The organism is uncultured Jannaschia sp. (genome assembly GCF_947494025.1).
Lineage (GTDB): Bacteria > Pseudomonadota > Alphaproteobacteria > Rhodobacterales > Rhodobacteraceae > Jannaschia.
Window position 1 is genome coordinate 57035 of sequence record NZ_CANLTQ010000008.1, and the last position, 56714, is coordinate 113748.

General features: G+C 68.7%; 51 protein-coding genes and 3 pseudogenes (1 of these 54 cut by a window edge). 35 read left to right on the top strand and 19 right to left on the bottom strand.

Annotated elements, in window-relative coordinates:
• On the top strand, nucleotides 1-100 hold the 3' end of the coding sequence (locus tag Q1B08_RS12025; protein WP_299818878.1) for an AbrB/MazE/SpoVT family DNA-binding domain-containing protein. Its footprint begins 131 nt before the window's first position; 100 of the gene's 231 nt are visible here — the last part of the coding sequence; its start codon lies off the left edge, out of view; it ends in the stop codon at nucleotides 98-100.
• A complete protein-coding gene (locus Q1B08_RS12030) occupies nucleotides 93-494 on the top strand; it encodes a PIN domain-containing protein (protein ID WP_299818881.1) in 402 nt (133 codons plus the stop codon). Before Q1B08_RS12025 ends, Q1B08_RS12030 begins: the two co-directional genes overlap by 8 nt.
• Before the next feature lie 61 nt (nucleotides 495-555).
• On the opposite strand, the gene Q1B08_RS12035 is transcribed toward Q1B08_RS12030, so the two are convergent.
• The 5 genes from Q1B08_RS12035 to Q1B08_RS12055 all read right to left on the bottom strand — a co-directional run bounded on the left by Q1B08_RS12035 (nucleotide 556) and on the right by Q1B08_RS12055 (nucleotide 6621).
• A complete protein-coding gene (locus tag Q1B08_RS12035) occupies nucleotides 556-2061 on the bottom strand; it encodes a tripartite tricarboxylate transporter permease (protein ID WP_299818884.1) in 1506 nt (501 codons plus the stop codon).
• A gap of 10 nt (nucleotides 2062-2071) precedes the next feature.
• Entirely contained in the window at nucleotides 2072-2611 is a 540-nt protein-coding gene (locus Q1B08_RS12040; RefSeq protein WP_299818887.1) for a tripartite tricarboxylate transporter TctB family protein, read from the bottom strand.
• A 44-nt stretch (nucleotides 2612-2655) separates the two neighbouring features.
• A complete protein-coding gene (locus Q1B08_RS12045) occupies nucleotides 2656-3636 on the bottom strand; it encodes a tripartite tricarboxylate transporter substrate binding protein (protein ID WP_299818890.1) in 981 nt (326 codons plus the stop codon).
• 61 nt (nucleotides 3637-3697) lie between these two features.
• Entirely contained in the window at nucleotides 3698-5215 is a 1518-nt protein-coding gene (locus Q1B08_RS12050) for an AMP-binding protein (RefSeq protein WP_299818893.1), read from the bottom strand.
• Complete coding sequence (locus Q1B08_RS12055) at nucleotides 5212-6621, bottom strand: aldehyde dehydrogenase family protein (protein WP_299818896.1); 1410 nt, start codon at nucleotides 6619-6621, stop codon at nucleotides 5212-5214. The genes Q1B08_RS12050 and Q1B08_RS12055 overlap by 4 nt, the downstream gene beginning before the upstream one ends.
• A gap of 90 nt (nucleotides 6622-6711) precedes the next feature.
• Here Q1B08_RS12055 and Q1B08_RS12060 point away from each other — a divergent pair, with 90 nt between their 5' ends.
• The 13 genes from Q1B08_RS12060 to Q1B08_RS12120 all read left to right on the top strand — a co-directional run bounded on the left by Q1B08_RS12060 (nucleotide 6712) and on the right by Q1B08_RS12120 (nucleotide 20706).
• Nucleotides 6712-7737 carry a LacI family DNA-binding transcriptional regulator gene (locus Q1B08_RS12060; RefSeq protein ID WP_299818899.1) on the top strand — a complete coding sequence of 342 codons (1026 nt, stop codon included), beginning with the start codon at nucleotides 6712-6714 and terminating at the stop codon, nucleotides 7735-7737.
• 79 nt (nucleotides 7738-7816) lie between these two features.
• Nucleotides 7817-8824 carry a TRAP transporter substrate-binding protein gene (locus tag Q1B08_RS12065; RefSeq protein WP_299818902.1) on the top strand — a complete coding sequence of 336 codons (1008 nt, stop codon included), beginning with the start codon at nucleotides 7817-7819 and terminating at the stop codon, nucleotides 8822-8824.
• Nucleotides 8821-9309, top strand: coding sequence for a TRAP transporter small permease (locus tag Q1B08_RS12070; protein WP_299818904.1), 489 nt, complete (start codon nucleotides 8821-8823; stop codon nucleotides 9307-9309). Before Q1B08_RS12065 ends, Q1B08_RS12070 begins: the two co-directional genes overlap by 4 nt.
• Nucleotides 9310-9315: 6 nt before the next feature.
• Complete coding sequence (locus Q1B08_RS12075) at nucleotides 9316-10614, top strand: TRAP transporter large permease (RefSeq protein WP_299818907.1); 1299 nt, start codon at nucleotides 9316-9318, stop codon at nucleotides 10612-10614.
• Between the two features lie 272 nt (nucleotides 10615-10886).
• On the top strand, nucleotides 10887-12167 hold the full coding sequence (repA, locus tag Q1B08_RS12080) for a plasmid partitioning protein RepA (protein ID WP_299818910.1): 1281 nt from the start codon (nucleotides 10887-10889) through the stop codon (nucleotides 12165-12167).
• Nucleotides 12168-12201: 34 nt separating this feature from the next.
• A complete protein-coding gene (gene repB / locus Q1B08_RS12085) occupies nucleotides 12202-13131 on the top strand; it encodes a plasmid partitioning protein RepB (protein ID WP_299818913.1) in 930 nt (309 codons plus the stop codon).
• A 134-nt stretch (nucleotides 13132-13265) separates the two neighbouring features.
• A complete protein-coding gene (locus tag Q1B08_RS12090; protein ID WP_299818915.1) occupies nucleotides 13266-14210 on the top strand; it encodes a helix-turn-helix domain-containing protein in 945 nt (314 codons plus the stop codon).
• Nucleotides 14211-14286: 76 nt separating this feature from the next.
• The gene (locus tag Q1B08_RS12095; protein WP_299818918.1) at nucleotides 14287-15522 is read left to right on the top strand and encodes an amidohydrolase family protein; all 1236 of its coding nucleotides are present in this window, start codon (nucleotides 14287-14289) and stop codon (nucleotides 15520-15522) included.
• The gene (locus tag Q1B08_RS12100) at nucleotides 15519-16238 is read left to right on the top strand and encodes a haloacid dehalogenase type II (protein ID WP_299818921.1); all 720 of its coding nucleotides are present in this window, start codon (nucleotides 15519-15521) and stop codon (nucleotides 16236-16238) included. Before Q1B08_RS12095 ends, Q1B08_RS12100 begins: the two co-directional genes overlap by 4 nt.
• Nucleotides 16239-16310: 72 nt before the next feature.
• Entirely contained in the window at nucleotides 16311-17432 is a 1122-nt protein-coding gene (locus Q1B08_RS12105; RefSeq protein ID WP_299818924.1) for a C4-dicarboxylate TRAP transporter substrate-binding protein, read from the top strand.
• Nucleotides 17433-17484: 52 nt separating this feature from the next.
• Entirely contained in the window at nucleotides 17485-17979 is a 495-nt protein-coding gene (locus Q1B08_RS12110; RefSeq protein ID WP_299818927.1) for a TRAP transporter small permease, read from the top strand.
• A 25-nt stretch (nucleotides 17980-18004) separates the two neighbouring features.
• The gene (locus tag Q1B08_RS12115; protein WP_299818930.1) at nucleotides 18005-19315 is read left to right on the top strand and encodes a TRAP transporter large permease; all 1311 of its coding nucleotides are present in this window, start codon (nucleotides 18005-18007) and stop codon (nucleotides 19313-19315) included.
• 179 nt (nucleotides 19316-19494) lie between these two features.
• The gene (locus Q1B08_RS12120; protein WP_299818933.1) at nucleotides 19495-20706 is read left to right on the top strand and encodes an ester cyclase; all 1212 of its coding nucleotides are present in this window, start codon (nucleotides 19495-19497) and stop codon (nucleotides 20704-20706) included.
• 325 nt (nucleotides 20707-21031) lie between these two features.
• Here Q1B08_RS12120 and Q1B08_RS12125 read toward each other — a convergent pair whose 3' ends face one another.
• Both Q1B08_RS12125 and Q1B08_RS12130 read right to left on the bottom strand, forming a co-directional pair.
• Nucleotides 21032-21793 (bottom strand): STAS/SEC14 domain-containing protein, encoded by a 762-nt coding sequence (locus Q1B08_RS12125; RefSeq protein WP_299818937.1) that lies wholly within the window; start codon nucleotides 21791-21793, stop codon nucleotides 21032-21034.
• A 20-nt stretch (nucleotides 21794-21813) separates the two neighbouring features.
• Nucleotides 21814-22590 (bottom strand): TetR/AcrR family transcriptional regulator, encoded by a 777-nt coding sequence (locus Q1B08_RS12130; protein WP_299818942.1) that lies wholly within the window; start codon nucleotides 22588-22590, stop codon nucleotides 21814-21816.
• A gap of 115 nt (nucleotides 22591-22705) precedes the next feature.
• Between Q1B08_RS12130 and Q1B08_RS12135 the strand changes: the two genes are divergently transcribed.
• The 6 genes from Q1B08_RS12135 (at nucleotide 22706) to Q1B08_RS12160 (ending at nucleotide 28381) form a co-directional block, all read left to right on the top strand.
• Entirely contained in the window at nucleotides 22706-23782 is a 1077-nt protein-coding gene (locus Q1B08_RS12135) for an alpha/beta hydrolase (protein ID WP_299818947.1), read from the top strand.
• A gap of 278 nt (nucleotides 23783-24060) precedes the next feature.
• Nucleotides 24061-25041, top strand: a complete 981-nt coding sequence (phnD, locus tag Q1B08_RS12140; protein ID WP_299818950.1) for a phosphate/phosphite/phosphonate ABC transporter substrate-binding protein — start codon at nucleotides 24061-24063, stop codon at nucleotides 25039-25041.
• A 55-nt stretch (nucleotides 25042-25096) separates the two neighbouring features.
• Nucleotides 25097-25873 carry a phosphonate ABC transporter ATP-binding protein gene (phnC, locus tag Q1B08_RS12145; RefSeq protein WP_299818955.1) on the top strand — a complete coding sequence of 259 codons (777 nt, stop codon included), beginning with the start codon at nucleotides 25097-25099 and terminating at the stop codon, nucleotides 25871-25873.
• Nucleotides 25870-26664, top strand: coding sequence for a phosphonate ABC transporter, permease protein PhnE (gene phnE, locus Q1B08_RS12150; RefSeq protein ID WP_299818959.1), 795 nt, complete (start codon nucleotides 25870-25872; stop codon nucleotides 26662-26664). The genes phnC and phnE (Q1B08_RS12150) overlap by 4 nt, the downstream gene beginning before the upstream one ends.
• Nucleotides 26661-27470 carry a phosphonate ABC transporter, permease protein PhnE gene (gene phnE, locus Q1B08_RS12155; RefSeq protein ID WP_299818963.1) on the top strand — a complete coding sequence of 270 codons (810 nt, stop codon included), beginning with the start codon at nucleotides 26661-26663 and terminating at the stop codon, nucleotides 27468-27470. The genes phnE (Q1B08_RS12150) and phnE (Q1B08_RS12155) overlap by 4 nt, the downstream gene beginning before the upstream one ends.
• Nucleotides 27467-28381 (top strand): HAD hydrolase-like protein, encoded by a 915-nt coding sequence (locus Q1B08_RS12160; RefSeq protein WP_299818968.1) that lies wholly within the window; start codon nucleotides 27467-27469, stop codon nucleotides 28379-28381. Before phnE (Q1B08_RS12155) ends, Q1B08_RS12160 begins: the two co-directional genes overlap by 4 nt.
• A gap of 438 nt (nucleotides 28382-28819) precedes the next feature.
• On the opposite strand, the gene Q1B08_RS12165 is transcribed toward Q1B08_RS12160, so the two are convergent.
• Nucleotides 28820-29893, bottom strand: coding sequence for an ABC transporter ATP-binding protein (locus Q1B08_RS12165; RefSeq protein ID WP_299818972.1), 1074 nt, complete (start codon nucleotides 29891-29893; stop codon nucleotides 28820-28822).
• Entirely contained in the window at nucleotides 29890-30924 is a 1035-nt protein-coding gene (locus Q1B08_RS12170; protein WP_299818976.1) for an ABC transporter ATP-binding protein, read from the bottom strand. The genes Q1B08_RS12165 and Q1B08_RS12170 overlap by 4 nt, the downstream gene beginning before the upstream one ends.
• 127 nt (nucleotides 30925-31051) lie before the next feature.
• On the opposite strand from Q1B08_RS12170, the gene Q1B08_RS12175 reads away from it, so the two are divergent.
• The 4 genes from Q1B08_RS12175 to Q1B08_RS12190 all read left to right on the top strand — a co-directional run bounded on the left by Q1B08_RS12175 (nucleotide 31052) and on the right by Q1B08_RS12190 (nucleotide 35234).
• The gene (locus tag Q1B08_RS12175; RefSeq protein ID WP_299818980.1) at nucleotides 31052-31996 is read left to right on the top strand and encodes an ABC transporter permease; all 945 of its coding nucleotides are present in this window, start codon (nucleotides 31052-31054) and stop codon (nucleotides 31994-31996) included.
• Nucleotides 31993-32844: an ABC transporter permease gene (locus Q1B08_RS12180; RefSeq protein WP_299818984.1), complete on the top strand. Its 852-nt coding sequence runs from the start codon at nucleotides 31993-31995 to the stop codon at nucleotides 32842-32844. The genes Q1B08_RS12175 and Q1B08_RS12180 overlap by 4 nt, the downstream gene beginning before the upstream one ends.
• Nucleotides 32845-32872: 28 nt before the next feature.
• A complete protein-coding gene (locus Q1B08_RS12185) occupies nucleotides 32873-34372 on the top strand; it encodes an ABC transporter substrate-binding protein (protein WP_299818987.1) in 1500 nt (499 codons plus the stop codon).
• A 97-nt stretch (nucleotides 34373-34469) separates the two neighbouring features.
• Nucleotides 34470-35234 carry a glutamine amidotransferase gene (locus tag Q1B08_RS12190; protein ID WP_299818990.1) on the top strand — a complete coding sequence of 255 codons (765 nt, stop codon included), beginning with the start codon at nucleotides 34470-34472 and terminating at the stop codon, nucleotides 35232-35234.
• A 48-nt stretch (nucleotides 35235-35282) separates the two neighbouring features.
• Here the strand turns inward: Q1B08_RS12190 and Q1B08_RS12195 are convergent, their stop codons facing one another.
• Genes Q1B08_RS12195 through Q1B08_RS12225 form a run of 7 tightly spaced genes read right to left on the bottom strand, consistent with a single transcriptional unit; the run spans nucleotide 35283 to nucleotide 41646 of the window.
• Nucleotides 35283-36338, bottom strand: a complete 1056-nt coding sequence (locus tag Q1B08_RS12195) for a TatD family hydrolase (RefSeq protein ID WP_299818993.1) — start codon at nucleotides 36336-36338, stop codon at nucleotides 35283-35285.
• Nucleotides 36335-36967 carry a TenA family protein gene (locus tag Q1B08_RS12200; RefSeq protein ID WP_299818996.1) on the bottom strand — a complete coding sequence of 211 codons (633 nt, stop codon included), beginning with the start codon at nucleotides 36965-36967 and terminating at the stop codon, nucleotides 36335-36337. The genes Q1B08_RS12195 and Q1B08_RS12200 overlap by 4 nt, the downstream gene beginning before the upstream one ends.
• A gap of 1 nt (nucleotide 36968) precedes the next feature.
• Nucleotides 36969-37814 (bottom strand): BtpA/SgcQ family protein, encoded by an 846-nt coding sequence (locus tag Q1B08_RS12205; RefSeq protein ID WP_299818999.1) that lies wholly within the window; start codon nucleotides 37812-37814, stop codon nucleotides 36969-36971.
• Nucleotide 37815: 1 nt separating this feature from the next.
• Nucleotides 37816-38811 carry an ABC transporter permease gene (locus tag Q1B08_RS12210; RefSeq protein ID WP_299819053.1) on the bottom strand — a complete coding sequence of 332 codons (996 nt, stop codon included), beginning with the start codon at nucleotides 38809-38811 and terminating at the stop codon, nucleotides 37816-37818.
• 2 nt (nucleotides 38812-38813) lie between these two features.
• The gene (locus Q1B08_RS12215; RefSeq protein ID WP_299819002.1) at nucleotides 38814-39605 is read right to left on the bottom strand and encodes an ATP-binding cassette domain-containing protein; all 792 of its coding nucleotides are present in this window, start codon (nucleotides 39603-39605) and stop codon (nucleotides 38814-38816) included.
• Nucleotides 39605-40534 carry a substrate-binding domain-containing protein gene (locus Q1B08_RS12220; RefSeq protein WP_299819005.1) on the bottom strand — a complete coding sequence of 310 codons (930 nt, stop codon included), beginning with the start codon at nucleotides 40532-40534 and terminating at the stop codon, nucleotides 39605-39607. The genes Q1B08_RS12215 and Q1B08_RS12220 overlap by 1 nt, the downstream gene beginning before the upstream one ends.
• Nucleotides 40531-41646: a LacI family DNA-binding transcriptional regulator gene (locus Q1B08_RS12225; RefSeq protein ID WP_299819008.1), complete on the bottom strand. Its 1116-nt coding sequence runs from the start codon at nucleotides 41644-41646 to the stop codon at nucleotides 40531-40533. Before Q1B08_RS12225 ends, Q1B08_RS12220 begins: the two co-directional genes overlap by 4 nt.
• A gap of 75 nt (nucleotides 41647-41721) precedes the next feature.
• Between Q1B08_RS12225 and Q1B08_RS12230 the strand changes: the two genes are divergently transcribed.
• Both Q1B08_RS12230 and Q1B08_RS12235 read left to right on the top strand, forming a co-directional pair.
• Nucleotides 41722-42630, top strand: coding sequence for a PfkB family carbohydrate kinase (locus Q1B08_RS12230; RefSeq protein WP_299819011.1), 909 nt, complete (start codon nucleotides 41722-41724; stop codon nucleotides 42628-42630).
• A gap of 288 nt (nucleotides 42631-42918) precedes the next feature.
• Nucleotides 42919-44145: a cation:proton antiporter gene (locus Q1B08_RS12235; protein WP_299819014.1), complete on the top strand. Its 1227-nt coding sequence runs from the start codon at nucleotides 42919-42921 to the stop codon at nucleotides 44143-44145.
• Nucleotides 44146-44256: 111 nt separating this feature from the next.
• Here the strand turns inward: Q1B08_RS12235 and Q1B08_RS12240 are convergent, their stop codons facing one another.
• The gene (locus Q1B08_RS12240) at nucleotides 44257-44910 is read right to left on the bottom strand and encodes a cation diffusion facilitator family transporter (RefSeq protein ID WP_299819017.1); all 654 of its coding nucleotides are present in this window, start codon (nucleotides 44908-44910) and stop codon (nucleotides 44257-44259) included.
• Between the two features lie 521 nt (nucleotides 44911-45431).
• Here Q1B08_RS12240 and Q1B08_RS12245 point away from each other — a divergent pair.
• From Q1B08_RS12245 to Q1B08_RS12280, 8 genes and pseudogenes are all read left to right on the top strand, one after another.
• Nucleotides 45432-46475, top strand: a complete 1044-nt coding sequence (locus Q1B08_RS12245; protein ID WP_299819020.1) for an autoinducer 2 ABC transporter substrate-binding protein — start codon at nucleotides 45432-45434, stop codon at nucleotides 46473-46475.
• Nucleotides 46476-46558: 83 nt separating this feature from the next.
• Nucleotides 46559-48076: a sugar ABC transporter ATP-binding protein gene (locus Q1B08_RS12250; protein ID WP_299819022.1), complete on the top strand. Its 1518-nt coding sequence runs from the start codon at nucleotides 46559-46561 to the stop codon at nucleotides 48074-48076.
• Complete coding sequence (locus Q1B08_RS12255; protein WP_299819024.1) at nucleotides 48073-49050, top strand: ABC transporter permease; 978 nt, start codon at nucleotides 48073-48075, stop codon at nucleotides 49048-49050. The genes Q1B08_RS12250 and Q1B08_RS12255 overlap by 4 nt, the downstream gene beginning before the upstream one ends.
• A 16-nt stretch (nucleotides 49051-49066) precedes the next feature.
• Entirely contained in the window at nucleotides 49067-50089 is a 1023-nt protein-coding gene (locus Q1B08_RS12260; protein WP_299819026.1) for an ABC transporter permease, read from the top strand.
• A complete protein-coding gene (locus Q1B08_RS12265) occupies nucleotides 50086-51189 on the top strand; it encodes a DUF4432 family protein (RefSeq protein ID WP_299819028.1) in 1104 nt (367 codons plus the stop codon). The genes Q1B08_RS12260 and Q1B08_RS12265 overlap by 4 nt, the downstream gene beginning before the upstream one ends.
• Before the next feature lie 4 nt (nucleotides 51190-51193).
• The gene (rbsK, locus tag Q1B08_RS12270; protein WP_299819030.1) at nucleotides 51194-52126 is read left to right on the top strand and encodes a ribokinase; all 933 of its coding nucleotides are present in this window, start codon (nucleotides 51194-51196) and stop codon (nucleotides 52124-52126) included.
• Nucleotides 52127-52128: 2 nt separating this feature from the next.
• Nucleotides 52129-53784 carry an FGGY family pentulose kinase gene (locus tag Q1B08_RS12275; RefSeq protein WP_299819032.1) on the top strand — a complete coding sequence of 552 codons (1656 nt, stop codon included), beginning with the start codon at nucleotides 52129-52131 and terminating at the stop codon, nucleotides 53782-53784.
• Nucleotides 53785-53877: 93 nt separating this feature from the next.
• Nucleotides 53878-54127: pseudogene (locus Q1B08_RS12280) on the top strand (IS5/IS1182 family transposase); the annotation flags it as partial.
• 264 nt (nucleotides 54128-54391) lie between these two features.
• Here Q1B08_RS12280 and Q1B08_RS12285 read toward each other — a convergent pair.
• Together Q1B08_RS12285 and Q1B08_RS12290 are read right to left on the bottom strand one after the other, a co-directional pair.
• Nucleotides 54392-55195, bottom strand: a pseudogene (locus tag Q1B08_RS12285) (integrase core domain-containing protein); the annotation flags it as partial.
• Between the two features lie 57 nt (nucleotides 55196-55252).
• A pseudogene (locus tag Q1B08_RS12290) lies at nucleotides 55253-56619 on the bottom strand (transposase).
• Nucleotides 56620-56714 lie beyond the last annotated feature (95 nt).

Here is a 56714-nt window from a genome sequence, read left to right on the forward strand (position 1 = left end):
CGCGCCCGGCCGGGCGGAGCTTCTGGACCGGCTCGCCCGGTTCGAGGGGCGGCTGCCCGCCGGCTTCGTGTTCGAGCGCGACGACGCGCAGCGTGGCTGAGCCGCGTGCGGCGATCGACAGCAACGTCCTGATCTACGCCATCGCCGGCGACGGCGCGAAGCGCGCGGCCGCGCAGGCGGTGCTGGGCCGGGGCGGCGTCGTCTCGGCGCAGGCGCTCAACGAGGTGGCGCATGTGCTGCGCCGCAAGGCCGGGATGGATCTGCCCGAGATCGCCGACGCGCTGGCCACGCTCCGCGCCCTGACCGAGATCGTGCCCCTGACCGAGGCCGTCCATGCCCGCGCGCTCGCGGTCGCGGCGGCGACGGGCTACTCGATCTGGGACGCCTCGATCCTCGCCGCCGCGCTCGAGGCGGGCTGCGACGCGCTGCTGAGCGAAGACATGCAGGACGGCCGGCGGATCGACGGCCTGACCATCCGCAACCCCTTCGCCTGATCCGCGCGCTTCGTCCCCGCTCCCCGGATATTTCCGCCGGACGCTTCGCCGCACGCCCCCCTCAGGTCGCGCGCGTCCGCCGCCGCAGAAGCCGCCCCGCGAGTCCCGGCCAGAGCGACCAGAGAACGAACACGCCCGCGAGCGCGAGGATCGTCGCGCTGATCGGGCGGGTGACGAACACGGTCCAGTCCTGCTGCGAATTGGCGAGCGAGGTCAGGAAGTACCGCTCCGCCAGCGGCCCGAGGATCACGCCCAGAACCAGCGGCGCGGACGGAAAGCCGATCCGCTTCATCCCCCAGCCCAGCACCCCGAAGGCGAGGCAGACCCAGACGTCGAAGATGTTGTTGCGCACCCCGTAGGCGCCGATCACCGACAACACGATGATGAACGCGGCGAGGATCGCGGGTGGCGTGCGCATCAGCGTGGAGAAGAGCTGCGCCACCCCGATCCCCGCCCCGATCATCAGGACGTTGGCGATGATCATGGCGGCGAAGATCGTGTAGACCATGGTCGGGTCCATGATGAACAGGAGCGGGCCGGGATTGACCCCGTGCAGCATCATCGCCGCCAGCATGATCGCCGTCGCCGCCGAACCCGGAATGCCCAGCGTCAGGAGCGGCACCATCGCCGCGCCGGTCGTGGCGTTCTTGGCGGCCTCCGGCGCGGCCAGCCCCGCCTCGACGCCGGTCCCGAACTCCGCGCCGCGGCGCGAGACCTGCTTCTCCACCCCGTAGGCGATCACCGCGCCCGGCGTCGCCCCCGCCCCGGGGATCATCCCGATCAGGCAGCCGATGCCGGTGCCGCGCAAGATCGCGCCCTTCACGCCGAGGATGTCGGCGAGCTTCGCACCGATCTGCTTGCCGCCTTCGGTTTTGGGCCGCAGGTTCCGGTCCGTCGCCAGAAGGTCCACCACCTCGCCGATGGCGAACAGCCCGATCATCACGACCACGAACCGGATGCCCGATTCCATCTCCGGGACGCCGAAGGAGAACCGCGCCTGCCCGTAGAGCGGGTCCACCCCCACCGTGCCCACCACGATGCCGAGCACGAGCGAGACCAGCGTGACGAGCGGGCGGTCCTTGGCGATGGCGATCACGCTCGCAAGGCCCAGCACGGTGGCCGCGAAGAATTCGGGCTGCGAGAACTTGAGCGCGAAGCTCGCGAAGGGCGCCGACAGGAACGCCAGCATCAGCGCGCTGACGAGGCCGCCGGTCGCCGAGGCCGTGACCGCGATGGCGAGCGCGCGCTTCACCTCGCCCCGCTTCGTCATCGCGTAGCCGTCCCAGGTCGCGGGCAGGGAGGCGGGCGTGCCCGGCACGTTGATCATGATGGCCGAGATGGAGCCGCCGAACACGCCGCCCACATAGATGCCGCCCAGGAACAGCATGGATTGCGTGGGCGACATGACGTAGGTGAAGGGCAGCGCCATGGCCATCGCGTTGACGAAGCTGATCCCCGGCAGCGCGCCTGCGACGACGCCGACCAGAAGCCCGGTCACGATGGTCAGGAACGGCCAGAGCTGGAACGCCGCCGCGAAGCCCCCGCCCAGTAGTTCGAACGCGCCCATCCCTCTCCCCTCAATAGATGCCGGTCAGTTGCAGCAGCCAGATGCTGAACCCGTCGAACACCCCCTGCCCCCGCGGCAGCGGCATCAGCGCGAGCCCCATGAAGAGCCACAGGAGCGCCACCGTCCCGATCAGCGTGACCGGCACGAGCACGAGCGGATTGCGCACGCCGCCGAACACGCACCATCCCGCGATGAACAGCGCGGAGGCCAGCGCGAAGCCGATCACCGACAGGAGCCAGCCATAGACCACGATCATGACGAGCCCCGCGAGGGCCTTGCCCATCGCATAGGGCTCCTCCTCCCGCACCGGGGCGAGGAGCGGCTCGCTTCCCGGCCGCCGGAGCGCCCAGAGGTCGCGCGCCACCCAGATCGCGGAAAGCACGGCCAGCGCCAGGAGCATCGCCCCGGGCCAGGCCGCGGGGCCGAGCCCCACGACATCCGCGCTCTGGTCCCGGCTGAACATCCGCCCCGGCAGGATCAGCGCGAGGACGAGGAGCCCCGCCGGAAGGAGCGTGGGGACGAACCGGCGCCGGACGGACGGTTCCGCCATGCGCTCCGCCTCCTGTCCATCGCGCCGGACCGTCTCCGCCGCGCTCACTGGCTCAACTGCTCGGCGATCAGGTCGCGGAAGTCGCCGACCATCGCCTGCGCCGCCTCGCCGGTCACGGGCTCGATGCAGGTATAGGTCTTCTCGCAGAAGGCCTGCCATTCCTCGGACTGGACCGCCTGCGCCACCGCGTCCTCTAGAATCGCCACGCGGTCCTCGGGCGTGCCGGAGGGCACCGCGATGCTGCGGTAATTGTCGAGCCCGGAGATGTCGACGCCCAGCTCGGCGGAGGTCGGCACGTCCGGAAAGGCCGGGTGCCGCTCGGCGGCGAAGACGACCAGGGGGACGAGCTGCCCCGCCTCGATGAACTGCGCGACGTCGCCCGGCTCCTCGTAGATCGCCATCGTGTGCCCGCCGATGGGCGAGGCGTAGCGCTCCGCCGGGGCCTGGAACGGGACGTTCTCCATGGTGATCCCGGCATCCGCCAGCAGCTTCAGCGTCACGTCGTCCTGCGTGCCGTAGCCCGAGGTGGCGACCGTCACCGGGTTCGTTTTCGCGTGTTCGAACAGCGCCTCGGCGCTCTGGTGCGGGCTGCTCGCGGGCACGAACAGGAACGAGGGCGAGCTCTGGACGACGGAGATCACCCGGAAGTCCTCGGGCGCGTTGTCGCCCAGGCCGGACGCCCAGGACGCCACGGTGAGCGAGATCAGCGTGCCGATCGTGTAGCCGTCCGCCGGATTGGTGCGGAGCCGCGTCAGCCCCGCATTCCCCGAGGCGCCCGCGACGTTGGAGACCGGGATCGACACGCCCAGCGGCTCCTCCAGCAACTGCGCCATGGTGCGGCCCATCAGGTCCGCGCCGCCGCCGGGCCCGAAGGTCACGACCATCTCGATCGGGCGCTCGGGGTAGTCCTGCGCCTGCGCCGTGCCGGCCGTCAGCGACAGCGCGATCGCGGCGAGCGCGGCCCCCGCGCGGCGCGTCGATGCCATCCGGCCCGATGCCGCCGCATTCATTCTGGTTTCCGTCATGTCTTTCCTCCCTTTCGATCGCCGTCCCGCGCCCGCCCTCCCGACGGGCGCGGTCGGAACCTCACTGTATCAGCTCCCCCAGCTTCAGCCGCTGGATCTTGCCCGACGGCCCCTTGGGCAGCTCGTCGAGCACGTGGACCACATCGGGGCACTTGAACGCGCCCAGCCGGGTCTCGCAAAGCGCGCGGAGCGCCGCGCCGTCGACTTCCGCGCCGGGGCGCAGCCTGACCGCCGCCTCCACCCGCTCGCCGTAGCGCGGGCAGGGCCGCGCGAAGGCTGCGGCCTCCATCACGTCGGGATGGGCATAAAGCGCCTCGTCCACCTCGCGCGGCGCGATGTTCTCGCCGCCCTTGATGATGAGCTCCTTCAGGCGCCCCGTCACGAAGACGTAGCCGTCCCCGTCCATCCGCCCCAGATCCCCGGTTCGAAGCCATCCGTCCGGCGTCAGCGTCGCCGCCGTGGCCTCCGGGTTGCGGAAATAGCCCAGCATCACGTTCGGCCCCCTGACCGCGATCTCGCCCTCGACCCCCGCCCCGGCCGGGGCAAGATCCGGGGACAGGATCGCCACCTCGCAGCCGTATGCGATCCCCGGCGAGCCGATCTTGCGAACGCCCGGCGGCAGGGGGTTCGACAGGATCTGCGCCGCCGTCTCGGTGAGGCCCATCGTTTCCACGATCGGAATTCCGAACCGGCTCTCGAACGCGCTCTGCGTCTCCACCGCCAGCGCCGAGGAGGCGGAGCGGCCGAAGCGGAGTCGCGCGCGGGTCGCCGCGTCCGGCTCCCCCTCGCCGTGAAGCAGGTGCGACACGATGGTGGGCACGACCGAGAACCAGGTCACCCCCGTCTCCGCGCAGGTGGTCCAGAACCGCGAGGCCGAGAACCGCTCGCAGACCACGAGCGCGCCGCCCGAGACCAGCGCCCCCATCACCGTCACGCAAAGCCCGTTGATGTGGTAGATCGGCAGGACGCAGAGCCCCCGGTCCTCCGGCGTCAGCGCATGCGCCATCGCCGGCATCCAGCCGCCGGCAAGGAGGCTCGCATGGCTGTGCAGCACGCCCTTCGGCCGCCCCGTCGTCCCCGACGTGTACATCAGAAGCGCGTGGTCCCCCGGCGCGACCGGCCCCGGCTCCCCCCGCGCGGCGTCCGGCCACGCGACCTCCGCGCCCACCCGGATGGCCGTCACGGATGCGCCGGACGCCGCCACCGCGGCGTTGAAGAGGTCCCCCTGCGCCGTGCCCAGAAGCACGAACCGCGCCTCCGAATGGGCGAGCGCGTAGCCCATCGCCTCCGCCCCCGCGACAAGGTTCAGGACCGCCGCCCGGAACCCGCCGTAGAACAGCGCCATCAGGCACAGGATCCCCGCCCGCCCGTTGGGCAGCATCACCGCGACCGACTCGCCGCGGGCGACGCCCATCCCCGCGAGCCGCTCCGCGATCTCCCGCGCCTCGTCGCGCAGCGCGCCCCAGGTCAGCGGCGCCTCGCCCGGAAAGACATGGCTTTCCCGCCCGCCATCCTCGGCCGCGCGCCGGTCGAGGAGGTCGCGGATCGTGCCCTCGGGCGGCCCTTCGACCGGGCTCACCGCCCGGCCTCCGCCCAGTAGCCCTCGAAGATCTCCTCCACCGACGGCTCCCGCGCGGCGATCGTGCGGACGATCTTGGTCGTCTGCATGAAGTGCCGCCAGTGCAGGTTGTCGTCGATCGAGTTGCCCCCCCAGGATCCGCAGCCCATGGAGAGCGAGAACGGCATCCCGTTGTCGAAGCTGCCGCCGGTCGCGAAGGCATGCGGCTGGTTCACGATCACCCGGCAGGTCGGCAGCGTCTGCCCGAGCGCCACCGGCCGCGCCGCATCCGCGGAATGCAGGCCCACCGAATGGCCCGCGCCCTGGTGGTCGAGGATCGCCCGCGCGATCCGCACCGCGTCGTCGTAATCCCGCGCCCGGTAGAGCGCCACCACGCGGGACAGCTTCTCCCCCGAAAGCGGGTGCTCCGGCCCGATGCCCCCCGTCTCCACCGCCACGAAGCGCGTCCCCTCGGGCACCGCGTCCGAGAGGCCCAGTTTCGCGACCAGGACGTCCGCGTCCTGCGCGATGATTTCGCGGTTCAGGCGCCCGTCCGGGAAGAGCCGCGCCTCGACCTCCGCCGCGCGGGCGGCGGGCACGGTCGCGCCCCCCTCCCCCGCCAGCGCGTCGACAAACGCGTCGTAGACGGCGTCCACCACCACGAGGGCGTTCTCCGAGGAGCAGGACGTCGCGTTGTCGAAGCATTTCGACGCCGCGATCCTCGCCGCCGCCGCGGGCAGATCCGCCGTCTCATCCACGATCACGGTGACGTTGCCCGCCCCCACGCCCATCGCCGGGGTGCCGCTGGAATAGGCGCGGCGCACGTTGTCCTGGCTCCCCGTCACCACGGCGAGGTCGCAAAGCTCCAGCAGCCGCTGCGTGTCCGCCTTGGAACCCGGCGGCGGCACCATCTGCACGAGGTCCGGATCCTCCCCGATCTTGCGGAACTCGGCGTGGATGTAGTCCAGAAGCGCCTCGCAGCAGGCCACCCCCTTGGGCGAGGGCGACAGAACGATCGCGTTGCCGCATTTCAAGGCGTTGACGACGTTGTTGGCGGGCGTCGCCGCCGGGTTGGTCGAGGGCACCACCGCGCCGATCACGCCCAGGGGCCGCGCGATCGTCGCGATCCCGGTATCCGGATCGTCCGACAGGATGCCGTGGGTCCGAGCCGTCCGGATGTCGCGCAGGAGGCCCAGCGTCTTGCGGTGGTTCTTGGTGACCTTGTCCTCCACATTGCCGAGCCCCGTCGTGCGCACGGCAAGCTCCGCCAACGCCCGGTTCCGCCCCGGCTCCATGATCGCCCAGGCGGCGGCCATCGCGGCGCGGTCGTAGCGGGCCTGGCTCCCCTCCGCCTCGTAGCGGGCCTGCGCCCGGCGGGCCCGCGCGAACAGTTGATCGACCCGGCCGACGCCGTCGCTGCCATCCATGCGGACCTCCTCCCCGAAATCGCCGTGATCCAGACGTTACGGCATGAAAATAGCGTTGCAAATGTTTTCATCGGCGTTCTATCCGCGGACATGACCTCCTATCGGGCGGACATCACCACCGTCGCCCGCGCCGCCGGCGTTTCGCCCGCGACCGTGTCGCGCGTGCTCAACCATCCGGACCTCGTCAGCGCGCCGACCCGCAACCGGGTGGAGGCGGCGATCCGCGCCACGGGCTACATCCGCAACCGCGCCGCGCAGTCGATGCACGGCCGGCGCAGCGCGACGCTGGGCCTCGTCGTGCCGACCGTGGATTACTCGATCTTCGCGGAGCTGGTGCAGAGCTTCAACGACGCCGTGGCCGAGCACGAGTTCACCCTGCTGCTGGCCACCCACGGCTACGACCTCGCCGCCGAATACCGCGTCCTGCGCAAGCTCTACGAACACCGGGTGGACGGCATCGCGCTGATCGGGCTCGACCACGACGCCGACACGTTCCGTCTCATCGCCTCGCAGGACGTGCCCGTCGTCGCGGCCTGGAGCTGGACGCCCGATTCCGCCCTGCCCTGCATCGGCGCCGACAACGCGGAGGCCGGACGGGCGGCCGCGGGGCATCTGCTCGGGCTCGGCCACCGCCGCATCGCCCTCGTGTTTCCGCCCTCGGGCGAGAACGACCGCGCCCGCGCCCGCTACGAGGCCGCGCGGGCCTCGCTCGCGGCGGCCGGCTCCGCCCCGCCCGCGCGCTGGTCCGCCCGCGCGCCCTACGACACCTCGCAGGCCAAGGCCGTGTGCCGCGACCTCCTCGCCGGGCCCGACCGGCCGAGCGCGCTCGTCTGCGGCAACGACGTGATCGCCCAGGGCGCCATCTCGGCGGCGACCGCGCTCGGGCTGCCGATCCCCGCGGCACTGTCCATCGTGGGGATCGGCGACTTCCCGGGCTCCGCCGACACCGTTCCGCCGCTTTCCACCGTGGCCATTCCCGCCCGGCAGATCGGCGCGCGCGCGGGACGCCACCTGGTGGAATGCCTGGCCGACGGTCCGCGGGCGGAGATCTTGCGCGAACGCTTCCCCGTGGAGCTGCGGCAGCGCGGGACCACCGCGCCCCCCGGCCCCGCCTGACCGGCTCCGCTTGCTCCCGCCCGCGTCTGCGCTAACGATCGGGGCGCACGTCGCCGCATCCATCCAGGGATCCCCCGCCATGACCCGTATCGCCGCCCTCGCCCTCGCCGTCCTGCTGACCGCCCCCGCCGCGGCGCAGACCAACCTCACCGTGGCCAACTGGCTGCCGCCCTCGCATCCGCTCGTGGCGGAAGTGATCCAACCCATGACCGAAAGCATCGCGGAGGCCACGGGCGGGGCGGTCACGGCCACGATCCTGCCCGCCCCGCTCGGGCCGCCGCCCGCGCATTTCGACTTCGCGGTGAACGGCGTGGCCGACATCACCTTCGGCGTGCAGGGCTACAATCCGGGACGCTTCCGCACCACCGCCCTGGCGGAGCTTCCGTTCCTCGGCGACAGCGCGGAGGCGATCTCGGTCGCCTACTGGCGCACCTTCGACGCGATGCTGCGCGACGCGGGCGAATACGACGACGTCCATGTGCTCGCCGTCTTCGCCCACGGCCCGGGCGAGGTCTTCGTCAAGGACGGCGACCTGTCGGGGCCGGACGCGCTCGACGGGCTGAAGCTGCGCGTGGGCGGCGGCATCGTCCACGAGGTCGTCTCCGCCCTCGGCGCCGTGCCGGTGGAAGGCCCCTCCTCGGAAGCCTATCAGCTCCTGAGCCAGGGCGTCGCCGACGGCATCCTGTTTCCCTACGAGTCGGTGAACTTCTTCGGCCTGATCCCGCAGCTCTCGCAGGGGCTCGCGGTCCCGGGCGGGCTCTACAACACCTCGTTCTTCATCGTGATGAACCGCGCCAGGTGGGAGGCACTTTCGCCCGAGCAACAGGCCGCCATCGACGGCGTGACCGGCGAGGCGCTGGCCCGCCGCGCGGGGCGGATGTGGGACCGCGCCGACGCGGCGGGCCGCGCGGCGATGGAGGGGACGCTCGCGATCGCCCCCGCCTCCCCCGAACAGGTCGCCGCATGGACGGCGGCGCTGACCCCGCTCGTCAACGCCAAGCTGGCGGAGGTGGATGAGGCCGGGGTGGACGCCGACGCGGCCTTCGCGATGCTGCGCGCCGAGATCGAGGCGGAATCGTCCGAATGAGCGCGGCGGACGCGACGGCCCGCCCGGACTGGCCCCGCCGCCTGCTGGCCGGTCTCTGCGCGATCCTGCTCGCCGCGATGATGGCGCTGACCGTGGCGGACGTGACGGGGCGCTATCTCCTCGCGCGCCCCGTGACCGGCGCGACCGAACTGACCGAGCTTCTCCTCGTGGCGGTGATCTTCGCGGGATTGCCGGCGGTCGCGCTCGACGACGGGCATGTCGCCGTGGATCTCGTCACCGCCCGCCTGCCCGACCGCGTGCAGCCCTGGCGCCGCGCCGCCATCTCGCTCGTCACCGTCGGCCTGCTCGCCGTGGTGGCGTGGCGGCTCTGGCTCCATGCCGGGCAGATCGCGGGCTACGGCGCGGTGACCAACGCGCTGCGCCTGCCGGTGGCGCCGGCGGCGCGGCTCGCCGCGCTCGCCACCGCCGCTTCGGTGCCGATCACCCTCGCCGTCGCGCTGCGCGACCTCCGCCGGGCCCGTTGAGCGACGATGGAGGTTCTCGCCGCCTGGCCCGTCGGCATGGCCGTCCTTCTCGCGCTCCTCCTCCTGGGGCTGCCCATCGCCATCGCGCTGACCCTGGTCGGCCTTTTCGGGACGGCCTCGGTGATCGGCTGGACCCCGGCGCTGGCGCTTCTGTCCACGACCTTCTTCGAGGGAGGCCGCACCTATTCGCTCTCCGTGCTGCCGCTGTTCCTGATGATGGGGAACTTCGTGGTGCAATCCGGCATCGCCCGGGATCTCTACGACGCGGCCCATGCCTGGCTGCGCCACCGGCGCGGCGGGCTCGCCATGGCGACGGTGGTCGCCTGCGGCGGCTTCTCCTCGGTCTGCGGCTCCTCCATGGCGACGGCGGCCACGATGGCGCGGATCGCCCTGCCCTCCATGCGCCGCTTCGGCTATCCCGACGACCTCGCCACCGCCTCGATCGCGGCGGGCGGCACGCTGGGCATCCTGATCCCGCCTTCCGTGATCCTCGTCTTCTACGGCATCCTCACGCAGCAGGATATCGGCAAGCTCTTTGTGGCGGGCCTGCTGCCCGGCCTTCTGGGCGTCCTGGGCTATGCCGCCGCGGTGGCGGTCCGGGTGCGGCTCGGCGGCGGCGCGCGGCGGACGGAGCCGAAGCTGCCGCTGGCCGCGCGTTTCCGCGCGCTCCGGGGCACGCTCGGCGCGATGCTCCTCTTCGCCTTCGTGATGGGCGGCATCTATCTGGGCGTCTTCACCCCGACCGAGAGCGCGGGCATGGGCGCGGCGGGCGCGTTCCTCCTTGTCCTGCTGTCCGGGCGCTTTTCCTTCGCCGGGACGCTCGCCACGCTGTTCGACACGGCGAAGACCACGGCGATGATGTTCTTCATCCTGTTCGGGGCGCTGACCTTCACGAACTACGTCAACCTGTCGGGCATGGCAGCCGACATACAGGCGCTGCTCGCCGTTCTCGGGGAAAGCCCCCTCGCCACGATCCTCGCGATTCTCGCGATCTACCTCCTGCTCGGCTGCATGCTGGAGGGATTGTCGATGATCACGCTGACGGTGCCGATCTTCTACCCGGTCGTCGCCGCGCAGGGCTTCGACCTGATCTGGTTCGGCATCTTCGTCGTTGTGGTGACGGAGATCAGTTACATCACGCCGCCTGTCGGAATGAACGCTTTCGTGCTGCGCTCCGTGGTGCGCGACGTGCCTCTCGGCACGATTTTCCGCGGGCTCGTGCTCTTCGTCGCGATGGACGTTCTGCGCGTGGCGCTCCTGATCTGGGTGCCGGGGATCGCGCTCTGGCTGCCGGCACAGATGTAACCGGACAGGGCGGGATTTGACTGCGGTCAAGTCAGCCCGGCCTCCCTCCGTCCGCCTTGACCGCAGTCAAGACAAACGGGGGTAGATGAGCCTTCGGCCGTGCATGGGGGCTGCGCGGCCTGCCATTAGCCAAGCGGCACGCTCGGCACGATCGCACCGGGGCGCGGCGTGCGGCAAAAAGGACTTGCCGAATCCGCCCGACCCGTGCCTATTTACGCAAAACAGCCGAAACGACGCTTCAAAGCGTAACGGCACGAGGCGGAGAAACACGAATGGACGGCAAGGGCGACCCGACCCCCCTATCCGCGGACGCGCCCCCGGCATCCGATACGGATGCGACCGGGACGGCCCGGCGTGGCGGCGAGCGGATCGACCACGTCGTGGGCCGCCATGCCGCGGCCCTTTCGGCGCAGCTGCAGGAGCATCGCGCCCGGCTGTTCCCGCCGACCTCCCGCAAGGAACTGCGCCGCTTCACCTCGGGCGAGGTTGCGGACCTGCTCGGCGTGAAGGACGCCTATCTGCGCAAGCTGCATCTCGACGGGCGCGGCCCGAACCCGGAGGTTCGGACCGGCGGACGGCGGTACTACACGGCCGCCGACATCCGCGCGCTGCGCCTGATGCTGGAGGACGGGACGCGGGCGCCGGGCAGCTACCTGCCGGGCCGCCGCCGCCATCCCGACGGGACGGAGGACCATTGCCAGGTCATCTGCGTGATCAACTTCAAGGGCGGCTCCGCCAAGACCACGACCTCGGCGCATCTGGCGCAGAAGATGGCGCTCGACGGCTACCGCGTCCTCGCCGTGGATCTCGATCCGCAGGCGAGCCTTTCGGCGCTGCACGGCTACCAGCCGGAATTCGACCTGCTCGACGGCGGCACGCTCTACGACGCGATCCGCTACGACGACCCGGTGCCGATCCGCGATCTGATCCAGCCCACCTATTTCGACGGGCTGGACCTCATTCCCGGCAATCTCGACCTGATGGATTTCGAGCACGACACGCCGGCGGCCATCGTACGGCGCGACGAGAACCCGTTCTTCACCCGCATCGCCGCCGCCCTCGCGCAGGTGGAGGGCGATTACGACGCGGTGATCATCGACTGCCCGCCGCAGCTCGGCTTCATCTCCATGGCCGCGCTTTCGGCGGCGACGGCCGTGCTGGTCACGATCCACCCGCAGATGCTCGACGTGATGTCGATGTGCCAGTTCCTCCTAATGACGTCGAACCTGCTCGGCGTGGTGGCGGAGGCGGGCGGCAACATGGAATACGACTGGCTGCGCTACCTCGTGACCCGGTACGAGCCGGGCGACGGGCCGCAGAACCAGATGGTCGGGTTCATGCGCTCGATCTTCGGGGACCACGTCTTGAACAACACCGTGCTCAAGAGCACGGCTATATCGGATGCGGGAATCACGAAGCAGACGCTCTACGAGGTGGAGCGGACGCAATTCACCCGCTCCACCTACGAGCGCGCGCGGGAAAGCCTCGACGCGGTCAATTCTGAAATCGAGGGTCTCGTGCAGTCGGCCTGGGGCCGGAAGGTCCCGTCGTGACGGGGCAGGGGCCATGCGTCAGGGAGGTGCCGGAATGGCGCGAAAGAACCTTCTCCAGGGCTTGACCACAGTCAAGCCGGCGGCGGACGAGGGCGAGGCGGCCCCGCCGCGGCGCACCAGCGGCGCCATCGGCGCGGTCGGCCGCTCCTTCGCGCAGATGCGCGAGAACGCGGTGGTCGAGGTGCCCCCCGACATGATCGACGCGGCCGGCCTCGCCGACCGCCTGGGCGAGGACGCGGAGCAGGACGCGCTCACGCGGTCGATCGAGGAATACGGCCAGCAGGTGCCCGTCCTCCTGCGCCATTCGCCCAATGTCGAGGGCCGCTACGAGATCGTCTACGGCCGCCGCCGCGTGGCCGCGCTGCACGCGCTGCGCCGGCCGGTCCGAGCGATGGTGCGCGACCTGCCGGACCGCTCGCTGATCGTGGCGCAGGGGCAGGAGAACACGGCCCGCAAGAACCTGTCCTTCATCGAGCTGGCCAACTTCGCGCGGCAGATGCGCGACATGGGCTTCGAGCGGAAGGTGATCCAGGACGCGCTGCACCTGCACGAGGCGGTTGTCTCCAAGATGCTGACCGTGGCCGACCGGGTGCCGGCGGAACTGATCACCGCGATCGGCGACGCGCCCCGGACGGGGCGGGACCGCTGGGTGGCCTTTTCCAAGGCCGTTTCGGGGCACGAGGACAAAGCCCTCGCGGCGGTGAGGGCGGCGCGGACGGCGGACGCGGACAGCGATGCGCGGTTCGAGGCGGCTCTGGCCACGACGCGCAGCCCCGCACCGAAAAAGGATGCCGCCCGCGCGGAATGGGGCAGCGTCCGGCAAACCACGCGAGGCACCACGATCTCGCTCGACGGAGACCGGGCCTTCGCGGACTGGCTCCTCGCGCGGATGGACGAGCTGCACCGGGACTGGCGCGACCAGACCGGGACGGACGAAGAAAGCAACCGGAGCAAGGAGGAATAGCCGGAAAGAAGAAGCCCCCCGAAACGCACGTCCCGAGAGGCCTCCAAGTCTGACACCTTGAAGCTATGGGACCGCTTGACCGCAGTCAAGCACCCGCGATTCCGGCGGCCGGTTTTTTGCGGCTTCAAGACATCATGACACACAGAACCAACGCCCCGGGGCGGCCGGTCCCGCATGCGGCGGAGCTGCGCTGGCGGCTTCTCGACGATCTCGCGGCGGCGCGGGAGGATTGGGGCCTGAAGGATCGCACGCTCGCCGTATTGCGCGCGTTGCTCGGATTCCTGCCGAAAGGGGAGGGGCGGCGGCTGACGGTGTTCCCGTCGAACCGCACGCTCTCGGAACGGCTGATGGGGATGCCCGAAAGCACGCTGCGCCGCCATCTGGCGCGGCTGGTGGAAACGGGACTGATCCGCCGGCGATCCTCGCCCAATGGCAAGCGCTACCGGATCGCGGCGGATTTGGCCTTCGGCTTCGATCTCGCGCCCGTCTTCGCCGCGGCCTCGACCATCAGCGTCCAGGCGCAGGCCGCGCGGGACAGGGCCACGCGGCTCCGGGCGCTTCGTGCGCGCATCCGGGCGGCGCTCGCGCAATGCGCCCCCGCACCCGAACGATGCGAGGACGTTCTGCGTCTTCTTCGCCGCAAGGTCCCACTCGAGCGGCTGGAGGCGGAGCTGCGTGCGCTGGAACCTGCGCTGCCGCCCGAAACGGATGTCGGTGCCGCCCGAAACGGATGCGCTACAGAACCCGATACAGAATCCGATAGCGAAGCTGACGCAGCGGTAGCGCAGGCCGCAATCGAGGACGTGGGGAGGATGCTGGGTCGCCCGATCGCCAGCCTCGCCGATCTGCGGGAGGCCGGCGAGGACGTCGCCCATGCGCTGTCGGTCCATTCGGCCTGGACCTATGCCCGTCAGGCACGGGGGCTGGTCTGGGCGGTAATGGCCCTGGCCTATCTGGCCCCGCGGTCGCCGCGGCTGCGCTGTCCGGACCGTTACTTCCAGACGCTCGTGCGGCGGGCCGGGACCGGAGGGTTCGACCTTCTGGCGGCGTTGCGACGCGAGCGGGTCGGGTTCGCATGAGGACGATCCCGGTCGTGAGGGCGGGGTTGACTGTCCGGGCGCGGCGCTCTCGTATAGCGCGAAAACGGGGGACAGGATGACGGTAACGCTGCTCAGGAACGCGCGGATCGTGGACGGAACGGCGCCGGAGCCGACCGAGCCGATGGGGATCGTGATCGAGGGCGACACGATCCGCGAGGTCGGGCCGAACGTCTCCGCCGGGGCGGACGCGGTCGTCGATCTCGACGGGCTGACGGTGATGCCGGGGCTGGTGGATTGCCACGTTCACGTCATCGCCACCACCGCCGATCTGGGGTCGAACGCGGCGCTGCCGGCCTCGCTCGTCGCGGCGCGGGCGAGCCTTCTGATGCGCGGCATGCTGATGCGCGGCTTCACCACGGTGCGCGATCTGGGCGGGGCCGACCGGGGGCTGCAGCTCGCCGTGGAGGAGGGGGCGTTCCTCGGACCGCGGCTGGTGATCTGCGGCAAGGCGCTGTCGCAAACGGGCGGGCATACCGATTACCGGGGGCCGTACGACAATCGCGACGCAAGCTGGTACGCGGGGAGCCTCGGCGCGATGGGCCGCAACTGCGACGGCGTGCCGGAGGTCCAGCGCGCGGTGCGCGAGGAGCTCAAGAACGGGGCGCAATTCGTCAAGGCGATGGCCGATGGCGGCGTGTCCTCTCCCTCGGATCCGGTGGGCTACCTCGTCTTCTCCGTGGACGAGCTGAAGGCCATGGTCGAGATCGCCCGGGGTTTCGGCACCTACGCGACGGGGCACCTTTATTCCGACGCGGCGATCCTACGGGCGCTCGATTGCGGTTTCGAATGCATCGAGCATGGCAACCTGATGTCGGACAGCACGATCGAGCGGGTCGCGCGGGAGGGCATCCCGGTCGTGCCGACCAACATCACCTACGACGTGCTGGCACGCTCCGGGGCGGAGTTCGGCCTGCCGGCGGAATCGGTGGCCAAGATCGCCGATGTGCGCGAGGCGGGACTGGAGCGGCTGGAGAAGATGCACCGGGCGGGCGTGCTGATGGGCTACGGCTCCGACCTGCTGGGGGGCATGCAGACCGAGCAATCCGGCGAGTTCCCGCTGCGCGGCCGCTACATCCCCGCCGACGCGGTGATCCGCTCGGCCACGGTGGACGCGGCGCGGGTATTGCGGATGGAAGGCAGGATCGGCGCCATCGCCCCCGGCGCCTTCGCCGACGTGATCGCGGTCGCGGGCAACCCGCTCGAGGACCTCGACGTGCTGACGGGGCAGGGGGCCCGCATGCCGTTCATCATGAAGGACGGCGCGGTCGTGAAGAAGGAGACGGCGCTGTGAGCCTGCGGGATTACAGCGCGCTGAGCTTCGACGTCTACGGCACGCTGATCGACTGGGAAAGCGGGATGCTGGCGGGGCTTCGTCCCCTGACCGACCGGCTGGAAACGGAGATGTCGGACGACGCGGTGCTGGAAATGCATGCCCGCCACGAAAGCGGGGCGCAGGCCTGGACGCCTGCGCGGCGCTATCGCGACCTGCTCGCCACGGTCTACCGGCGTTGCGCGGAGGAGCTGGCCCTCGTCGTCGACTGGGAGGAATGCGCGCGCTACGGAGCGAGCGTGCCGGACTGGCCGGCCTTTCCCGATAGTGCCGACGCTCTGGCCTACCTCAAGCAGCATTACCGCATGATCGTGCTGTCGAATGTCGACAACCGGAGCTTCGCCGGATCCGCCGAGAGGCTCGGCATCGACTGGGACGGGGTGTTCACCGCCGAGGACGTGGGCAGCTACAAACCGGCGCAGCGGAACTTCGACTACCTTCTGGAGCGCATCGCCGCCATGGGCCTTGCCAAGGGCGAGCTTCTGCACACGGCGGAAAGCATGTTCCACGACCATGTCCGCGCGCGGGCCAACGGGCTCGACAATGCGTGGATCCATCGCCGTCATGCCAAGGAAGGCTTCGGCGCGACGATGGATCCGGGCCAGTTGGCGGAGACGACCTTCCGCTTCGACTCGATGGCGGAACTGGCGTCGGCGCACGAACGCGGCGACGTCTGAGACGACGATCCTCCGGCACGAACCGTCCGCAAGCGACGGGGCGCCGCAATCACGACCAACAGGGGTAAGACCATGAAAACGCTTGCAACCGCCGCCGCGACGGCCGCCCTTCTGACCGGGGCCGCCGGGGCGCAGACGAACTTCATCGCCAACAGCTTCTACGACGGCGCCGTGCCGATGTCGGGGGCGGGCTACATCGAATGGGCCGAACTAGTGGAGGAGCTTTCGGGCGGGGATCTCGTGCCGGAGGTCTATACTGGCACCGTCCTGCTCGCGCCGCGCGCCTCGCTGCAGGGCATTCAGGACAACGTCGTGCAGGTCGCCCATGCCACCGCCGTCTACACGCCCGCGGAGATGCCGGTGGCGAACGCGGTGCAGGAGCTGGGCTTCGCCTATTCCGACCCGGTGGCGGCGATCTTCGCGGCGGCGGACTTCTCGATGACGAACGAGACGCAGCTCCAGGAATGGTCGGATCTCGGCGTGGTCTATCTCGGCGCCTACGCGACGCCGGCCTACGTGCTGATGTGCGCCTCGCCGGTGCGCACCCTCGACGAGATGCGGGGCAAGCGCATCCGCACCGCGGGCTCCGCCGTTTCGGTCTGGGTGGAGGAGGCGGGCGGCATCCCCGTCAACGTCCCCTCGAGCGAGATGTATACCGGGCTCGAGCGCGGCACGCTCGACTGCGCGACGAACTCGCCCTCCGACCTCGTGGACCGCTCGCTGCTGGAGGTGGCGGAGCACACGACGCTGCTGTCGACGGGCATGTACTGGGCCGGGCCGCAATGGGGCTACAACCCGGACTTCTGGGCCGGGCTCACGCCGGAGCAGCGCGCGGTCCTGATGGAGGCCTCGGCCCGGTCCATGGCGCGCATGGTGATCGCCTACAACGAGAAGGTCGCGGGCGGGCTCGAAGCGACCAAGGCGGCGGGCGGCAACGTCTACGAGCCGGAGGCCGATCTGGCCGGGCATGTGGCCGAGTTCCGCGACCGCACCTCCCGCGCCGCGGCGGAAAGGGCGGAGAGCGAATACGGGATCGAGGACGGCGACGCGCTGATCACCGCGTTCGAGGCCACGATGACGAAATGGACCGACCTGCTCGCGGAGGTGGACACCACGGACGAGGACGCGCTGACGGAGCTCGCCATGCGGGAGATCTATTCCAAGCTTGACCCCGCCGCCTACGGCGTCGAGTGAGATCGGGCGGGCCCGTCCGTCGGGCCCGCACCCGCCGCAAGGGATCCCCGAGATGGATGTCGCCCTGAAAGCCGTCCGCTGGCTCAACATCGCGAGCGCCGCGCTGGCCTGCTTCGTCATGGTGCTGATGATGGGGCACATCACGCTCGACGTGGGCGTGCGGTACTTCCTGAACGGCCAGATCGTCGGCACGCTGGAATGGGTGTCGTTCTACTACATGGTGGCGCTGGTGTTCCTGGCCCTCGGCTTCGTGGAGTACCGGAACGAGAACATCCGCGTGGATCTCTTCGCGCAGATGATGCCGCGGGGGGCGCAGCTCGCGCTTTACGTGTTTGCCTGTCTGCTCGGGCTCGTGTTCTTCGGGATGCTGACGTGGCAATCGTTCTGGGACGCGATGAGGGCCACCGCGCGGGGGGAGGAGGCGATGAGCAACTTCCGTTTCCTGATCTGGCCCGCCCGCTGGGCGCTGCCCGCGGGCTTCGCGGGGGTGTTCCTCGCGGTGCTGGCGAACCTGCTGAAGGCGCTGGCCACGCGGCGGGCGCTTTGACGGGATCCGGGGGGAGGGGCGGGCGATGAGCAATCTCGGAATCGGCGTCGCGGGCGTAGCGATCGCGCTTCTCCTGATCGCGCTCCGCGTGCCGATCGGGCTGGTCCTCGGGCTCGTCTCGATCGCGGGGATCGGGGTGATGTTCAACATGGGCGTGGCCTGGGGCATGATCTCGGCCACGCCCTTCGATTATGTCGGCCAGTGGGAGCTGTCGGCCGCGCCGATGTTCCTTCTGATGGGGTTCGTCTGCTCCTCGACGGACATGACGCGCGGTCTGTTCCTCGCGCTCAGGTTGTATCTCGCGCGACTGCCGGGCGGACTTGCCGTCACCTCGGTGGGGGCCTGTGCGTTCTTCGCCGCCGCCTCCGGCTCCTCCGTGGCGACGGCCTCCGCCATGTCGCGGATGGCGGTGCCGGAGATGCTCGACAACGGCTACGACCGGGGCCTCGCCACCGGGACGATCGCGGCGTCGGGGACGCTCGGCTCGCTGATCCCGCCCTCGGTGCTCCTGATCCTCTACGGGGTCTACGCGCAGGTCTCGGTGGGGCAGCTCTTCATGGCGGGGTTCCTGCCGGGGCTGCTGTCGGCGCTGATCTACATGGCGATGATCGTGGTGCGGGTGAAGCTGAACCCCGCGCTGGCCGGGGGGAACGTGCCCATCAATCCGACCGATGCGGAGCGGCGCGAGGCGTTCCGCGACGTCTGGCCCCTGCCCACGCTGATCCTCGTGGTGCTTGGCGGCATCTTCACGGGCGTGTTCTCGCCCACGGAGGCCGGCGCGCTCGGCGCCTTCGCGGCGCTTCTGATCGCGCTCGTGCGGCGTCGGCTCACCCGCCGGGCGCTGACCGAGGCGGTGACGCAGGCGGTGACGGCCACGGCGTCGATCTTCCTGATCCTGATCGGCTCGCTGTTCTTCACCCGCTTCCTCGCGCTGTCGGGCGTGCCGCGGGCCTTCGCGGACGCGATCCTGTCGGTCTCGACCGAGACGTGGTGGATCCTCCTTGCGGTGTCGGTGATCTTTCTCGTCCTCGGCATGCTGATCGATTCGATCGGGCTCCTGCTCCTGACGCTGCCGATCCTGGTGCCGCTGGTGGGGGAGGCGGACATCAACCCCGTCTGGTTCGGGATCATCGTGATCAAGCTGCTGGAGATCGGGCTGATCACGCCGCCGATCGGGCTCAACGTCTACATGATCAACGGGGCGCTCAACAATCGCGTGACGCTGCCCGAGATCTTCCGCGGCATCTCCTGGTTCCTGGCGATGGACGTGCTGACGCTGGTGATCCTGATCGCGTTCCCGATCATCACGCTCTGGTTGCCCTCGCTGGCCTATTGACGCGCCGGGGACGGGCCGGGACGCCACGGGCGCGATCTGCGGTCGCGCCGCACCACCTGCCGCAAAAGTGAAGTGGTCCCCCTGCGTGATCGAACGCTGTTGTTGCATTTAAAAGGGGGGGCACCGTCCTGATATCGGGAGCGAGCCGGCGCCGCGACGGCCCATTGCGAGGTAAGACCATGAAACGTTTCCTGATCCGGGCCGCCGTCGCGGTCGCCCTGACCGCCGGCCCCTTCGCCGCCTTCGCGCAGGAGGCCGGGACGATGGCGGCGCGGACCGAGACGAACGGCATGGTGGGCACGGTCGAGCAGGTCTCGAACCATGTGGGCGAGATGGATGTGGAGGTGACCTCGGGCACGTTCGAGGTGGACGACGTGCTTCGCTTCGAGCCCTACCAGCAGATCGAGGAGATGTTCCTGCGCGACGACGTGGTCTATCTGATGCGGCACGGCCCGACCGACTGGTCCAAGCTCGACCGGAAGGACGTGGCGCCCTCGGACTGCGCCAACCAGCGCGTGCTGAGCGAACGGGGCGCGGAGGACATGCGCAACTTCGGCACGCTTCTGGCCGCCAACGACGTCCTGCCGTCGCGGGTGATCGTGAGCCAGTGGTGCCGCAACCAGCAGACGCTGGAGTACCTCCTCGAAGGGATCGGCCGGGTCGCCCCGGGGGCCGCCGCCGACCTGCCGGTGCGGACCGACGCGGACCTGAACCTGCTCCTGTCGCTGCAGGGGGCGAAGAACACCGGGGCGCTCGGCCGGTTCATCTCGGAATGGGACGGCGACCCGGAGCGCGAGGGGCCGCTCCTGATGATCAGCCATTACACGAATATCGAGGAGCTGACGCAGTTCCGGGTCTTCGAGGGCGAGATCCTCGTGCTCGACCCGAAGCGCGACAACCAGGTGCTGGGCTATATCCGCCTGCGCTCGGCGGAGCCCGATGTGGGCCACTTCTCCGACGCGCTGGCCTCGCCGCTGCTGGACGAGGCCGCCGCGCTCGACATGGTGGACCGCTACTACCAGGCGCTGAGCGAGAACGACGTGGAGATGCTGACCAACGTGCTCTCGGACCGCTGGGTGCTGCATGGCGGCACCGCGTCCGAACCGGTCCAGAACGTCGACGACTTCCTCGCGAGGATCGCGCGATACACCAGCGCGCTGGCCGATGTGCGCTTCGAGACGGACGATGTCCATCTCGCCGACGACGTGATCACCGTGCGGGGCACGATCCGGGGCCGCCATGTCGGCACGCTGATGGATGTCCCCGCGACCGGCCGGGACGTCGCGTTCGGCGTGATGGCCGTGCACCGGATCGAGGAGGGCGAGATCGTCGAGAGCTGGGAGATGGCCGATCGGGCCTCGCTGATGCGGCAGATCTCCGGCGACGAGTGAGGCCCGGCCTTCGGGCGGCGCCGTGGACGGTTTGCGCTGTCCGTGCGGCGCCGGTTGAGCGGAGACCCGGGTCACCCGCGCGGGGTTACGGTCGGAACTCCTGCCTCCGTCGTCACCCGCTCTCGAACTGTTCGCATCAGCGCGGGGGCAGCGGACGGAGTGCGGACCGCGATGATCGCCATGGGCCTGGATGGCGTTCGGAAAACCCGCCCGAGGACGATCGCTCGCGTCTCGGGATTCTTCGGAGCGGATCGTCGGAGCCGGCGATGGCCGGTGGCGGGATGGGTCGCCGACGATGACGGCGGCGGCGACCCGGCCGATCGGATCAGGCCGCGCGCACCCAATCCCAGGCGGCGGCATCCTCGTCGGCGTCGAAGGTCCGCATCTCGAAGGGCAGCATCGTCGCGGCCATGCCCGCCATCGCAGTCATCCATTTCGGTGCCCCGACGACCGCATAGCGGCGCAGGTGTCCGATCGCGTTCATCTTGGTTCCCCAGAGCCCGCCCTTGGTCAGGATCTCCGGATCGAACCCTTCCCAGTCCACGAAGCGCACCAGCAGGTTGATCCGGGTCTCGCCTGTCATCCGTGCCGTCAACGGTTCCATCACCGCATCGATGTCGCCCTGGGTGATCGTGCCGTCGATCTCGTAGGCGATCACCCCGTCCGCGCCGTCCGACAGCAGCCTGATGCCACGGCCGGCGCCCTTTGCCTTGTCCGACCGCAGGTCGCGCACGAAGGCCTCGGCCTCGGCCACCTGGGACGCGCGGAAGCTGCGCATCTCGATCATCGGCAGGATCACGTCGGCCCCGCGGAGGATGGCGGCGAAGGCCTGCAGGTCGCTCACGACCGCCATGCGCGCGATCTTCGCCCACTTCGTCATCAGGCCGAACTCGAAGCGCGCGTCCGCGGCCATCGCGTCCGCGGTGATGTCGGTCCAGTCCTCGGCCCGCACGATCAGGCCGAGCGGGCCGTCGCCTTCCAGCGCGGGCGTGAGCGCGCGCTCCATCTCCGCGATGTCGCCCTTCTCCACGACGCCCTTCAGCGTCAGCTCCCAGACGTTCGTCTCGATCTCTTTCACGGTCAGCATCGGTCGCTCCTTTCGATCCGTTATCTTGCCTGCGGGCATCGTGCCCGGCGCGGAATGTCCTCGCGGCGCGCGCTGGCCCGCAGCATGCGGCGGTATTCCTCGGGGTTGGACAACGCGACGCTGCCGGGCGGCAGCCCCAGCATCCGGTCCATGAACGCGCCCTCGGCCGCCATCCTGCCGTCGAGCGTCGCGGTCGCGCCGTCGAGGTCGCCCGCCTCGGTCGCGCGGATCGCCGCCTCGACCACGTTCCGCCGGCCCTGCGACAGCGCGAGGATCGCCTCCACCACGAGGTCCGCCGCGGGCACGTCGAAGCGCCCTTCCGCGATCCCGTCGGCCACCATCCCCTCGAGGACGGGCCGCACGGCGGCGGCGGAGGCGGCCTGGATACGGTGGAACAGCATGTCGTTGCCCGGCCGCCGCAGCGCGTCGAGGACGAAGCGGGTCGTCGGTACCTGCTTGGCCTTCCACCGGATCGCGCCGGCGAGAAAGGCGTTCAGCCGCACGAGCGCGTCGCCCGAGGATGTCGCCCGTGCCGCCTCCGCCGAAGCCACGGCCTCGCGCGTGAACCGATCCACGACGCCGTCGAGCAGATCCTCCTTGGCGGCGAAGTGGTGGTAGAAGCCGCCCTTGGAGATGCCGGCGCTCTCGATCACATCGGCGATCGTTACCGCATCCCAACCCCGTGCGAAGAACAGCGTCTGCGCCGCGTCGAGGATCGCCGCGCGACGGGCTTCGGGCGCCATGCGCTGGCGACGGGATGTGTCGGATCCGTGCTCGACTGTTCCAACCTTCCGCATCCGCGTGTCCTTTACCAACCGGTGGTCGGTATGTAGAGGAAGGGCGGGCGAGCCGTCAAGGCGATGGATCCTCGCCGGTTTCAGGGCCGCATCGCGGTGGAGGAAGGAGAGGCGGATGCATACGCGCCGGGCGACGATCGCGCTTCTGGCCGGCGCCGGTCTTGCCGGCTGCGGCGCGCGTGGCCGGCTCGGCGTCGCCGCGCGCCCCGCGAACGACGGCCGGACGCAGACGCTTCTTGTCGCGACGACCCGCAGCGCCGACCCCGTTCCGCTGGCCTACGGCCCGGACAGAGCCAAAACGCTCGACGCGGCCCGGCTCGTCGTGTCAATCCCGCCCGGCCACCGGGTCGGCGCCATCGAATGGCCGCCGGGCCCCATGCCCGACCCGGCCCGGCACTTCGCGCTCATCGGCGCGCAAATGCTGGACGGGGCCGATGCCATCGTCCGCGCCGCCGCGACGCACGCCCGGGCCGGGGGCGACGCCGAGGCCGTGCTGTTCGTGCACGGCTACAACAACACCTTCGCCGAAGGGGTCTATCGCCACGCGCAGATCGCCTGGGATTATGGCCTCGAAGGGCCGCAGATTCACTTCGCCTGGGCCTCGGCCGGCCATCCGCTCGGCTACGCCTACGATCGCGACAGCGCGCTCGTCGCCCGCGACGCGCTGGCCGACCTCATATTGCGCCTTCTGGCCGACGGCCGGACCCGGCTGACCGTCGCGGGGCATTCCATGGGCTGGTTCCTCGTCATGGAAGCCCTGCGGCAGATCGCGCTCATGGGGCGGCGCGCCATGCTCGACCGCCTTGCCGGCGTGGCCCTGATCTCGCCCGACATCGACCTCGACCTGTTCCTCGCACAGGCGGCGATCCTTTCGCCCCTGCCGCAGCCGTTCGCCGTCGCCGTCGCGCGCAACGACCGCCTGCTCGGCCTGTCGTCGCGCCTCGCCCGCGGCGGCACGCGCCTGGGAAGCGTGGCCGACCTCGAGCGGCTCGGCGACCTCGGCCTCTACGTCATCGACCTGACCGGCCTCCGGGGCGGCAACGGCAACCATTTCCTCCCCGGCACTTCGCCCGCCGCCATCGCGCTGATGCGAGGGCTGCGCGGGGCCGGGGATGCGCCGGTGCCGGACATCGGCCTCGGCCCTGTGCGTATCACGCTGGGCCTCGACGGATTGCAGATCGCGGGGCGGTGAGGCGGCGGGCGAACTGCATCGTCGTGGACCCGGCGGGCATGCGGCCGCAATCCGGGCTGACGAAGGATTCGCTCTCGGCGCCCCCGGCTTTTTCGGGCGGCGCGGGCCGGACGCCCCGCCCACACCGCGCCACCCCCGCGACCCGCTCGTCGCACGCGCTGCTTTCGCGGATTCCGCGATGAATTTGTTGCAAATCGCGAAAAACCGATGTTTTTGTCCGGGGCCGGACCCGGAACACCGGGCCTCGCACTCAAGATGCGGTTCGTAGGGAGGACGACATGATCAATCTCAGGCAGACGACAAGCGGTATCGCCTTTGTCGCGGCCGCGGTGCTTTCCGCAAGCACGGCGCTCGCGCAGGAAGAAACGGCGCAGCTCGACAGCCAGTACACGGATGCGGACGGCGACCTCGTCGCGGACGCCCCCGAGGACGACGGAGCGTTGCAGAATCCGGACACGCTGGTCTTCGCTTACACGCCGGTCGAGGATCCGGCGATCTACGAGGACATCTGGACCCCCTTCATCGATCACCTCGAGGAGGTCACCGGCAAGGACGTACAGTTCTTCGCGGTGCAGTCGAACTCGGCCGAAGTCGAGGCGATGCGTTCGGGCCGCCTGCACATCGCCGGCTTCTCGACCGGTCCGACGCCCTTCGCGGTGAACCTCGCGGGGGCGGTGCCGTTCGCGATCATGGGCGCCGACGACGGACAGTTCGGCTATACGCTGCAGGTCTACACGCAGGCCGACAGCGACATCCAGGAGATGCCGGACCTCGCCGGCAAGCGGGTGGCGCATACCTCCCCCACGTCGAACTCGGGCAATCAGGCGCCGCGCGCGCTGTTCCCCGATCTCGGCGTGGTTCCGGACGAGGATTACGAGGTCGTCTATTCCGGCAGCCACGACCAGTCGATGCTGGGCGTCGTCGCGGGGGACTACGACGCGGCGCCGGTGGCGTCCGAGGTGGTCGACCGGATGGCCGAGCGGGGCCTCTACGATCCCGAGGAGGTCCGCATCGTCTGGGAAAGCGAGCCGTTCCCGACGACTTCCTACGCCTACGCGCACGACCTCGCGCCCGAGTTGAAGGAGAAGATCGAGGAGGCGTTCTTCAGCTTCGACTTCGAGGGGACCGCGCTCGGCGAGGAATTCACCGGCGTCAGCAAGTTCATCCCGGTCACCTATCAGGATCAGTGGAGGGTCATCCGTCAGATTCAGCGGGCGAACGGAGTGCAGTACACGCCCGAAGGCCTCGCGGCCGAGTGACGTCGCAGCGACAGGGGCCGGCGCATCGCCGCCGGCCCCGGCAGGGAGAGCCCGCATGTTGAAGATCACCGACCTGGTCAAGCGCTACGGCGGCGGCGACCCGGTCCTGAAAGACCTCGACCTGACGATCGAGGGCGAGAGCGTCGTGTCGATCATCGGCTCGTCCGGGGCGGGCAAGTCGACGCTGCTCCGCTGCATCAACCGGCTCGTCGAACCCACCTCGGGCAGCATCGTGCTGAACGGAACCGAGCTGACGAAGCTGCGCGGCCGCGAGCTGCGCGCGGCGCGGCGCAAGATCGGCATGGTCTTCCAGGGCTTCAACCTCGTTGACCGCCTGACGGTGATGGAGAACGTCCAGTCCGGGCGGCTCGGATACATTTCGTTGTGGGCGGCGGTGATGCGGCGCTACCCCAAGAAGGACATCCGCCGCGCCTACGAGCTGATGGAGCGTGTCGGCATCGCACAATACGCCAACACCCGGGCCGACCAGCTGTCCGGTGGCGAACGCCAAAGGGTCGGCGTCGTGCGCGCGCTGATGCAGGAGCCCGAGATCCTGCTCGCCGACGAGCCCACGGCCTCGCTCGACCCCAAGACGTCCGAGCAGATCATGGGTCTTCTGCGGGACCTCGCGAGCGAGCTGAAGCTGCCGGTCCTGATCAACATCCACAACGTGACCGAAGCCAAGGAATACACCGACCGGATCGTCGGCATGCGCTACGGCCGGATCATCTTCGACGACCTGCCTGCCGCGCTGGACCAGGAGGCGATGGACCGAATTTATTCCGGCAGTCCCCATGTCGACCGCGGCGCCGAATTGCGGGAAGCGTCATGACCTCCCGACCCGACACGTGGCGGCGGCCGCCCTTCATCGCGAACCCCGTCGTGCGATGGGCCGTCTACCTCGGCGTGCTGGCCTACTTCGCCTGGGTCGTCGCGACGATGCCCATCGACTGGACGCGCGCCGCGCAGGGGATCGAGCGGGCGGGACGCATCTTCGGCGGGGCCTTTCCGCCGAGCTACGAGCGCAGCGGGCTCCTGATCGACGGATTCCTCGAAAGCCTGAAGATCGCGATCCTCGCCACCGCGGGGGGCGTCGCGCTGTCGATCCCCATCGCCTTCATGTCGGCACGCAACATCGCGCCGCTGCCGGTCTTCTACCTCGGACGGGCGATCATCATCGTCGCGCGCAGCTTTCACCCGGTGATCGTGGCCATCATCTTCGTGAAGGCCGTCGGGTTCGGGCCCTTCGCGGGCGTGCTGACGCTGGTGGTCTACTCCGTCGGGTTCGTCGCCAAGATGCTGGCCGAGCGGATCGAGGAGATCGACTTCGGGCAGGTCGAGGCGATGCGGGCCGCGGGCGCGCCTTACGCCTCGACGCTGATCTACGCCATATTTCCGCAGATAATGCCGCGCCAGATCGGCTTGACGATCTACCAGCTCGACTCGAACCTGCGCGCTTCGGCGGTGGTGGGGATCGTGGGCGCCGGTGGCATCGGGGCCACGCTCGCCAATGCCTTCGGGCGTTACGACTACGACTTCGCCCTCGCCATCACCATCGTCATCGTCGGCGTGATCCTGATCTCGGAAGGGGTCAGCGGGCAGATACGGAAGCGTCTGGCATGAGCAGCATCGCCGAACAGTTCGGCCGGGAGGACTGGTCCCGGCACACGCCGAAACAGAAGGCCCGGCGCTTCGCGATCTTCGCCCTGTCCGCGCTGGCGATACTCTGGGCCCTCGGCTCGATCGAGATCATCTGGCCGTGGGTCTGGGGCGCGCCCGGTCAGATGGGCGACCTTTTCGGGCGGATGTATCCACCGGATCCGACGAACCTCGGAACCATCCTTCGCGTATTGCTGGAAACGGTGAACATCGCCACCTTCGCCACCGCGCTGGCGGTCGTCATGTCCCTGCCGGTGGCCTACATCGCCGCGCAGAACACCACGCCGAACCGGGCGACGCTCTGGCTCGGGCGGCTGATCCTCGTTACCTCGCGGTCGGTGAACACGATCATCTGGGCGCTTCTGTTCGTCGCCATCTTCGGGCCCGGCATCGTGGCGGGGATCGTGGCGATCATGTTCCGGTCGATCGGTTTCGTCGGAAAGCTTCTGGGCGAGGCCATCGAGGAGATCGACACGAGGCCGGTCGAGGCGCTCGAGGCCACCGGGGCGTCCCGCTTCAAGATCATCGTCTATGCCATCGTGCCGCAGGTGATGCCGACATTCTGGGCGGTCTCGATCCTACGCTGGGACATCAACCTTCGCGAGTCGACGGTCCTCGGCCTCGTCGGCGCCGGGGGCATCGGGATCATCCTCCAGGGCGCGATCGACACCTTCAACTGGCCCGAGGCGGCGACGGTGCTGCTTTCGATCCTCGCGCTTGTCGTGCTCGGCGAAATCGTCTCGGCCTTTCTTCGTCGCCGCATCCTTTGACCGACACTCGTGCCGTCGAGGCCCGCGCCGCGTTCGAGGCGTATCTCCGCGTGCGGCACCGCCTGCCGTCGGTCGAATTCGGAACGGACTGGAGGACGGCGGCGACGCTCGACGAGATAGCTGCTCCGTTCGACCTGATCCTGTTCGACGCTTATGGCGTGCTGAACGTCGGAGAGACCGCGATCGAGGGGGCGGCCGAGCGGATCGCGGACCTGCGCGCGGCGGGGAAGTCGGTTGCGGTGGTGTCGAACTCCGCCGCCTACCCGAAGCGGCGGATGATGTCACGATACGAGCGGCTGGGGTTCGACTTCACGCCGGAGGAAGTCGTCACCAGCCGGGAAACGCTGCTTTCACACCTTGCGGACATGCCCCCCCGCCGATGGGGTGCGATGCTGAATGATGCGAACGGCACCGAGGAGCTGGACGGGCTGGACATAGCCTTCTTGGGCGACGAATGCGGGCCTTATGCGGAGGCCGAGGGCTTCCTGCTGATCGGCTCGGACGGCTGGACCGAGCATCGGCAGGACCTGCTCGAAGCGTCGTTGCGGCGCGACCCGAGACCGGTCCTTGTCGGCAACCCAGACCTCGTGGCGCCGCGGGAGACCGGCCTGTCGACCGAGCCGGGCTCCTTCGCCCATCGCATCGCGGATGCGGCCGAAGTCGTGCCGATCTTCTTCGGCAAGCCTTTCGCCGGCATATACGATCTCCTGCTCGGCCGCCTTGCGACGCCTCCTGCGCCGGAACGTGTGCTCATGGTGGGCGATACGCTCCACACCGACATCCTCGGTGGCCGTCAGATGGGTTTCGCGACAACCCTGGTGACGGGCCACGGTGCGCTTGTCGGTCTTGACGTGGAAGAGGTCATACGCCGCGCGAACATTGTGCCCGATTTCGTCATCCCGCGAATCTGAAAGGATGTTCTGAGACGAATCCGAAATCGACCTCGATACGATCGCTCGTGACAAGCGAACCGGCCTCGCCTCGAGCATCGCACCGCCGGGTCCGACGCCTTGGACGGCTGGATCGTGGCCCTCGCGACGCCATGGCCCGATCCGTTCGGCGCTTGGACAGGGCGGTCGGAGCGCGGGGCAGCCTCCGCCTATCTCCGTCATCAACAACTCGACCGTATATCGAACGGCATCATCCACCACGTCACGGCCTTCAGCCACGATCCCGGGCACGGTGGCCCAAACGAGTAGGCGCGAGATCGCGACCATCGCATCCTGCACCAGGGTGGCGGACCGCTCGTCGGAATATCTTCTCAGTCCTTCCGAACGAAAGAGGGGGCGCTCAGCGCGAGGTCGTGGTTGGCCGTCGCGGCCTCGATCCGGTCCGAGCCGAGCCACCGCTCACGTCTCGGCTCCCGCCCGCGCCCTCCGCAGAAGCGCCATCCGTCGCTCGAACGCGTCCGACATGACGGCCTCGCCCTCTGCCTGGAAAGGAGGCAGCGTTTCGGCATGCCAGCAGGCCGCCATGTGATCCCCCTCCCGGAACGTGTCGAGCGGCGGCGAGGCGGCGAGGCAGGTCTCGGTCGCGTGGGGGCAGCGCGAGGCGAAGGCGCAGCCGGGGATGGGCTCGAAGGGGCCGGGCGGGCTCCCTTCGATGTCCGGCCCGCTCCCGGACCCGCGACGGCCGCCGAGGCTGGGTGTCGCCGCGAGCAGCATCCGCGTGTAGGGATGGGACGGGCGCTCGAACACCGCCTCGACCGATCCCGTCTCGACGAGACGGCCGGCATAGAGCACGCCCACCCGGTCGGAGATGTGGCGCACCACCGACATGTCGTGGGAGATGAACAGGTAGGAGACGCCAAGCTCGGCGCGCAGCCGGGCGAGCAGGTTGAGCACCTGCGCCTGGATCGACACGTCGAGCGCCGAGACCGCCTCGTCGCAGACGATCAGCGCGGGCTCCACGGCCAGGGCGCGGGCGATCGCGATGCGCTGACGCTGGCCGCCCGAGAACTCATGCGGATAGCGCCCCTTGTGGTGCGGGGCGAGACCCACGATCCGGAGCAGTTCGTCCACGCGGGCCTCGACGGCATGGCCCTCGCGCAGCCGGTGCAGGCGGATCGGCTCGGCCAGAACCTCGCCCACGCGGACGCGCGGATCGAGCGAGCTGAACGGGTCCTGGAAGATGATCTGCATGTGCCGGCGCAGCTTGCGCAGGTCCGCCGCGGAAAGGCCGGTGATGTCCCGGCCGCCGAACAGGATCTCTCCGGAATCGGGTTCGAGCAACCGCAGGATCGTTCGGCCGATGGTCGACTTGCCCGACCCGCTCTCGCCGACCAGTCCGAAGATCTCGCCCTGTCCGATCCGGAAACTGACATCGGTGACGACGCGGGCCCGCCGGCCCGACCGCAGCAGTCCCGCCTTGCCGGCAAAGGTCTTGCAAAGGTTCCGGACCTCGAGGGTCGGGGTCGTCTTCATGCGACCGTCTCCTCGAGCGGCGCGCGCCAGCAGGCGGCGCGGTGCCCGTCATCGCCGACCCGGTCCAGGGGCGGCCGTTCGGCGCGGCACTTATCGACCGCGAAGGGGCAGCGCGGCGCGAAACGGCACCCCTCGGGCATGCTGCCGGGCGCGGGGACCTGTCCGCGGATCGCGGCGAGATCTCGACCCTTGTCCCCGGAGCGCGGCAACGCCGCGAACAGCGCGAGCGTGTAGGGATGCTGCGGATCCTCGAAGATCGCGTCCCGGGTGCCTTCCTCGACGATGCGGCCGGCGTAGATCACGGCGATCCGGTCGGCAATCTCGGACACCACGGCAAGATCGTGGGTGATGAACAGCACCGAAGTCTCCATCTCGTGGCGCAACTCGTCCACGAGGCGGAGGATCTGGTTCTGGATCGTCACGTCGAGCGCCGTCGTCGGCTCGTCCGCGATCAGCAGGCGCGGGCGGCAGACCAGCGCCATCGCGATCATCACGCGTTGACGCAGCCCTCCCGAAAGCTGGTGGGGATATTGCGCGAACCGCGCCTCGGGCGCGGGGACCTGCACGCGCCGCAGCATGGCCAGCGCGGCCTCGCGGGCCTCGGACGCGCTCATGCGGCGATGCTGGCGCAACGGCTCCATGATCTGCTCGCCGGCGGTCAGGACCGGGTTGAGCGAGGTCATCGGCTCCTGAAAGATCATCGCCATCTCGTCGCCGCGCAGCGCCTCGCGCTGACGCTCAGGAAGCGACAACAGATCCCGGCCCGCGAAGTCGAAGCGATCGGCGGAGATTTCGGCGGTTCCGGGCGTCAGGCCCATTGTCGCCAAGGCGGTGAGGCTCTTGCCGGAGCCGCTTTCGCCAACGACGCAGACCAACTCCCCGGCCCGGACGGTAAGGTCGAGCCCGTCGAGGATCGGAACGCCTCCGAAGGCGACCGACAGGCCGCGGATCGTCAGAACGTCCCGTGCCCCCGCCGGGGGTTCGGGAGGCTTCGCCGACCCGGCCGCGCCCGACGGTTCATTTGTCTTCATCGGCAAGTTCACCGTTGACAACACCTTCCATGGTTAAGGCATAGTTTGGTTGTTGAAACGGTTCAATCGCTATTGAACCCGTTTAGTAAACCAGTTTTGTTCGGGTACGACCCGACAGGAGGACGAAGTGGCGCGCCAGCTACTGGGCCGGATCACGAGCCTGCTTCCCATCCTGATCGGGGTGTCGGTCGTGGTGTTCCTGCTGGTCCGGCTCATCCCCGGGGACCCGGTCGTGGCGCTTCTGGGGATGGAGGCAACGCCCGAGGCGATCGCCGCCCTGCGGGAACGCTACAAGCTCGACGATCCCTGGGCGGTCCAGTACCTTGCCTGGATGGGCAGCCTGCTGACCGGGGATCTGGGGCGCTCGGTGCAGAGCGGGCGCGAGGTGCTTCCGCTGCTCATGGACGCGCTGCTGCCGACCCTGTGGCTCGCGCTCGCCGCGACGGTCGTTTCGCTCGCCATCGCCATCCCCACCGGCGTGATCGCGGCCACGCGGCGCGACACGGGCGCCGACATGCTCGCGTCGCTGCTGTCGCTGTTCGGGCTGTCGATGCCCAGCTTCTGGATCGGCGTGCTGCTGATCCTGCTGTTCTCGATCCATCTCCCGATCCTGCCCGCCTCGGGCTACGTCGCGCCGAGCGAAGATTTCGGCCGTTTCCTGCTGCACCTGATCCTGCCGGCGATCACGCTGGGCACCGCGCTGGCGGCGGCGATCATGCGGATGACGCGCGCCACCATGCTCGAAGTGCTGGAGGCCGATTACGTGCGCACCGCGCGGGCCAAGGGGCTTCCGCGCCGCAAGGTGATCTGGAAGCACGCCTACCGCAACGCGCAGATCCCGATCATTACCCTGATCGGCATCCAGTTCGGACAGGTGCTGGGCGGCGTCGTCATCACCGAGACGATCTTTTCCTGGCCCGGGATCGGCAAGCTGACGGTGGATGCGATCTTCGCGCGCGACTACCCGGTGGTGCAAGGGGCGGTGCTGCTGACGGCCGGGCTGTTCGTGCTGATCAATCTCGCGACCGACATCCTTTATACGATCGTCGATCCGCGGATGCGCCTGTCGTGAGCGCGGCGGCCGCATCCCCCGCCGCCGCCCGGCTCCCGCCGCTGCTCGTCAGTCCCCGCGCGCTGCTTGGCGGCGGGCTGGTCCTTCTTGCGATCCTGGCCGCGATCCTCGCGCCGGTGCTCACCCCCTACGGCCCGAACGAGACCGACTTCCTCGCCGTGCTGCAAGGCCCCGGCCTCGCGCATCCGTTCGGAACCGACGAGCTGGGCCGGGACATCCTGACGCGCGTCCTGTACGGCGCGCGCGTCTCGCTCTCGGTCGGGCTGGTCAGCGTCCTGGCCTCGCTGGTCGCGGGCGCACTGATCGGCAGCTTCGCGGGCTACGCGTCGGGCTGGACCGATACGATCCTCATGCGTCTGATGGACGTGATCTTCGCCTTTCCGAGCGTGCTGCTCGCCCTGGCGATCGCCGCCGTGCTGGGGCCCAGCCTCGGCAACGCGATCCTGGCCATCGCGGTCGTCAACCTGCCGGTCTTCGCCCGCATCGCCCGGGCCCAGACGATGGTGGTCTGCTCGCTGGATTTCGTGGAGGCACGCCGCGCCCTGGGCTTCGGGGCCGGCAACATCCTCTTCCGTACCATCCTGCCCAACATCGCCGCGCCGCTGATGGTGCAGGGGTCGCTGCTCTTCGCGGCGGCGATCATCACCGAGTCCTACCTTTCCTTCCTGGGACTCGGGGCTCAACCGCCGACCGCGACCTGGGGCAACATGTTGCGTGACGCGATCGGCTTCCTCGAGCTTGCGCCCTGGATGGCATGGTTCTCGGGGCTAGCGATCTTCCTCACGGTCCTGGGGTTCAACGTGCTCGGCGATGCCCTGCGCGACGCCTTCGACCCCCGAACAGCCTGAAACGACCAACCGACAGGGAGCAAGACAGATGAAGAGAAGAACCATTCTCGCCGCGATCGCGATCGCCGGCGGGGCCACCGCGTTCACACCGGCGCTCGCGCAGGATGACGCGGCCCTCGACGTGGCGATCGTGTCGGACCCGGTGACGCTGGACCCGGCGCTCATGGCCTCGTTCTTCGAGCTGGCGGTGCAGTACAACATCTTCGAGCCGCTGCTGCACACGACGCCGGACCTCGAGATCGAGCCGGGCCTTGCCTCCTACGAGATGCCCGACGAGACGACCTACGTGCTCACCCTTCGGGAGGGGCTGACATTTCACGACGGCACGGCACTCGACGCGGAGGCGGTGAAGGCGAATTTCGATCGTTACATGGACCCCGAAACGGGCTCGCCGCGCGCGAGCGAACTCGGTCCGCTCGAGAGCGTGGAGGTGACGGGCCCGCTGGAGGTGACGCTGAAACTCGCCGATCCTTACGCCCCCTTCCTGCAGGTGCTGGCCAACCGGGCGGGCATGATGGTCTCGCCCACCGCGGTCGAAGAGCTCGGCGCGGATTTCGCGACCCGGGCCGTCGGGGCCGGTCCCTACAAGGTCGTCGACTGGACCAAGAACTCCGAACTGGAACTCGAGGCGTTCGATGCGTACTGGCGCGGCGCGCCCGCGATCGACCGGGTGGTCTTCCGCCCCATTCCCGACGAGACCGTGCGCATCAACAACCTGCGATCGGGCACGGTGGAGCTGATCGACGAGGTGGCGCCGCAACTGGTGCCGCAGGTCGAGGGCGACGCCTCGCTGAAACTGAAGAAAAGCCCCGGTCTCGGCTTCAACGCCTTTTCCTTCAACACGACGGCCGCGCCGTTCGACGATCCGCAGGTCCGGCGCGCCTTCTCGATGGCGGTCGATCCGCAGGTCGTCATGCAGGCCGCCTATTTCGGGGCCGCTTCCCCCGCCGCGGGCGCGATCCCGCCGTCGATCGGCTGGGCCTACGACGACAGCCTGGAAGCGCCGCGCGCCGACCCGGAGGGAGCCAGGGCGCTACTCGAGGAGGCTGGCATCGACGCGCCCGTGAGCATCGAGATCACCGTCACCAATTCACCGATCTATGTCCGGATCGCCCAGATCCTGCAGTCGCAGGCGAACGAGGCGGGGTTCGACGTGTCGATCAACCAGATCGACTCGACCAGCCTGATCACGGTGCTGCGGGAGCGGACCTCGGATCTCACCATGTCGCCGTGGTCCGGCCGGTCCGATCCCGACGGCAACATGTACAACTACTTCACCATCGACGGCCCCAACAACTTCCCCGGCTGGAAAAACGAGGAGGTCGACCGCCTGCTCAAGGACGCCCGGACCGAGACCGATCAGACCGCGCGCGCCGAGCTCTACGCGCAGGCACAGCGCATCATCGCCGACGAGGCGCCGCTGCTGTTCCTCGTGTTCCCGGAGAAGCTGCAGGCGTCGGTGGCAGACCTGGACTGGACGCAATGGCCCGACGGCGCGTTCCGGCTGCAATTCGCCACGATGGAGTGACGCCGGCCGCGGGCCCTGCGCCCGCAACCGCACGATACGCCCCGGGGGCCGCCGGCGCCCGGGGTCTTTTCCCACAACGAGCGAGGAAGACGCGACCATGACCAAGAATGTGCTGCTGGTCGGCGAGAGCTGGATCACCAGCGAGACTCACTTCAAGGGCTTCGACAATTTCTCGAGCGCGCATTATCACACCGGCGCCGAGCCGTTCCTCGATGCCGTGCGGGGGGAGGAGTTCGACGTCACCTACATGCCCTCCCACGAGGCGGTCACCGACCTGCCCTTCGACCGGGCGGGGCTCGACCGGTGGGACGTGATCCTGATCTCCGACATCGGGGCGAACTCGCTGCTGCTGCCGCCGGATGTCTTCCTGCGCAGCGAGCGTCGGCCGAACCGCCTGAAGCTCCTGCGCGACTGGACTCATGACGGCGGCGGGCTGATGATGGTCGGCGGATACCTGACCTTCCAGGGCATCGACGGCAGCGGACGCTGGCACCGCACCCCGGTCGAGGATGCGCTGCCCGTGACCTGCCTGCCCTACGACGACCGGATCGAGGCACCCGAGGGCATCGTCCCCGAAATCGCCGGCGACGCCGCCCATCCGATCCTGGAGGGGGTGCCGGGCGACTGGCCGTTCATCCTCGGGGCCAACGAGATCGTGGCCCGCGACGGCGCCGAGGTTCTGGTCCGCCTGCCCGAGGCGGAGGGCGGTCACCCCCTGCTGGTGACCGGCGAGTACGGCAAGGGCCGCTCCATCGCCTGGGCCTCGGATATGGCGCCGCACTGGCTGCCGCCCGAGTTCCTGGCCTGGGGCGGCTACCGCACGATCTGGCTGAACATGCTGCGCTGGCTCGCCCGGACCTGAGCGGGGCAGGGCGGGCCCGGCCCCGCCCGCCCATTCGGGCCGGCGACCCTAGGCAACCACCTTTCGCGCCAGGGCGCGGCGGGGGTTGTCGACCATCAGCATCCGTAGCTCCGTGTCCGACAGGCCGTTCCGCGCGAGCCGGGGCAGCACGTGACGAGAGACGTGGGCGTAACCGTTCCCGCCGTGCCGCGTCAGCATCATCTTCAGGAACACGTCCTGCGACAGCAGGATCCCCTCGCCGAACCCGCCTGCGAACAAATCGGCGATGGCCGCGCAGGTCTGCTCGTCCGAGGGGCACTGCACCTGCTGGTCGTCGTACCAGAAGTCCATTCCCATCATGTCGTATTCGAGGAACGCGCCCCGACGGGCCAGCGCGCGCAGGTAGTCGGGGTCGTCGAAGCTCGGGTTCATATGGCACAGGATGGTCCGGTTCGCGGGCTGGCCCCGGCTCTCGACCTCGTCGAGCACCTCGTGGGCGAGCCGTTCCCAACCTGGCAGGTGGACCATCAGCGGCAGGCCGGTCCGGGCGGCCGCCCGCGCGGCGCCGCGGAGCGATCGGCGCTCGACGTCGGTGAACTGCGCCGACACCCCGATCTCGCCGACGAGGCCGATGCGGATGCCCGTTTCGCCCACGCCGGTCTCGGCCTCGGCGACGATTTCCGCGGCGATGTCCTCCTCGGACATGCTGTCGAGATGCGGCGGATGCGAGGAGTGGAGGTAATAGCCCGCGCCCATCACGATGTTCAGCCCGGTGGATCGCGCGATGCGCGCCAGCGCTTCCGGGTCGCGCCCGATGCCGCGGCAGGTCGGATCGACCACGGTGCGCCCGCCCCCGGCGGCGAACAGGCCAAGCTCCTCGACCGCCGCGCCCTCGTCGGTCAGGGCGCAGTTGTCCCGGCAGGCGAAGGGATCCGCGCGCAGCATCCACAGCATGTCGGGCGTCACGGCCCGGTCGCGGATGGGCGAGGCGAAGCGGGGGTCGGTGCCGCGCCACCAGCAGGTGACGTCGTTGAGGATATGCTCGTGCATCAGCGTCGGCCCGAGCGCCTCCAGCGGCACGGGGCCGAGCACGGTCATCACGTCGGGTGCGAGGGCGTGGCTCATGCGGGTTCCTCGTAGGGGGCGTGGTGGAAAGCGATCTCCAGCTCGGTCACGCGGGCGAAGATGTCCGTCAGACGGTCGAGGTCGGCCTCGCGCCCATAGCGGTCCACGGCGTCCTTCAGCCAGCGGGCCTGGGCGGCGAAGGTCTCCTCGGCGTGAAGCGCGACCCAGGCCCGCAGGTCGGGATCGGCAATCGGCGCCCCGGCCGCGCGGACGCACCAGTTCCAGTACATCCATTCGGCCGCGAACATGGCGGTGACGATCTCGAGAAAGCTGCCCTCCTCGGCCAACCGTAGCATCCCGTCGCGGAAGGCGGCCGCCTGCGGCGGCAAAGCGGCGTCGGCCGACAGGCCGCGCGCGGCAAGGCGGGTCTCGAAATAGGGCACCTGCTCGTCGGCCAGCGCGGCCAGCACGCCGATCAGGTGCCGGCGCGTCGCGATGTCCGGAGCGCGCGCCACGGCGAAGGCAAAGATGGCTATGGCCGTGTCGACGAACGCCCCCTCGTAGACAAGGTAGCGGTCGAACACGTCACGGGGCAGGGCGTCGGCCTCGATCTGCGTGACGAAGCGATGCGAGAGCATGGCCTCCAGCTCCGGCGCGCAGCGTTCGAGAATGCGGTCGGACAGCGCCACCTCAATCGCCCGTGGCGGGCCGGGCGGCCTCGACGAAGGCGCGGACGCGGTCCGGATCGACCGGGTTCCACCAGACGCCGCCCTCCTTCAGCGACGAGGCCACGATGACCGCGTCCGCCGGCCCGAGGATCGCCGCCACGTTTTCGGGCGTGACGCCGGAGCCGACCAGCACCGGCAGGGCCGTGGCGGCGGCCACGGCCTCGATCTCGTCGGTCGTGGCGGAATCGCCGGTGCGCTGGCCGGTGGCGATCACGGCGTCGGCGTCGAAGAACTCCAGGTCGCGCGTGAGCTCGCCCACCGTCCGGTCGGCGGTGATCGCATGGCTGCCGTGCTTGACGTGGGCGTCGGCGAAGACGCGAATGCCCTCCGCGCGCAGCAGGCTGCGGTAGCGCATCGCCTCGGCGGCGCGGCCCTCCATGAAACCCTCATTGGCGACGTAGGCATTGGCCCACTGGTTGACGCGGATGAAGGCCGCATCGGCCGCCCGCGCCACGGCGAAGGCCGGGATCGGCGCGTTGGCCAGAACGTTGACGCCAAGCGGCACGTCGAAGCGACGCCGGAGGCGGTCCGCGACCACCGCCAGGAAGCCCGTGGTCTCCGGCCCGATATCCTCGGGCTTGGAGAAAGGGATGTCGCCGTGGTTCTCGACCATGAGGCCGTGCATGCCGTTCGACACCAGTGCCTCGGCGTCGCGCAGGCAGGTCTCGTAGATCGCCTCCATGGACTCGCCGCGATAGCGCGGGCTGCCCGGGAAGGGCGGGCAGTGGATCATGCCGATCAGGGCCTTGGGCCGGCCGAAGATGGCCTGGATGGCGTCGCCACCCGTGGCGGAGATGGACTGGGTCATGTCAGGTCTTTCGTCGGAACGAGAAGTTGGCGGTGAAGATCCGCGTATTCAGCCAGATCGCCACCAGGATGATCGTGCCGGTGACGATCTCCGTGAAGAACGGCGAGATGTGCATCAGGATGAGCCCGTTGCCGATCACCGCGATGGTCAGCGTGCCCAGCACGGTGCCCAGCAGCGAGCCGCGCCCGCCGAACAGCGAGGTGCCGCCAAGCACCACGGCGGCGATCACCTGAAGCTCGAACCCGACCGCGGCGTTCGACGAGCCCGAGCCCAGCCGCGCGGCGATCAGCAGTCCCGCCGCCGCGGAGGCGATTCCCGTCAGCATGTAGACCGAGGCGATGGTCCACTTCGCGGGCATGCCCACGCGGCGCGCGGCCTCGGGGTTCGAGCCGACCGCCACCACCCGCCGGCCGTAGATCTGCCGGCTCAGGACCAGCGCGCCCACGCCCGCCACGCCGAGCGCGATCAGCGCGGGCACGGGAATATCGAGGATCGTGCCGCGTCCCAGCCAGAAGAAGCCCGGCGCGTCCCGGATCGGGATGGAATAGCCCTGCGTCATGTAGAGGGCCGCGCCCCGCAGGATCGACAGGCCGGCCAGCGTCACGATAAAGGCCGGGATGCCCTGATAGGCCACGAACCAGCCCTGCGTCAGCCCGATCGCCGCGCCCAGCAGGAGCATTCCCGCGACCACCAGCGGCCAGGGCACGCCCGCCGCCAGGATCAAGGCGGCCGAGGCGTTGATCAGCGCCACCTGCGAACCGACGCTCAGGTCGATGCCGGCGGTGATGATCACGAAGGTCATCGCCACGGCGACCACGAGGATGGGCGCCGCCTGCCGCAGGATGTTGAGAAGGTTGCCGGGGGTCAGGAAGACGTCCGTCGCCACCGAGAAGAACAGCACGCAGAGCAGGAAGAATGCCGCGATCGACAGCACCTGCGCCTTTTCGGTCAGGAAGTCGGCAAAAGCCGATCCGGCCCCGCGCTCGGTATAGGTCACGCTCAAATCGCTTCTCCCTTTCCGACGATCAGCGTCACGAGTTCCGAGAGCTGCGTCCTGGCGGTCTCGCGTTCGGCGATCTTCGTGCCCTCGTACATGACGGCGATCTTGTCGCAGACCTCGAACAAATCCTGCAGCCGGTGGGTGATGAGGATGACCGAGACGCCGCGCGCCTTGACCCGGTTGATGAGGCGCAGCACCGCCTCCACCTCGGCCACGGCCAGCGCCGAGGTCGGCTCGTCCATGATCAGGAGCCGCGGCTCGAAAGAGGCGGCGCGGGCGATGGCGATCGCCTGTCGCTGACCCCCGGAGAGCTGCGCGACCTTCGCGCCCAGGTTGGGAATGCGGATGTCGAGGTCATCCAGCATCCGGCGCGCGCGCTCCTTCATCCGGCGGTTGTCGAGAAAGGAGAAGCGCGTGGCCTCGCGGCCGAGGAACAGGTTGCCCATGACGTCGATGTGGTCGCACAGGCTCAGATCCTGGAACACCATCTCGATGTGGTGCGCGCGCGCGTCGTTGGGCCTTGTGAAGCGCACCGGCTCGCCATCCACGGCGATGGTGCCCGCATCGGCCACGTAGGTGCCCGAGATGATCTTCGTCAGGGTCGATTTGCCGGCGGCGTTGTCGCCGATCAGGCCCACGCATTCGCCGGGCATGACGTCCAGGTCGACACCGCGCAAGGCCTCGATCGATCCGAAACTCTTGCGGATGCCGCGCAGCGAGATACGCGGCGCGGCGGTGTCGCCGGAGGGCGCGGAGCCCTCCGGCGCGATGTTGCGGGCAGCCAGAGCCATTACTCGAAGATGCTCCGGAACTCGTCCACGTTCTCGCTGGTGACGATGGTCACCGGGACCGAGACGTTCGGTTCCGTCGATCCGCCCGTGGCCAGGTCGTCCAGGATCCCGATCGCGGTGCTGCCCATCTCGCGCGGGTCCTGCTGGATCACCGCCTGCACGTAGCCTGCGTCGATTCCGTCGATGGCCTGCTGCGTCAGATCCCAGCCGAACACCTTGATGTCCTCCTGCCGGCCCTGGCTCTCGACGGCGGCGATCGCGCTCAGAAGCGCCGGCTCGCCCGTGGCATAGATCGCGTCGAGGTCGGGGTTGGCGGTGATCAGGTTCTCGGCCGCCGCCAGCGCGAGGTCTTGTACGTTCTGCCCGTCCACCACGGTCGCCATCTCGACACCCTCGGCGCCCTCGATCGCGTCGGTGAAGCCCTGCTGGCGGATGTTCTGGATCGTCGAATTCAGCGCGCCGACGATGCCGATCTTCGCCGTTCCGCCCATTTCCTCGTTCATGTGCTCGACGAAGTATTCACCCATCATCGCGCCCGCCTGGGCGTTGTCGACGCCAACCTGCGCGGCATGCGGACCCTCGGGAAGCACCGCGTCGATGCCGACCACGGAGATGCCCGCCTCGGCCGCCTGCTCGACCGCGGACATGATGCCGTTCGTGTCGATGGCCACCACGGCGATGCCGTCCACGCCCTGCTGGATGTAGGTCTCGATCGCACTGTCCTGGGCGGCCGGGTCGTTGTTGGCGTTGAAGATCACCAGCTCGTCGCCGAGCTCGTCGGCCTTGGCCTGCGCGCCCTCGTTCATCAGGTTGAAGAACAACGCCTGCTGGTTGATCTGCACGAGCGCGTAGGTCTCGGCGGAGGCCGCCGTGCCGAGGCCGGCGAGCGCCGTCGCCGCCATCAGGGCGGTCTTGAAGGTCTTCGTCATGATCGTGTCTCCTTGTTGGTTGGTTCGATGGTTTCTTGCCGTGGCTCGATGCGCCGGACCGAAGCGCGTTCGGTCAGGTGCACCGGCAGCCGCCGGATCTCCGTCCGGATGGCGGGATCGGTCCAGTCGCCCCGCAGCAGCAGGTCCACCGCGCATTGGCCGAGCCGCTCGACCGGCTGGGTGATGGCGGTGATCGCCGGGGCGAACAGGTGCAACGGGCGGACGTCGTCGAAGCTGATGATCGAGACGTCATCGGGCACCCGGACGCCGCGCTCGCGGAAAATCTCGAGCACGCCGACACACAGCTCGTCGGAGCCGACGAAGAGCGCGGTCTCACCACGCCGCCGTTCCAAAAAGCGCAGCGCCAGCTCGCGGCCGGACGTGCGGGTATGGGAATCGGCGTAGACCGAGACGGGGGCGATGCCGTGCATGCCCTCGCGCAGGCCGTCCAGTCGCGCGACCGTGCCGGGCAGGTCGGCGCGTCCGCCAATGTAGCCGACCCGGCGATGCCCCGTCGTCCAGAGGTGCCGGCCCGCCAGCTCCCCACCTTGACGGTTGTCGCAAAGCACGCAGGGCGCGTTCGCGGAGACTCCCTCGTCCAGGACCACGATCCGCGACAACCGGCCCAGATGGCGCAGCACCTCGTCATCGGGAACGTGGTCGGTCACGAGGATCAGCCCGTCGACCATGTTGCGTCCGGCGGCCTCGACCGCCGCGGCCTCCCGGTCGGGGCGGTTCATGGTGGCGTGAAGGGTGACCATCTGCCCCGATTCCTCGGCCCGCGATGCGATGGCCGCGGCAAGGCGCGAAAAGAACGGATTCGCGATGTCGGGCAGGATCAGCGCGATGCTGTCGGACCGTCCCAGGCTCAGCCGTCGCGCATGGGGGTTGGGTGTGTAATCCAGCCGCGTCACGGCGGCGTCGATGCGCCCGCGCGTATTTGCCGGCAGATCCAGGTTGCCGTTCAGGTACCGGGAAACCGTCGCCACCGACACACTGGCATGCCGCGCAACATCCTTGAGGCTATGTCGTACCTTTGTCACACGCGGTCCCGTTGACAGGCTTGGAGGTTTAGTAAACCAATTAACAAGACGAATATCGTGGCGAGTCAATCACCATTATCGATTACGGAAGGTTCCGGCGAAGCGGGACCGGCATCAGGCACTGGACGGAACATGCGGGCATTCGTGATCGGCAACGTCACTCTGGACGAGATCTTTGCGGTCGAGAACCTCCCGCAGGAGGGCGCATCGATCTTCGGAACCCACCGCCATGCGGATCTGGGAGGCAAGGGCGCGAACCAGGCCGTGATGCTGGCTCGGTGCGGTCTGCCGGTTCGATTGCGGGCGGCCGTCGGCGTCGATCCCGCGGCCGATATCGTCCGCTCCCGTCTGGCGGCCGAACCCGTCGAAGCGGATTTGTATCGGATGGCGTCGGCCGCGACGGATCGTTCGATCATTCTGTCCGACGCGGCGGGGATGAACGTCATTGTCACCACCACGGACTGCGCTCGGGCGCTGCGCCCGGCGGACGCGCTCGAGGGGCTGGACGGTGCCGGGGCAGGCGATCTGATGGTCCTTCAGGGGAACCTGACGCAGGACGCCACGAAGGCGCTGATCCAGGCCGGCCGCGCCCGCGGAATGCGCATCGCCCTGAATCCGTCCCCGATCGAGCGCTGGATGTCGGATGTGCTGTCAGGCGTGGATTTCGCGTTCGTGAACGAAGCCGAGGCGGAGTTCATGACGGGAACTCGGGGTGAAGCGGCGGTGACCGCGATGCGCGGTGCGGGTGCCGCCGCCGTTGTTCTGACATCGGGCGAACGCGGCGCCCTTCTGGGATACGGCGGCGACATCGCACATGTGCCGGCGCGGCGGACTGAAATCGCGGACACGACCGGGGCGGGAGACACGTTCCAGTCCGTGGCGCTCGCCTCGGCCCTGCGGCGGGGCGGCCCGCTTTCAGCCGAGGACCTGGAGCTGGCCGCTGTCGCCGCTTCGCTCACCGTTTCCCGGTTCGGATCGGTTTCCGCGATGCCGACGATCGAAGAGATGGGCGCGATCCTGGACCTTTCACTCGCGGCCGGTCAGGCTTCCTGAATGCCCGGTGATGTCGAACTGTCGATGACGGGGCGACCTACAGCGAGGGAGGGGTTCGCGGTCATCCATGGCGTCGGTCCGCGCGCGCTTCGGAACGACGATTGTGGCAACCGGACGCCGGACCGCACCGGCATTGAACACATCAAACGGACCGAGGCGGCGCCAGAAGCAGGCAAGCCACTTCGTCTTTCCGATTGGACAGAGGCAGATGAGCCGTGACAGGAAGATCCCGGCCGGGGCCCTCTGCCACGAGCCGAAGCTGGTCGACGCCCATCAAGGATCGGTCTTGTGAACGATTTCGATGTCATCGTCGCTCTTCTTGGCGGTGCCACCCTCGTTCTGGGCCTCGTCTCGCGCTGGCTGGAGCGCACGCCCTTTCCACCGACGCTGCTCGCGCTTGTTCTCGGCATCCTGGCCGGTCCGCAGGTTTTCGGCCTGATCGATCTCGAGGCGACGGGGCAGCGGGCCGATGTGATGGAAAAGGCGGCCCGCCTGACGCTGGGCGTGGGGCTCATGGGGGTCGCGCTGCGCATCCCGCGCGATTATCCGCGGCGCCGCTGGCGCGAGATGCTCCTGCTCGTCGGCCTCGGCATGATCGCCATGTGGGTTGTCAGCGCTGCGCTGGTCTATCTCATCCTGGGCCTGCCCGTCTGGCTCGCGGCCCTGATCGGCGCCATCGTCACGCCCACCGATCCCGTCGCGGCCAGCCCTATGGTCACGAGCGAGGAGGCGCGCGAGAACATCCCCGAACCCATCCGTCATGCCATCTCCTTCGAGTCCGGGGCCAATGACGGACTTGCCTATCTCTTCGTGTTTCTCCCGCTGGTTCTGGTGGCGCCCCCGGCCGGAATTTCGTTCGCTCACTGGTTCACCACTATCCTGCTGTGGCAGGTCGGCATCGCCACGATCACCGGCCTGACGCTTGGCTGGATCGCGGCGCGCTCGTTGCAGGTGGCCGAAAGTCTCGGCGCGATCGGCAAGGATTGGCGGCTGGTCTATACCGTGGCCCTGGCGCTTCTGGCGGTGGGGGCCGGGCGGTTGCTTCACAGCGACGAGGTGCTTCTGGTCTTCGCGGCCGGTGCCATGTTCACACAGGTCATCGGCGGCGACGACCGGCGCAACGAGGAACATGGGCAGGAGGCGGTGAACCGCTTCTTCGCGATCCCGATCTTCGTCCTTCTGGGCAGCGCGCTGCCCTGGGCGGGCTGGATCGAACTCGGCCTTGCCGGGCCGCTGTTGGCTCTGGCGATCCTGCTGCTGCGCCGCCCGCCTGCGTTGCTTCTTTTGCGCCCGCTGCTGCGCGATGTCCGGACCGTTCCCCAGGCGCTGTTCATGGGTTGGTTCGGTCCCGTCGCGGTGGCGGCGATCTATTATGCCTCCCTGATGGAGCACGAGACCGGCGAGCCGGTCATCTGGCACGCCGTCACCCTGGTGATCGCCGGCTCGGTCCTGGCGCACGGATTGTCCGGTGCCGTCCTGACGCGGGCGCTCGGACGACACGACGAAAAGGAATAGTTGCGTGGTTCGAGCATCCCTTGCAGAGATTCGCGAGGGCGTTGTCACCTGGACGACCCGCCGTGCGCGACATGGCCGCCTTCCGTGCGTTTGGGCCGATGTCGGCACACCTCAAGCGGCCGCCTCGGTGTTGTCCGGGTCGACCGACCAAGCGTCCCTGGTGGCCTCGAACCCCTCCCAGGCGACGTAGGGGGCAATGAGGAGGGCGGCGACGGGGTCCGCCCACCACCATCCGTGCGTCTGCGTCAGGACGAGCCCGATCAGGACCACCACCGTTTGATACTGGCAGATCAGCGTGTCCTTGGCGTCGTATCTCAGGGCGGGCGACTCAAGCCGCTTGGCGTAGCGGAACTTGCCCCAGGCCAGGAACGGATTGACCACGAGGGAGGTGAGAAGGATCGCGATCCCCCACCAAGAGAAGTCGGGCGCCTCCCGCGAGACGAAAGCCGAGACCGCCTCGTAGAGAATGGCCGCCACGACGATCCAGAACGCTGCCGCGACGACCGAAAGGGCGACTTTCTTGCGCTTGAGAACCGTGCGTCGGTCGGCGCCCCTTTCTTCGGCCCGCAAGCGCCAGATCAGTGTGCCGGCGGAGGTCGCCTCGACGGTGCTGTCGAGTCCCCAACTGATCAGCGCGGCGCTGCCGGTAAGGAGGCCCGCGGTCACCGAGACGACGACTTCCAAGATGTTGTAGAGGAGACTGGCGATCTCGACACGCAGACCCCGCCTCAAGTCGGTCTTCCGGTCGTTCCGTTCTTCGGCCATGGCACGCTTCTCCCGCGACGCGGTCTTCGGGTAACGCGGCCGATGCCCCGGATGTTCAGGCGCGGAAGATCGAAAATCGGGCGAATGGAACACGGCAACGGCGGAACCATCCTGCCTTCGTTGTCGCGTGATTTACGGTGAATTGCCCTGATTTGCTGATGGCGGTTTCCGGGCGTGACCGAAATGGCCGTTCGTCGAAACGCGGTCTCGGGAGGGGCGGGGGTCACCCGCCAGCCGGGCCATGATCGCCTCCAGCAAGATCGGTGCGCGACGAGCCGTATGCCTTGCGGACCCCGACATGATGTCAGGTGTCGTCACCGACCACGGCGCCAGCCGCGCCGCGGTTCCCGCGGTGGGCACCGATTGAAGCATTCCCGCTTAGGCTTGACGACCCCCGGCCGCTCCGTTTGGGTGGCGCGTGATGTTGCGATCCGAACGGAATTCGGTGCAGCCTTGCCGGCCGCTCGAAGGGACGACCGGACGTTTTCGGCCCATTCGGCCAAGAGGGAGAACAGATCATCATGAAGACGCATTTCATTTCACTGGCCGTCGCCGCCGTGACCGCCGCCGGCGCCGCACAGGCGCAGGATCAGGTCGTGGACACGAGCAACGTGAACCAGGAGCTGATCCAGACCGACGAGAGCTACTCGATCGCCACGGTGGTGAAGGTCGACGGCATCGCGTGGTTCGACCGCATGCGCGACGGCGTGCAGCAGTTCGGCGAAGACACCGGCCACGACACCTGGATGGTGGGCCCGTCCTCGGCGGACGCGGCGGCGCAGGTGCAGCTGGTCGAGAACCTGATCGCCCAGGGCGTCGACGCCATCGCGATCGTGCCGTTTTCGGTCGAGGCGGTGGAGCCGGTGCTCCAGAAGGCGCGCGACCGCGGCATCGTGGTGATCAGCCACGAGGCGTCGAACATCCAGAACGTCGACTACGACATCGAGGCGTTCGACAACCTCGCATACGGCGCCAAGCTGATGGACGAGCTCGCCGCGCAGATGGGCGAGAGCGGCCAGTACGTCGCCACCGTCGGCAGCTTGACCTCGAAATCGCAGAACGAGTGGATCGACGGCGCGATCGCGCGGCAGGAGGAAGCCTATCCCGACATGGAAATGGTGACCGAGCGGCTCGAGACCTACGACGACGCCAACACCGACTACACCAAGCTCAAGGAGGCGCTGACCGCGCATCCCGACATCGCGGGCATCGTGGGCGGCCCGATGCCGACCTCGGCGGGCGCGGGGCGTCTGATTGCGGAAAGCGGCCTGCAGGGGCAGCTGCACTTCGCGGGCACCGGCCTGCCCTCGGTGGCGGGCGAGTACATCGCCAACGGCGACATCGAGTACATCCAGTTCTGGGATCCGGCTGTCGCGGGTTACGCCATGAACATGCTCGCCGTGGCGGCGCTCGAAGGGCGCGACGACCAGATCGGCGCGGGCCTCAACCTCGGCCTCGAAGGCTACGAAGACCTGCAGGAGGCCGGCGAGGACCGTCAGAACGTACTCTACGGTGCGGGTTGGGTCGGCGTGACCTCCGAGAACATGGACCAGTACAACTTCTGATCCTGCCGCGGACACGCGGGCGCCGGCGCGATGCCGCGCGCCCCGCGTGTCCCGACGCTTCCCCCGAATTCACGAGGCCCCTCATGGCATCGCCACCACTGATCGAGCTTCGGGGCATCTCGAAGCGGTTCGGCGGCGTTCGCGCCTTGGACGACGTCACCATGTCCATCGACCGCGCCGAGATCCGTTGCCTCGCCGGAGAGAACGGATCCGGCAAGTCCACGCTGATCAAGATCGTCTCGGGGGTCTACCAGCCCGACGCGGGCGAGATCCGGATCGACGGAAAGCCGACGGGCCGGCTCGATCCGGCGGCCTCGATCGCGCACGGCGTGCAGGTCATTTATCAGGACCTGTCGCTGTTCCCGACACTCAGCGTAGTCGAGAACCTGTTCCTGAACACCTTCCTGCGCGAGAAACGCGGCACGGTCGACTGGCGCCGGGGCCGCACGATGGCCCGCGAGGTACTCGAACGACTGGACGTCAAGCTCGACCTCGACGCCAGCGTCGAGACGCTGCCCGCCGCCGGTCGCCAGATCGTCGCCATTGCCCGCGCGGTGCTGGCCGACGCGCGCCTCATCATCATGGACGAGCCCACGACCGCGCTGACCGGCCGCGAGGTGGAGCGGATGTTCCGCATCGTGCGCGACCTGCAGGCGCAGGGGATCGCGGTGCTTTTCGTCAGCCACAAGATGCGCGAGATGCTCGAGATCAGCGAGGCGCTGACCGTTTTCCGGAACGGCAAGAAGGTCGAGGAAGGCCCGATCTCGGAGTTCGACGAGCGCAAGATCACCCGCGCCATGACCGGGCGCGACCTGAATACCGGGCATGTCGAAGCGCCCGTCATCGCCGCCGGGACCACCCCGCGCCTGCGGCTGAGAGACGTGAGCGTGGGCAAGCAGGTGCATGACGTGTCGCTGGACATCATGCCGGGCGAAGTCGTGGGCCTGTCGGGCCTGATCGGGGCGGGGCGGACGTCGCTGGTGAAGGCGATCTTCGGCCTGCGTCGCGATGTGTCCGGCACGATGGAGATCGACGGCGCGCCGCTCGCGCCCGCGTCCGTGTCCGACGCTATCAAGAAGGGCGTGGCCTACGTTCCCGAGGATCGGCTGTCCGAAGGGCTCTTCCTCAGCCGGTCGATCCGCGACAACGCGATCTCCGCGGCAATGGATCGCTACGCGCCTCGCCTGTGGCTCGACAGCGCCCGGACGCGGTCCGAGACCGAGGCGATGTTCAATGACATGCAGATCAGCGCGCCGGGTACGGAAGCCGCGGTCTCGACGCTCTCGGGCGGCAACCAGCAGCGCGTGGTGATCGGACGTTGGCTGATGACCGGCGCGAAGCTTCTCATGCTCAACGGCCCGACCGTGGGCGTAGACGTGGGTTCGAAGGAGCAGATCCACGCGCTTATCCATGGCCTGACCCGCGACAAGGGCCTCGCCGTGATCATGATCTCCGACGACATTCCCGAGCTTGTCGCGAACTGCAACCGCGTACTGACGATGGCCGACGGTCGTCTGACCGGGGAGCTGTCGGGCGGTGCCCTGACCGAAGACGCGCTCGAGACCGCGCTGGCCGGCGCGACCCGGAAGGAAACCGCATGAAACTTTTCGGCAGCGCCGACGCCATCATCGCGCTGATCCTCGTGGCCGCGATGGTGCTGATCGGCCTCATCAACCCCGCATTCTGGCAATTGTCGAACATCTTCAGTCTGCTGAAGTCCAACGTCGTCATCGGCCTGATGGCTCTCGGGGTGCTGCTGGTGATGATCTCGGGCGGCATCGACGTGTCGTTCACCGCCTTCGCGGTCGCCGGCATGTACCTCGTCGTCCGCACGATGGTCGCGCTCGACTACGACGGGGTGATCCTGCCGTTCCTCGCGGCCACGCTGATCGGCGGGCTCCTCGGGCTGATAAACGCGGGTATCATCCACAAATTCAACATGATACCGCTGATCGTGACGTTGGGCACGGCGTCTGTGGTGCGTGGCCTCGTGCTGGGGTTCGTGGGCACCTCGAACGTCAACATCAACCAGATGCCCGACGCGCTGATCGCCTTCGGCCGCACGGACATCCTGACGCTCGAGCGCGCGAACGGCGCGACCTTCGGGCTGACGGCGATGATCGTGATCTACGTCGCGGCGGCGATAGGCATCCACCTTCTGCTGACCCGCACCATGATCGGGCGCTCGGTCTATGCCTATGGCGCCGACGCCGAGGCTGCCAAGCGCGTGGGCTTCAACACCGGGCGCACGATGATCTTCGTCTATTGCACCGCCGGGGCGCTCGCGGGGTTCGCGGGGCTGCTGCACTCGTCGATGATCTGGCTCGCCAACCCGCGCGACTTCGTGGGCCTCGAACTCGACGTGATCGCGGCGGTGGTGCTGGGCGGCGCGTCGATCTTCGGCGGCCGAGGCACGGTTCTGGGGACCGTGCTGGGGGTTTTCATCCTCGTGATGATCCAGAACTCGCTGATCCTCATGGGCATCGACACGACGTGGCAGCGCGTGGTCGTGGGCGGCATGCTGATCGCCGCGGTGGCGGTGACGGCGCTGCGCGACCGCCGCGCGCCGGTCTGAATCGGGAGGATCCTACATGAGCCGGACCAACACCGCGGAAACCAGTGGCGGCAGCCTCAAAGGAAGCCTCCTGCGCGCGGGCGGGCACACCAACGTGCAGCTGGGCGTCATCTGTCTCCTGATCCTTGCCGTGATGACGGCTTTGCGCCCGCAGATGTTCCTGTCGTCCTACAACTTCGAATCCATGGCCTTCTTCATGCCCGAGCTGGGCATCCTGTCGGTGGCGATGATGATCGCCATGCTGACGGGCGGGATCGACCTGTCGATCATTGGCGTGGCGAATCTCGCCGGCATTACCGCCGGAACCGTGTTCGGCTATCTCGCGGGCGAGGCCGGGGCGGGGTCGCTGGGCGTCGCACCCGTGATCCTCGGCGTCGGCCTGGGCCTTCTGATCGGCGTCCTGGCGGGGCTCCTGAACGGGCTCTTGATCTCGGGGCTGAAGATCACGCCGATCCTGGCCACGCTCGGCACGGGCCAGGTCTTCATCGGTCTCTGCCTCGTGCTGACCGGCGGACCGGCCATCGTGGGCTTTCCGCCCGCGTGGAACTGGCTGGGCAACGGAAAGATCGCCGCGATTCCGGTGCCGCTGGTGCTGTTCGTGGTGCTGTGCGTCGCGCTGTCGTTGCTGCTCTCGCGCACGTCTTTCGGCCTGCGGCTCAAGATGATCGGCACCAATCCCAAGGCCGCGATCTACACGGGGATCGAGCGCGGGCGCATGATCATGTGGTCCTACATGCTGACAGGGGGTCTGGCTGCCATGGCCGGTATCCTGTTGTCGGCACGCACCAACGCGGCCAAGTCCGATTATGGCGCGTCCTACCTGCTGCAGGCGGTGCTGATCGCCGTGCTGGGCGGCACCAACCCGGCCGGCGGCAAGGGCAACGTGCTGGGCGTTGCGCTGGCGGTGATCTCGCTCACGCTGCTGTCCTCGGGCTTTCAGATGATGCGGGTTTCGAACCACCTGATCGACTTCGTCTGGGGCGCATTCCTGATTGCCGTGATCGCCATCAATTCCTTCCGCGGCAGGAAAGCACGATGAGCATGTCCGTTTCCATCCCGCTCACCCCCGACGCCTTCGGGCCGGCCAGGCGCGTCGTCGCACAGGGCGGCGCATTCACGGTTACCGCATGGCGCACCGGTCTTGGCGTCGAGATGCTGCGGATCGCCAACGGACGCGGCCATGTCGAGGTGTTGCCCTTCATGGGGCAGATGGTCTGGGACGCGGTTTTCGACGGTGTGCGCCTGACGATGGAAAGTGCGTTTCCCGAGCCGCGACCCGCGACCTCGATCGTCGAAACATACGGCTGCCTGGCCTACCATAGCGGCCTGCTGCGGAACGGCTGTCCGGGACCGGAAGACGACCATCCGTTGCACGGAGAGATGCCGTGCAAGCGCATGGGCAGCGCGCGGATCGAGTTCGACACCGACGCGGAGGGCGGGCCGGTGGTGCGCGTCGCGGGCCACGTGGATCACACGCTGGGCTTCGGTCCGAACTACCGGGCGCGGCCCTCGGTCACCGTCGGAACCGGCACGACCATCGCCATGAGCATGGAGGTCGAAAACCGTTCGGCCCTGTCGATGGAGCTTATGTACATGGCGCACGTCAACTTCGCCTTCGTGGCCGACGGCGTGATCCACCAGGCCGCGCCCTTCACCCCGGAGCGGACGCGGGTGCGGTCCTCGGTGCCCGCGCACGTCACGCCGACCGACGACTACCGCGCCTTCCTGAAGGAGCTGGCCGAGCACCCCGAAGCGGGTCGCAGGCTCGACCGACCCGGGCAATGGGATCCCGAGCAGGTGATCTACGTGGACGCCCCGGGGACCGACAAGGACGGGTTGACGCATGCGATGCTCGAACGCCCCGCGGGCGACGGCTTCGCGATGAGCTACGCGCCGTCCGAGTTCCCGCGCCTCGCACGCTGGATCCTGCATGGCGCCGACGCGACCGTGGCCGCCTTCGCGCTGCCCGCGACCTGCGAGCCCGAGGGCTATCTTGCCGAGAAGGCCAAGGGCAACATCGCGACCCTCGCGTCGGGCGAGACGCGCGGCTTCACCGCGCACTTCGGTTACGTCACCCCCGACGAGGCCGCGGCACTTTCGGGACAGATCGCCGCCCTCGGCGGTCAGGACAAGGACTAAGCACATGACCGATCGCATTGCCGTCGTCGGATCGAACATGGTCGATCTCGTCACTTATGTGGAACGCATGCCGAACCGCGGCGAAACGCTCGAGGCGCCGGATTTTGCGCAGGGCTTCGGGGGCAAGGGCGCCAACCAGGCCGTCGCGGCCGCCCGCCTCGGCGCGAAGGTTTCGATCGTCACCTGCGTCGGCGACGACCTTTTCGGACCGCGCACCCGGCAAAACCTGGTCGATAACGGCATCGACGTAACCCATGTCCGCACGGTCGCGGGCACGCCCTCGGGGGTTGCCCCGATTTTCGTGGAGCCTGACGGCGAGAACGCGATCCTGATCGTGAAGGGGGCCAACGGGCATTTGTCCGGCGCGGACATCGCCGCCGCCGCCGAAACACTCAAGGACTGCGACGCGATCCTGATGCAGCTCGAAGTACCGCTTCAGACGGTCTACGAAGCTGTCGCTTTCGGTGCGGAACACGGGATTCAGACGATCCTGAACCCGGCGCCGGCCGATCCCGACCTGGACCTGTCCAAGCTCGCCGGTCTCGACTGGTTCTGCCCGAACGAAAGCGAGCTGGCGCTGCTGTCGGGCATGCCCACCGAAACCGACGACGCGGTGCTCGCCGCCGCGCGGTCACTGATCGCGCGCGGTATCCGCAACGTGATCGTGACCCTGGGCGGTCGCGGCGCGCGGCTTATCACGGCCGACGACGTGATTCAGATCGCGCCGGTGCGCGTCGATCCGGTGGACACGACCGGGGCGGGCGACGCCTTCATCGGCAGCTTCGCGCGGTTCCTGTCCGGCGGCGCCGCGCCCGAACAGGCGCTGATCCGCGCCGCGCGCTATGCCGCGCACTCGATCACCGGGCGCGGCACGCAATCGAGCTATACCGATGCGGCCGGGTTCGAGGCTTTCTGCCGCGAGCTCGCGGAGGATTAGCCGTGGCCGCGCCGACGTTTCTTGGCATCGACGTGGGCACCGGCAGCGCCCGCGCCGGCCTGTTCGACACCTCGGGCGCGCTTCTCGGGTGCGGGTCCGTGCCGATCGCGACCCACCGCCCGCGCGAGACCTTCGCCCAGCAGGCCAGCGCCGACATCTGGCGCGCGGTGGTCGCCGCCGTACGAGCCGCACGCGCCGAGGCGGGCGACATCGACGTCGCCGCGCTCGCTTTCGACGCGACCTGTTCGCTGGTGGTTTCCGGCCCGGACGGGGCGGTGTCGGTGGATCCCGACGGGGCGCCGGAGCAGGACGTCGTGCTATGGATGGATCATCGCGCCGTGGGCGAGGCGCATGAGATCAACGGCATCGGAGGCGAGCCGCTGGCCCGCGTGGGCGGGGCGATCTCGCCCGAGATGCAAATGCCCAAGCTCCTGTGGCTCAAGCGAAACCTGCCGGAGGCGTGGCGCATGGCCACGGCCTTCCGCGACCTGCCGGACTGGCTTGTGCATCGCGCCACCGGCACCGACGCGCGCTCGGTCAATTCGCTGGTCTGCAAGTGGGGCTACTTGGGCGAGCGGGGCCTGTCGGGCGAGGGCTGGGACGACGGATACCTGTCGGCGATCGGTCTTGCCGACCTTGCCGAGGATGGCCACGCCCGCCTTGGCACCGATCTGATTCTGCCGGGACGTTCGGCCGGCACGCTCTCCGAGGCTGCGGCGGACGAGCTGGACCTCGCGCCCGGTCTGCCGGTCGCGGCGGGGATGATCGACGCCTATGCAGGAGCGCTCGGCACGCTCGGCGCGCAGTGCGAGGGCGACGCCTCCCGCGGCGAGCGGCTCGCGCTGATCGCCGGCACGTCGGCGTGTCACATCGTCGAGACCGACAGCAGCGCCTTCGTGCCCGGCATCTGGGGTCCGTATCCGCAGGTGCTCACGCCCGGGCGCATCGCGCTCGAAGCCGGGCAGTCGGCAGCGGGGGCGCTGCTCGACGCCGTGATCGCGCGGCACGGCGCATCGGCGGGCATGACCGGCGGGGCTTCCGGCGCCGCGGTGGCCCTGTCGGAACGGCTGGACGCGCTGGCGCCCAAAGGCGGCCTTGCCCGCGCCGAGCTGACCCGGGCACGCCACGTGCAGCCGGACTTCCACGGCAACCGTGCGCCGCTGGCCGATCCCGAAAGGCGTGGCATGATCACGGGCCTGACGCTCGAGACCGGAATGGACGACCTCGCGCTCGACTATCTTGCCGCGATCCAATCGCTCGCTTACGGCACCCGCGCGATTCTGGACGCGATGGCGGCGCAGGGGCTGAGCGTATCCGATATCGTGATGAGCGGCGGCCTTGCGACGAACGCGGATTACGTCGCCGCCCATGCCGACGCGACCGGCTGCCGCGTGCTGGTGCCCGAGGGTGAAGAACCCGTGCTGCGCGGCGTGGCCACCGCCGCCGCCGTCGCTGCGGGCGCGTTCGGGACCTTGACCGAGGGCGCGGCGGCAATGGCCGGCCCCGCCCGCGCGGTGCATCCCAGCCCGGCCGCGCGCGCCTACCACGACCGGAAATACGCGGTCTTCACCGCCATGCAGGCGCATTTCGACAACGTCCGTCGCCTGATGGCCGGAGAGGGCGAACCCGAGATGGCCACGGGCGGCAGAGAAACGTGACTAAGTTGCACGGCGTTATTGAGTAACTCTGACTGCCGACGATTCACGTTGCGAATTCTTGCGGTCAGACGGGGTGGATGAGCAAGCCTCCGAAAGGAAGGCTGCCCGGCGGCAAAGGCTCGGAACGCGACGCTGCGCGCCACGAAACACTACGGCCGCGCGGTCTGAAAGCGCTGGATCGGATCCCACGTCCGGCGCCGTGTCGAGACGAAGATGCGATGCCTCGGAGCACTTGACGGCTGCATCGCCGCAAGAGAGCCAGACCGCCGAAATCCACATCCGCGGCGCGCTCATGAACCGCTTCTCAGCCCGCGGCACCGCAGAGATCGTTCGCTTGGCCTGACATCAGCGGGGCAAGAAGATGTCATCCCTCAGCCGTGGGTCCTGCAACAACGCCGGGATAGAGACGAAATTCTACAGAGTTTCTCCGCTCGAATGCCCGACACCATGCACGTGGTGACCTGCCACGGGTTTTCATTCCAGCCGCGACCGAAGGCCGGTTGGTGTTTACGCCGATCGGCGCAGGGTGAGCAATCGTCCGTTGCACGGAGCGTTCGACTGGCGCAGTGGGGCGGGCGATTTCGGTAATTAGGACTCACACATCATCAGCCGGGGTCTGGTAGTCCAAGGCCAAATGCGGGCGCTTGGTGTTGTCGTCGGCAGCCCGGGCCGCGATTCACGACACGGGCGTGAGCCAGGTTCCGGGACATGGTGTCATTGTGCAGTTCAACCCGCATCCGACCGTGGAAGCTCTCCACAAAGCCGTTTTGCACGGGCTTCCCCGGCGCGATGTGGTGCCATCCGATCCGGTGCTCGGAGCACCATCGCAGGTTGGCGTTCCTGGTCAGTTCGGTCCCGTTGTCGCTGACAACCATGGCAGGCTTTCCGCGACACGCCATTCGGCGCTCCGAGATCGATCTATCCGGAATCGCCGCCAGGCTTGCGGCGCAACAGGACGAAGAGCCGCCGATAACCGAACCGCCGACGTTCGTTGGCTAGTTCCCGCAACCGTCCGCGCAGCACGCTGTCCGACGTACGCTGCGCCAGGTCGCGGATCATCTTGCGATCCGCCCCGGCGATCCGGCACGCCCGTCGTTCCGAGAGCCCGCGCGGGGACCTCAGGTGCGCGACCGCCCCGCGCTTTACGGCAGGCGTCACCACTTTTTTGAAACCAGCTCGGCGAGATCGAGCATCTGTTCGGCCAGCAACTTCTTCGGCTTCGCGTTCTCGTCTTCGAGATCATTCAGCCGCTTGGCTTCTGATACCGTCATTCCGCCGAATTTGGCCTTCCAGTTGTTGAAAGTACCTTCCGACATGCCGTGCTTGCGGCACAAGCTAGTGCACTCCGCACCAGCCTCAGGCTCGCTCAAGATACCGATGATCGCTCATCGGTGAATCTCGTTCGCTTCATTGTCCGTCCTCGAATTGGACCGGAGAACTATACTGGGAACTGGGGGAGTCGGCCTAATCAGCGGCCTGGTTTTACGGCGTCGTTGGTGACGTTGTCGTCGACGAACTTGACGCCTTGGACGACGAGAGGCAACCGGTCTGCGCCCGAGAGGCGGCGCCACGATTTCGAGACCGCACGGATCAGGGTAAAGACCATCAGCTTCGCCGTCTTCTGCGACAGCGCGCCCTTGGTGCGGGCGGTCCTGTGCCGGACGGTGGTGAAGACGCTCTCGATCATTGCCCGGCAGTGCATTTGCGAGGCAAATATCACGAAAGGGGGGTGGCCGTGCGCAAGTGGCCCCAGTGCTTGGCGGGGCGTCGTAGGAGGCCGAGAGCGCCTCGCGATCCTTCATCAGGCATGCCACGGCCTTCCGATACCTCACGCCATACTTCTCAGTGCAGACCTCCATGGCGGCTTCGGCGGCGGCGCGGGTTTCGGCCTGACAGATGTCGCGCAGGTCGGACTTCACCGCAGGGTGGATCGACTTGCGCACCGTGCTGAGCACGTTCGCTGTCCCGGGCTCCGCCCGTTCGAGGCTGGATCGGTCCACTGGACCGACCCCGGGACGCCTCTCACTCCGGCACCGCTGATGACGGGTATCGGGCCAAGGCTCATCCACGGCCATCTAGAAAGCCGAGCGCGGCGTCGCCGTCGCGGTCTCCGGGGCGACGGCCAGGCCGCGGCCCTTGATGTCGGCGATCAGCTCGCGTTCCGTTGACCGGCAGGGGGGTTTGCCCGCGAACCCCGAGAGGGGGCTCTGCGCGTCCTCACGCATGCCCGACCGGAAGCCGATGAGTTCTTTCTTCCCCTTCGGCGTCGCCCCGATCAGCGCGAGCCTGCATTCGGCTGCGGGCTCCATTCTGGCCTGGAGGAAGACCCCGTCCGCTCAGACGCAGACGTAGCGCCGGGCCGACAGGTCGCGACGCTGCCGGCGCTCGAAGTCCTGCTGCCAACCAGCCGTCAGCCGCGAGATCGCGCCGGACAAGAGGTTCGGTACGTCCGGGCCCAGGAGCGTGGCCAAGCTCCTTGAACGTCGCCCGTGGAGATGCCGCGCAGGTAGAGCCCCGGCGGTGCATTGAGTCTACGCGACCGCCGCGCCCACCGGGCCCTCTCGACCGGATCCTCTATGCGGGCTTGGACCTTCGGTCGTCGGACCTCAAGCGCGCCGATCCCGGTGTGTATCGTCCGCTCGGGCCGTGACCGCGCCGGACCCGGCGGCGACCGTCCGGCAGGCGCTCCGCGGCGAACTGATCCAGGAAAGCCTCGACTTCGGCTTCCAACGCAGATGCAAGCATCCGGCGCGCGCCCTCCCGCGCAATCCCGGTCAGCGGGTCCTCGACCCCGTCTGGCTGGCGTAGCGTGACGATGCCGGTATCTTCCTTTATGGCATATCGCTCCCTTCGGAGGTTCTGGCAGGCTTCAATCGCCCGCCTCGACGCACCGCCCTCTCAGATCGCATCACCCATCTTCGGCGATAGCT

Bases quoted from the DNA above. Each gene is read 5' to 3' on its own strand.
- Q1B08_RS12035 (WP_299818884.1), bottom strand. From the start codon at position 2,061: ATGGGCGCGTTCGAACTACTGGGCGGGGGCTTCGCGGCGGCGTTCCAG.
- Q1B08_RS12040 (WP_299818887.1), bottom strand. From the start codon at position 2,611: ATGGCGGAACCGTCCGTCCGGCGCCGGTTCGTCCCCACGCTCCTTCCG.
- Q1B08_RS12045 (WP_299818890.1), bottom strand. From the start codon at position 3,636: ATGACGGAAACCAGAATGAATGCGGCGGCATCGGGCCGGATGGCATCG.
- Q1B08_RS12055 (WP_299818896.1), bottom strand. From the start codon at position 6,621: ATGGATGGCAGCGACGGCGTCGGCCGGGTCGATCAACTGTTCGCGCGG.
- Q1B08_RS12060 (WP_299818899.1), top strand. From the start codon at position 6,712: ATGACCTCCTATCGGGCGGACATCACCACCGTCGCCCGCGCCGCCGGC.
- Q1B08_RS12065 (WP_299818902.1), top strand. From the start codon at position 7,817: ATGACCCGTATCGCCGCCCTCGCCCTCGCCGTCCTGCTGACCGCCCCC.
- Q1B08_RS12070 (WP_299818904.1), top strand. From the start codon at position 8,821: ATGAGCGCGGCGGACGCGACGGCCCGCCCGGACTGGCCCCGCCGCCTG.
- Q1B08_RS12075 (WP_299818907.1), top strand. From the start codon at position 9,316: ATGGAGGTTCTCGCCGCCTGGCCCGTCGGCATGGCCGTCCTTCTCGCG.
- repA (WP_299818910.1), top strand. From the start codon at position 10,887: ATGGACGGCAAGGGCGACCCGACCCCCCTATCCGCGGACGCGCCCCCG.
- repB (WP_299818913.1), top strand. From the start codon at position 12,202: ATGGCGCGAAAGAACCTTCTCCAGGGCTTGACCACAGTCAAGCCGGCG.
- Q1B08_RS12090 (WP_299818915.1), top strand. From the start codon at position 13,266: ATGACACACAGAACCAACGCCCCGGGGCGGCCGGTCCCGCATGCGGCG.
- Q1B08_RS12095 (WP_299818918.1), top strand. From the start codon at position 14,287: ATGACGGTAACGCTGCTCAGGAACGCGCGGATCGTGGACGGAACGGCG.
- Q1B08_RS12105 (WP_299818924.1), top strand. From the start codon at position 16,311: ATGAAAACGCTTGCAACCGCCGCCGCGACGGCCGCCCTTCTGACCGGG.
- Q1B08_RS12110 (WP_299818927.1), top strand. From the start codon at position 17,485: ATGGATGTCGCCCTGAAAGCCGTCCGCTGGCTCAACATCGCGAGCGCC.
- Q1B08_RS12115 (WP_299818930.1), top strand. From the start codon at position 18,005: ATGAGCAATCTCGGAATCGGCGTCGCGGGCGTAGCGATCGCGCTTCTC.
- Q1B08_RS12120 (WP_299818933.1), top strand. From the start codon at position 19,495: ATGAAACGTTTCCTGATCCGGGCCGCCGTCGCGGTCGCCCTGACCGCC.
- Q1B08_RS12125 (WP_299818937.1), bottom strand. From the start codon at position 21,793: ATGCTGACCGTGAAAGAGATCGAGACGAACGTCTGGGAGCTGACGCTG.
- Q1B08_RS12130 (WP_299818942.1), bottom strand. From the start codon at position 22,590: ATGCGGAAGGTTGGAACAGTCGAGCACGGATCCGACACATCCCGTCGC.
- Q1B08_RS12135 (WP_299818947.1), top strand. From the start codon at position 22,706: ATGCATACGCGCCGGGCGACGATCGCGCTTCTGGCCGGCGCCGGTCTT.
- phnD (WP_299818950.1), top strand. From the start codon at position 24,061: ATGATCAATCTCAGGCAGACGACAAGCGGTATCGCCTTTGTCGCGGCC.
- phnC (WP_299818955.1), top strand. From the start codon at position 25,097: ATGTTGAAGATCACCGACCTGGTCAAGCGCTACGGCGGCGGCGACCCG.
- phnE (WP_299818959.1), top strand. From the start codon at position 25,870: ATGACCTCCCGACCCGACACGTGGCGGCGGCCGCCCTTCATCGCGAAC.
- phnE (WP_299818963.1), top strand. From the start codon at position 26,661: ATGAGCAGCATCGCCGAACAGTTCGGCCGGGAGGACTGGTCCCGGCAC.
- Q1B08_RS12165 (WP_299818972.1), bottom strand. From the start codon at position 29,893: ATGAAGACGACCCCGACCCTCGAGGTCCGGAACCTTTGCAAGACCTTT.
- Q1B08_RS12170 (WP_299818976.1), bottom strand. From the start codon at position 30,924: ATGAAGACAAATGAACCGTCGGGCGCGGCCGGGTCGGCGAAGCCTCCC.
- Q1B08_RS12185 (WP_299818987.1), top strand. From the start codon at position 32,873: ATGAAGAGAAGAACCATTCTCGCCGCGATCGCGATCGCCGGCGGGGCC.
- Q1B08_RS12190 (WP_299818990.1), top strand. From the start codon at position 34,470: ATGACCAAGAATGTGCTGCTGGTCGGCGAGAGCTGGATCACCAGCGAG.
- Q1B08_RS12195 (WP_299818993.1), bottom strand. From the start codon at position 36,338: ATGAGCCACGCCCTCGCACCCGACGTGATGACCGTGCTCGGCCCCGTG.
- Q1B08_RS12205 (WP_299818999.1), bottom strand. From the start codon at position 37,814: ATGACCCAGTCCATCTCCGCCACGGGTGGCGACGCCATCCAGGCCATC.
- Q1B08_RS12215 (WP_299819002.1), bottom strand. From the start codon at position 39,605: ATGGCTCTGGCTGCCCGCAACATCGCGCCGGAGGGCTCCGCGCCCTCC.
- Q1B08_RS12220 (WP_299819005.1), bottom strand. From the start codon at position 40,534: ATGACGAAGACCTTCAAGACCGCCCTGATGGCGGCGACGGCGCTCGCC.
- Q1B08_RS12240 (WP_299819017.1), bottom strand. From the start codon at position 44,910: ATGGCCGAAGAACGGAACGACCGGAAGACCGACTTGAGGCGGGGTCTG.
- Q1B08_RS12245 (WP_299819020.1), top strand. From the start codon at position 45,432: ATGAAGACGCATTTCATTTCACTGGCCGTCGCCGCCGTGACCGCCGCC.
- Q1B08_RS12250 (WP_299819022.1), top strand. From the start codon at position 46,559: ATGGCATCGCCACCACTGATCGAGCTTCGGGGCATCTCGAAGCGGTTC.
- Q1B08_RS12255 (WP_299819024.1), top strand. From the start codon at position 48,073: ATGAAACTTTTCGGCAGCGCCGACGCCATCATCGCGCTGATCCTCGTG.
- Q1B08_RS12260 (WP_299819026.1), top strand. From the start codon at position 49,067: ATGAGCCGGACCAACACCGCGGAAACCAGTGGCGGCAGCCTCAAAGGA.
- Q1B08_RS12265 (WP_299819028.1), top strand. From the start codon at position 50,086: ATGAGCATGTCCGTTTCCATCCCGCTCACCCCCGACGCCTTCGGGCCG.
- rbsK (WP_299819030.1), top strand. From the start codon at position 51,194: ATGACCGATCGCATTGCCGTCGTCGGATCGAACATGGTCGATCTCGTC.